Origin of the sequence: Paenibacillus sp. (genome assembly GCF_048976745.1) — a bacterium.
Taxonomy (GTDB): Bacteria; Bacillota; Bacilli; order Paenibacillales; family Paenibacillaceae; genus Paenibacillus.
Window position 1 is genome coordinate 173,015 of the sequence record NZ_JBHGUU010000012.1, and the last position, 57,671, is coordinate 230,685.

45 protein-coding genes (1 of these 45 cut by a window edge) are annotated in these 57,671 nt (G+C 49.0%); 25 read left to right on the forward strand and 20 right to left on the reverse strand.

Annotated features, from left to right (window positions below):
- The 3 genes from ACE3K2_RS19945 to ACE3K2_RS19955 all read right to left on the reverse strand — a co-directional run.
- On the reverse strand, positions 1-1,227 hold the 5' portion of the coding sequence (locus ACE3K2_RS19945) for an ABC transporter ATP-binding protein (protein WP_421894076.1). The gene continues 486 nt to the left of window position 1, outside the view; 1,227 of the gene's 1,713 nt are visible here — the first part of the coding sequence; the start codon lies at positions 1,225-1,227; its stop codon lies beyond the left edge, outside the window.
- A gap of 85 nt (positions 1,228-1,312) precedes the next feature.
- A complete protein-coding gene (locus ACE3K2_RS19950) occupies positions 1,313-2,341 on the reverse strand; it encodes an ABC transporter substrate-binding protein (RefSeq protein ID WP_421894079.1) in 1,029 nt (342 codons plus the stop codon).
- Positions 2,342-2,451: 110 nt separating this feature from the next.
- On the reverse strand, positions 2,452-4,095 hold the full coding sequence (locus ACE3K2_RS19955) for an ABC transporter substrate-binding protein (RefSeq protein ID WP_421894082.1): 1,644 nt from the start codon (positions 4,093-4,095) through the stop codon (positions 2,452-2,454).
- Positions 4,096-4,624: 529 nt separating this feature from the next.
- Here ACE3K2_RS19955 and ACE3K2_RS19960 point away from each other — a divergent pair.
- Together ACE3K2_RS19960 and ACE3K2_RS19965 are read left to right on the forward strand one after the other, a co-directional pair.
- On the forward strand, positions 4,625-5,614 hold the full coding sequence (locus ACE3K2_RS19960; protein ID WP_421894085.1) for a LacI family DNA-binding transcriptional regulator: 990 nt from the start codon (positions 4,625-4,627) through the stop codon (positions 5,612-5,614).
- A 162-nt stretch (positions 5,615-5,776) separates the two neighbouring features.
- Entirely contained in the window at positions 5,777-9,169 is a 3,393-nt protein-coding gene (locus tag ACE3K2_RS19965) for a GH36-type glycosyl hydrolase domain-containing protein (RefSeq protein WP_421894088.1), read from the forward strand.
- Between the two features lie 79 nt (positions 9,170-9,248).
- Here the strand turns inward: ACE3K2_RS19965 and ACE3K2_RS19970 are convergent, their stop codons facing one another.
- The gene (locus ACE3K2_RS19970) at positions 9,249-10,454 is read right to left on the reverse strand and encodes a methyltransferase domain-containing protein (RefSeq protein ID WP_421894091.1); all 1,206 of its coding nucleotides are present in this window, start codon (positions 10,452-10,454) and stop codon (positions 9,249-9,251) included.
- Positions 10,455-10,718: 264 nt separating this feature from the next.
- Between ACE3K2_RS19970 and ACE3K2_RS19975 the strand changes: the two genes are divergently transcribed.
- On the forward strand, positions 10,719-11,219 hold the full coding sequence (locus ACE3K2_RS19975) for a GNAT family N-acetyltransferase (protein ID WP_421894094.1): 501 nt from the start codon (positions 10,719-10,721) through the stop codon (positions 11,217-11,219).
- A gap of 27 nt (positions 11,220-11,246) precedes the next feature.
- Positions 11,247-12,035 carry an SDR family oxidoreductase gene (locus tag ACE3K2_RS19980; protein WP_421894097.1) on the forward strand — a complete coding sequence of 263 codons (789 nt, stop codon included), beginning with the start codon at positions 11,247-11,249 and terminating at the stop codon, positions 12,033-12,035.
- A 113-nt stretch (positions 12,036-12,148) separates the two neighbouring features.
- Here ACE3K2_RS19980 and ACE3K2_RS19985 read toward each other — a convergent pair whose 3' ends face one another.
- On the reverse strand, positions 12,149-12,697 hold the full coding sequence (locus ACE3K2_RS19985) for a GNAT family N-acetyltransferase (protein ID WP_253441402.1): 549 nt from the start codon (positions 12,695-12,697) through the stop codon (positions 12,149-12,151).
- Positions 12,698-12,744: 47 nt separating this feature from the next.
- Positions 12,745-13,002 carry a DUF2164 domain-containing protein gene (locus ACE3K2_RS19990; protein WP_091012850.1) on the reverse strand — a complete coding sequence of 86 codons (258 nt, stop codon included), beginning with the start codon at positions 13,000-13,002 and terminating at the stop codon, positions 12,745-12,747.
- A 264-nt stretch (positions 13,003-13,266) separates the two neighbouring features.
- On the opposite strand from ACE3K2_RS19990, the gene ACE3K2_RS19995 reads away from it, so the two are divergent.
- Positions 13,267-15,000, forward strand: coding sequence for a glutamine--tRNA ligase/YqeY domain fusion protein (locus tag ACE3K2_RS19995; RefSeq protein WP_421894102.1), 1,734 nt, complete (start codon positions 13,267-13,269; stop codon positions 14,998-15,000).
- Between the two features lie 707 nt (positions 15,001-15,707).
- Here ACE3K2_RS19995 and ACE3K2_RS20000 read toward each other — a convergent pair.
- Entirely contained in the window at positions 15,708-16,937 is a 1,230-nt protein-coding gene (locus ACE3K2_RS20000) for an MFS transporter (protein WP_421894105.1), read from the reverse strand.
- Between the two features lie 126 nt (positions 16,938-17,063).
- Here ACE3K2_RS20000 and mobA point away from each other — a divergent pair, with 126 nt between their 5' ends.
- Complete coding sequence (gene mobA / locus ACE3K2_RS20005; RefSeq protein ID WP_421894108.1) at positions 17,064-17,693, forward strand: molybdenum cofactor guanylyltransferase; 630 nt, start codon at positions 17,064-17,066, stop codon at positions 17,691-17,693.
- On the opposite strand, the gene ACE3K2_RS20010 is transcribed toward mobA, so the two are convergent.
- Positions 17,663-18,634: an AraC family transcriptional regulator gene (locus ACE3K2_RS20010; protein ID WP_421894111.1), complete on the reverse strand. Its 972-nt coding sequence runs from the start codon at positions 18,632-18,634 to the stop codon at positions 17,663-17,665. The genes mobA and ACE3K2_RS20010 overlap by 31 nt on opposite strands.
- A gap of 248 nt (positions 18,635-18,882) precedes the next feature.
- On the opposite strand from ACE3K2_RS20010, the gene ACE3K2_RS20015 reads away from it, so the two are divergent.
- The 6 genes from ACE3K2_RS20015 (at position 18,883) to ACE3K2_RS20040 (ending at position 27,404) form a co-directional block, all read left to right on the forward strand.
- Positions 18,883-20,886, forward strand: a complete 2,004-nt coding sequence (locus ACE3K2_RS20015) for a beta-galactosidase (protein WP_421894114.1) — start codon at positions 18,883-18,885, stop codon at positions 20,884-20,886.
- Positions 20,887-21,192: 306 nt separating this feature from the next.
- The gene (locus ACE3K2_RS20020) at positions 21,193-22,983 is read left to right on the forward strand and encodes a sensor histidine kinase (RefSeq protein WP_421894117.1); all 1,791 of its coding nucleotides are present in this window, start codon (positions 21,193-21,195) and stop codon (positions 22,981-22,983) included.
- The gene (locus ACE3K2_RS20025) at positions 22,980-24,062 is read left to right on the forward strand and encodes a response regulator transcription factor (RefSeq protein ID WP_421894120.1); all 1,083 of its coding nucleotides are present in this window, start codon (positions 22,980-22,982) and stop codon (positions 24,060-24,062) included. Before ACE3K2_RS20020 ends, ACE3K2_RS20025 begins: the two co-directional genes overlap by 4 nt.
- 172 nt (positions 24,063-24,234) lie before the next feature.
- The gene (locus tag ACE3K2_RS20030) at positions 24,235-25,515 is read left to right on the forward strand and encodes an ABC transporter substrate-binding protein (protein WP_421894123.1); all 1,281 of its coding nucleotides are present in this window, start codon (positions 24,235-24,237) and stop codon (positions 25,513-25,515) included.
- 180 nt (positions 25,516-25,695) lie between these two features.
- Entirely contained in the window at positions 25,696-26,580 is an 885-nt protein-coding gene (locus ACE3K2_RS20035; RefSeq protein ID WP_124116573.1) for a carbohydrate ABC transporter permease, read from the forward strand.
- Positions 26,577-27,404 carry a carbohydrate ABC transporter permease gene (locus tag ACE3K2_RS20040; RefSeq protein WP_421894126.1) on the forward strand — a complete coding sequence of 276 codons (828 nt, stop codon included), beginning with the start codon at positions 26,577-26,579 and terminating at the stop codon, positions 27,402-27,404. The genes ACE3K2_RS20035 and ACE3K2_RS20040 overlap by 4 nt, the downstream gene beginning before the upstream one ends.
- A gap of 88 nt (positions 27,405-27,492) precedes the next feature.
- Here ACE3K2_RS20040 and ACE3K2_RS20045 read toward each other — a convergent pair whose 3' ends face one another.
- Complete coding sequence (locus ACE3K2_RS20045) at positions 27,493-28,986, reverse strand: PLP-dependent aminotransferase family protein (RefSeq protein ID WP_421894129.1); 1,494 nt, start codon at positions 28,984-28,986, stop codon at positions 27,493-27,495.
- Between the two features lie 135 nt (positions 28,987-29,121).
- Here ACE3K2_RS20045 and ACE3K2_RS20050 point away from each other — a divergent pair, with 135 nt between their 5' ends.
- On the forward strand, positions 29,122-29,730 hold the full coding sequence (locus tag ACE3K2_RS20050) for a LysE/ArgO family amino acid transporter (RefSeq protein ID WP_421894132.1): 609 nt from the start codon (positions 29,122-29,124) through the stop codon (positions 29,728-29,730).
- A gap of 197 nt (positions 29,731-29,927) precedes the next feature.
- Here the strand turns inward: ACE3K2_RS20050 and ACE3K2_RS20055 are convergent, their stop codons facing one another.
- The 3 genes from ACE3K2_RS20055 to ACE3K2_RS20065 form a co-directional block, all read right to left on the reverse strand.
- The gene (locus tag ACE3K2_RS20055; RefSeq protein WP_421894135.1) at positions 29,928-30,764 is read right to left on the reverse strand and encodes a methyl-accepting chemotaxis protein; all 837 of its coding nucleotides are present in this window, start codon (positions 30,762-30,764) and stop codon (positions 29,928-29,930) included.
- Positions 30,765-31,144: 380 nt separating this feature from the next.
- The gene (gene moaA, locus ACE3K2_RS20060) at positions 31,145-32,146 is read right to left on the reverse strand and encodes a GTP 3',8-cyclase MoaA (RefSeq protein WP_421894138.1); all 1,002 of its coding nucleotides are present in this window, start codon (positions 32,144-32,146) and stop codon (positions 31,145-31,147) included.
- A gap of 119 nt (positions 32,147-32,265) precedes the next feature.
- Positions 32,266-34,491 carry a methyl-accepting chemotaxis protein gene (locus ACE3K2_RS20065; protein ID WP_421894141.1) on the reverse strand — a complete coding sequence of 742 codons (2,226 nt, stop codon included), beginning with the start codon at positions 34,489-34,491 and terminating at the stop codon, positions 32,266-32,268.
- A 524-nt stretch (positions 34,492-35,015) separates the two neighbouring features.
- Here ACE3K2_RS20065 and ACE3K2_RS20070 point away from each other — a divergent pair.
- The 11 genes from ACE3K2_RS20070 to ACE3K2_RS20120 all read left to right on the forward strand — a co-directional run bounded on the left by ACE3K2_RS20070 (position 35,016) and on the right by ACE3K2_RS20120 (position 46,798).
- Positions 35,016-35,840 carry an ABC transporter ATP-binding protein gene (locus ACE3K2_RS20070; protein WP_421894144.1) on the forward strand — a complete coding sequence of 275 codons (825 nt, stop codon included), beginning with the start codon at positions 35,016-35,018 and terminating at the stop codon, positions 35,838-35,840.
- Positions 35,812-36,633 (forward strand): ABC transporter permease, encoded by an 822-nt coding sequence (locus ACE3K2_RS20075; protein ID WP_421894147.1) that lies wholly within the window; start codon positions 35,812-35,814, stop codon positions 36,631-36,633. Before ACE3K2_RS20070 ends, ACE3K2_RS20075 begins: the two co-directional genes overlap by 29 nt.
- On the forward strand, positions 36,630-37,568 hold the full coding sequence (locus ACE3K2_RS20080) for an ABC transporter permease (protein WP_421894150.1): 939 nt from the start codon (positions 36,630-36,632) through the stop codon (positions 37,566-37,568). Before ACE3K2_RS20075 ends, ACE3K2_RS20080 begins: the two co-directional genes overlap by 4 nt.
- A gap of 100 nt (positions 37,569-37,668) precedes the next feature.
- On the forward strand, positions 37,669-38,733 hold the full coding sequence (locus tag ACE3K2_RS20085) for an ABC transporter substrate-binding protein (protein ID WP_421894152.1): 1,065 nt from the start codon (positions 37,669-37,671) through the stop codon (positions 38,731-38,733).
- A gap of 19 nt (positions 38,734-38,752) precedes the next feature.
- Complete coding sequence (locus ACE3K2_RS20090) at positions 38,753-40,126, forward strand: aspartate aminotransferase family protein (RefSeq protein WP_421894155.1); 1,374 nt, start codon at positions 38,753-38,755, stop codon at positions 40,124-40,126.
- Positions 40,127-40,158: 32 nt separating this feature from the next.
- Complete coding sequence (locus ACE3K2_RS20095; protein WP_421894158.1) at positions 40,159-41,448, forward strand: M20 family metallo-hydrolase; 1,290 nt, start codon at positions 40,159-40,161, stop codon at positions 41,446-41,448.
- Between the two features lie 4 nt (positions 41,449-41,452).
- Complete coding sequence (locus ACE3K2_RS20100; protein WP_421894161.1) at positions 41,453-42,334, forward strand: nitrilase-related carbon-nitrogen hydrolase; 882 nt, start codon at positions 41,453-41,455, stop codon at positions 42,332-42,334.
- Between the two features lie 50 nt (positions 42,335-42,384).
- Positions 42,385-43,752, forward strand: coding sequence for an NAD(P)-dependent oxidoreductase (locus ACE3K2_RS20105; RefSeq protein WP_421894321.1), 1,368 nt, complete (start codon positions 42,385-42,387; stop codon positions 43,750-43,752).
- 72 nt (positions 43,753-43,824) lie between these two features.
- Positions 43,825-45,120, forward strand: coding sequence for an NAD-dependent dihydropyrimidine dehydrogenase subunit PreA (gene preA / locus ACE3K2_RS20110; protein WP_421894164.1), 1,296 nt, complete (start codon positions 43,825-43,827; stop codon positions 45,118-45,120).
- Positions 45,117-46,562, forward strand: coding sequence for a dihydropyrimidinase (gene hydA, locus ACE3K2_RS20115; RefSeq protein ID WP_421894167.1), 1,446 nt, complete (start codon positions 45,117-45,119; stop codon positions 46,560-46,562). The genes preA and hydA overlap by 4 nt, the downstream gene beginning before the upstream one ends.
- Entirely contained in the window at positions 46,562-46,798 is a 237-nt protein-coding gene (locus tag ACE3K2_RS20120; protein ID WP_421894170.1) for a hypothetical protein, read from the forward strand. The genes hydA and ACE3K2_RS20120 overlap by 1 nt, the downstream gene beginning before the upstream one ends.
- Positions 46,799-46,843: 45 nt before the next feature.
- Here ACE3K2_RS20120 and ACE3K2_RS20125 read toward each other — a convergent pair whose 3' ends face one another.
- The 8 genes from ACE3K2_RS20125 to ACE3K2_RS20160 form a co-directional block, all read right to left on the reverse strand.
- Positions 46,844-48,520: a PucR family transcriptional regulator gene (locus ACE3K2_RS20125; protein WP_421894173.1), complete on the reverse strand. Its 1,677-nt coding sequence runs from the start codon at positions 48,518-48,520 to the stop codon at positions 46,844-46,846.
- Between the two features lie 341 nt (positions 48,521-48,861).
- Positions 48,862-52,116, reverse strand: a complete 3,255-nt coding sequence (locus tag ACE3K2_RS20130) for an efflux RND transporter permease subunit (protein ID WP_421894177.1) — start codon at positions 52,114-52,116, stop codon at positions 48,862-48,864.
- A gap of 33 nt (positions 52,117-52,149) precedes the next feature.
- Positions 52,150-53,097: a TetR/AcrR family transcriptional regulator gene (locus ACE3K2_RS20135; RefSeq protein ID WP_421894180.1), complete on the reverse strand. Its 948-nt coding sequence runs from the start codon at positions 53,095-53,097 to the stop codon at positions 52,150-52,152.
- A gap of 113 nt (positions 53,098-53,210) precedes the next feature.
- Complete coding sequence (locus tag ACE3K2_RS20140) at positions 53,211-53,354, reverse strand: hypothetical protein (protein WP_421894183.1); 144 nt, start codon at positions 53,352-53,354, stop codon at positions 53,211-53,213.
- A 209-nt stretch (positions 53,355-53,563) separates the two neighbouring features.
- Positions 53,564-53,878 carry a DMT family transporter gene (locus tag ACE3K2_RS20145; protein ID WP_062836933.1) on the reverse strand — a complete coding sequence of 105 codons (315 nt, stop codon included), beginning with the start codon at positions 53,876-53,878 and terminating at the stop codon, positions 53,564-53,566.
- Complete coding sequence (locus ACE3K2_RS20150) at positions 53,878-54,219, reverse strand: DMT family transporter (RefSeq protein ID WP_091036235.1); 342 nt, start codon at positions 54,217-54,219, stop codon at positions 53,878-53,880. Before ACE3K2_RS20150 ends, ACE3K2_RS20145 begins: the two co-directional genes overlap by 1 nt.
- The gene (locus tag ACE3K2_RS20155) at positions 54,216-54,839 is read right to left on the reverse strand and encodes a TetR/AcrR family transcriptional regulator (protein ID WP_421894187.1); all 624 of its coding nucleotides are present in this window, start codon (positions 54,837-54,839) and stop codon (positions 54,216-54,218) included. Before ACE3K2_RS20155 ends, ACE3K2_RS20150 begins: the two co-directional genes overlap by 4 nt.
- A 123-nt stretch (positions 54,840-54,962) precedes the next feature.
- Positions 54,963-56,438 carry a phospholipase D family protein gene (locus tag ACE3K2_RS20160; protein ID WP_421894189.1) on the reverse strand — a complete coding sequence of 492 codons (1,476 nt, stop codon included), beginning with the start codon at positions 56,436-56,438 and terminating at the stop codon, positions 54,963-54,965.
- Positions 56,439-56,705: 267 nt separating this feature from the next.
- Between ACE3K2_RS20160 and ACE3K2_RS20165 the strand changes: the two genes are divergently transcribed.
- Positions 56,706-57,653, forward strand: coding sequence for a MerR family transcriptional regulator (locus ACE3K2_RS20165; RefSeq protein WP_421894192.1), 948 nt, complete (start codon positions 56,706-56,708; stop codon positions 57,651-57,653).
- Positions 57,654-57,671: the final 18 nt, after the last annotated feature.

Consider the following 57,671-nt stretch of genomic DNA (forward strand, 5'->3'; position numbering starts at 1 on the left):
GATATGGGAGCGCAGTGATTCCAGGGTCATGTCCTTCACGGGAATGCCATCGATGGAGATATGTCCTGCATCCACATCGTAGAAACGTGGGATCAGACTGCATAACGTCGTTTTGCCCCCGCCCGAAGGTCCAACCAGAGCAACCGTTTGTCCTGCCCGAATATTAAGGTTGACCTGAGACAGCGTAGGTTTATGTTCTCCATAAGAAAAGGTAACGTTATGGAAGGCAATATCGCCTTGCACATCCGAAATTGGTTTTGCCTGTGGTGTATCTTCTACATCCGGTACGGCCTCAAGCAGCTCCAGATAACGTCTGAATCCGGCAATCCCTTTGGGATACGTCTCAATAACGGAGTTAATCTTCTCGATTGGTCCGAGGAATACATTGGATAACATGACAAAAGCGATGAACTCCCCGTAAGTCATACTTCCTTGAATGACAAACCAGGTTCCACATACCAGTACAAACAGCGATACAAATTTCATCAGGATAAAACTGAGTGAAGAGTTCCAGGCCATAATGCGGTAGGTGATTAGTTTGGTAAGCCGGAAACGTTCGTTGTTCTCAACGAAACGTCTTACTTCATGCTTTTCGTTGGAAAAAGCCTGTACCACACGAATGCCGCTTACATTGTTCTCTACCCGTGCATTATAATCGGCGATATCTGCAAACATGCGCTTGAATGCCTTGGACATTTTGCGACTGAAATACAGCGACAGGTAGATCATCAGCGGCACAATGATGAACGTCAACACAGCGAGCTGCCAGTTGATCCCCAGCATAATGCCGAAAGCTCCGGCGAGTGTCATGAAGGCAATGAATAAGTCCTCGGGTCCGTGATGCGCGATCTCACCAATATCCATCAGATCGTTGGTCATGCGGGAGACCAGATGCCCGGTCTTATTGTTGTCGAAGAAGCGGAAAGACTGCTTCTGTACACGTGTGAACAGTTCTCTGCGCATATCGGATTCAATATTAATGCCGAGCTTGTGGCCCCAATAGGTGACCGCATAATGGAAAAAGGAACTGAGCAGGTAGATGCCGAGCAACCCGAGACATGCCGCCAAGATCATGGACCAATTACCAGGCGGAAGCAGTTGATCGACCACTCGGTTCACAGCGAGTGGAAAGGCCAGTTCCAGCAGTGCGGCAGCGATGGCACAGGAGAAGTCCAATATAAAGAGCCTTTTGTAAGGACGATAATAAGACATAAAACGGCGAAGCATATGTAAGCCCTCCTCATTCTCAATATGACATAAATGCCCGAGCAGGCTAAATCAGCCTGTCCGGACACCTGTATTCATGCTTATGTTATTTGCGGTTTTGCTCTGCTCGTTCTACGATCATATCGGCGAATTCTTCAGCTTGACCTTGAATTGCAATCGGATCAAAGTACCAGTAACGGTCTTCCAGCAATTCGTACACCTGATTATTTTTCACAGCCGGCAGGGATTGCCAGATGGAGTCACCTTGGTAATTTTTATTGTTCTCCCCAACGGTCAAGAAGATATGATCCCCTGCATAATCACCAACAACTTCACGCGAGATCTCTTTCCATTGGGTATCACCCATCAGTTCTTTTTTGGTGATTTCGAGAGGGGCAAGTTGCAAAGCGCGGTAGACCGCTTGTCCTCCTCGACCAAAATTGTCTCCATATCCATAATAACTCTTGTCGGAAACTTCAAGGATGGAGAAGGTTTCCTCCGGTTTAATGACGGTTTTCACCTTGGCGCGAGCGGCTTCAATCCGCTCATCGTACGTTTTTAGCCAAGCTTCGGCTGCTTCGGATTTGTTCATCAGCTCTCCGAATCCCCGGATTTCATCATGTACATTGGTGAATGTACCATAAGGGATGACTACGGTAGGTGCGATTTTTTGATAACTCTCAATTTCGCTGGCCTGGTCAGAGTAGGTAATGATCAGATCCGGGTTCAAGGCAACAACCTTCTCCATGGATACCGCCGCCCGATCACCGATACTCTCAATGCCCGCCACTTGATCCGCATAGAACGGGTTTTCCAAATAATATTGAACAGCCCCAACGGGTTTCACACCCAGTGCAAGCAGATCACTTACGTACATATCCGTAACGATGCGTTTTGGTTCAGCCGGAATTTCAACATCCCCGCTTAATGACTTGTAGATGCGTGTGGCATTTGAATTATCCGAAACGGACGATGTGTCTGTGTTGGTTTCGGTAGAGCCTGTTGTTGTTTCTGTTCCTGTTGCCGATGCCTGTTCAGTGGCATTTGAGCCTGTTCCGCTGCTGCAAGCAGCCAGAATCATAATGATGGCGAGCATCAGCAGCAAGCCGGAAAAGCGTTTTTTGACAGCAAACATGTTCCTGTTCCCCCTACGTATAATCAATAATGATTATTATTCTCATTAATAACATAGAGGAAGATGTTAGTTTTGTACATGGACAACTATGATCACTATTACATGGACAATTATGATGTCAGGTGATGCATGATATGCTGTAATTGCTCCATAACGGACAAGGGATCAAATCCGTAGAACATGTCGGCATCAATCTCGTATACACGTCTTTCACGAACAGCGGGTAGGGTGCCCCAGGATTCCTGATTCAGCAGGTCATCCAATATTTCTCGTTCGCCAGCATCCTCTGAAAAAGCGACAAACATGTGATCTGCTGCATATAAATGAATCTCGGACAACGGAACATGAATGTACCCCGTGAGTAATTGCCCATCCTGCTCCATACGTGAGGGTGGGGTGAAACCAAGTGATTGATACAGCACATGAGAAGCTCTGCCCCAGCCATGACCATAGATATAAGCGCCGTCTTCTCCAATCATAAACATGCAAACGGCGGACCCACGTGTCCCTTCCATCCATTGATCCAACACATGATTGGCCTCTTGCTCAAGTTGGTGATAACGATTTAATAAAGCCTGTGCATTGGACTCAAGCCCGGTAATTCGGCCCAGATGAAGAAGCTGTTCCTGCCAATCAAGTTCCTCAAAGGGCATCAGGATGGTTGGTGCGATTAGACGTAATTCATCAGAAGCGGGGTGTGGTGCATACCCGATAATGACATCAGGCTGAGCATTCGCAATCAGCTCCGGATGTTTAACCAGCTCATATTCGGAATGCTGCTCAAATGGTTCAAGATTAATCTGACCCTGTTCACCACGTTTTTCTTCCATCCAGCTGGCTACGGCCCCCATGTGTGGAGTGTGGCCCAATGCCAGAAGTGAGGCCGTATAGTTATAAGTCAATGATACAATCTTCTTGGGCATTTTCCGGTAGTGAGTCGGTGCCGAGCCAACCATCTGTTTGAATTTGCGGCTCAGATAGAAAGTGTCCCTGTAGCCTGTCAATTGTGCAATTTCCTGTAGCGTAGGGTTCGAGAACAACAGATGTTCCTGAGCCATCCTGATTCTGAGACGAGTCACATATTCAACAAATGTAAGGCCTGTATGTTTTTTGAACTCCCGTGAGAAATGCTCGGGACTTACATTTGCATCTCGTGCCAATTGATCGCGGGTCAGCGGTTGTGTATACATCTGATGGATATGTCTGAGCACGGAATCGAGCCAGGAGTGATCTTCATGGGCAGAGTGAGCCACATGATCTTGTAACATGTCCAGTAATTCATAGAAAAGCATATGTGGCCTGAAGGGGCTGGAATCAAGGCCTTTCGTACAGGCTTGAACCAGCTCCACTGCCCTGTCCGTGAGATTGCGGCCCACAATGGGTACTGGTAACCCAAAAGGCCAGAACAGCTGTTCATTTGTGGAATCAAAAGCAATAGCAATGCCCTGTATTGGCGACAGGGAGCCGCGCTTGTTCTCGTGCTGAAGCAGATTTCCGGCTTGCCGAACAACGGCGGAGCCTGCATTTAATGTCAGTTTTCCCTGTGCACTAATGATCCTGACCTGCCCAGCAGTAACCACGTATAGTACATGAAGTGTGCTCCACAATTCATCTATGCGGGAGAATGCCTCGCGGTCGTGAAGCTGCACCAGATGGCAGAACTTGAACCCGGCAACGGGTACGGACTGAATCTTCTGCAAGGAAATGGGGCAAGACAGCGATTTTTGATGATACGTGGGCTTGGAAATATTCATTAGATACCTGTCTCCTTACATAAGTCAGCAGGGGCATTATTCGTCTCATGCCCTTTGTATACTGGCGTAATTCTCGGATCTCGACTATTATGCAGTATATACTATAAATGAAGTGACGTGGATGGACAGATTGGACAATTCATATTTTTCTGTGAAAAATGGATAAAGTGGTTGAAATCGCTATCAACACCGACTATAATGAAAATGTCGAAACGTTTCAATCTGGTGTTTACTGCCAGTTTCATTGTGTTAAGCACAGACGGGTCAGATCGCATCAGATTGAAAGACGTGTCATGACCATAACTAATGGTACGGACTGGATTGGGACACACTCAACCGTGGTGCCATAAGGCTGGAGACAAGGATTTTTTTTGAGAACACCTCGAAACGTTTCGATTGACATCCGTAGCTAGGATATGTATTAAGATTAATAAACGATAATACAGGATTTAGTGGTTGTTCTGACCATGTATCGTATAAAATGTAGATAACCTTGAATTTTTTCTAGTTTAGAAGGAGCGAACGTGGAATGGCAACGATTAAGGATGTGGCAAAGCTGGCAGGTGTAGCACTCTCGACTGCTTCCTATGCGCTGAGCGGGGATAGCAAGGTTAGTGCCAAGACCAAGGCTAAAGTGCTTGAGGCAGCACGAGAACTGAATTACCGCAAGAACGGCTTTGCCATGGACCTGAAACGGAGCCGGACGAACACGATCGCTTTGATCCTGACCGATCTGTCGGGCCCGTATTACTCCGAGTTGATCCGCAGTGTACAGGATGTAGCTCTCGCGAACGGGTATGACCTGATTGCGTGCAGTTCCATGGGTGGACGGGATTCAACGGCCGTACGATTTTTGCGTGAAAAAAGAGTAGACGGTGCGATCATCCTTGCGCATAACATCCAAGATGATATTTTGGTGGAATCAGCCGGTCATCGCTTTCCGATCATTGTGATGGATCGTCAACTGACGAGTGACCATTTGGTTAACGTGCTGGTGGATGGAGAGCAGGGCGGTTATCTCGCCACGCAACATCTGATCCAGGCCGGCCATCAGAAGATTGCTTATATCAGTGGTCCATCCAACTCGTATGACAATGCGCTCCGTTACCAAGGGTATTTGCGAGCGATGCGGGAAGCGGGACTTGAAGAAAAGTCCAAATGGCGTCTGAACGGCAACTTTGTGCGTGAGGGCGGATACAGTGCAACCAAAATGATGATGATGCAGGGCGATCTCCCCTCAGCGGTATTTTACGGTAACGATGAGATGGCCATTGGTGGCCTGAAAGCATTGGAAGAGCGTGGTATATCGGTGCCGGATGACATTTCCGTGATCGGTTTCGACGATATTCAATTGTCGGAATACGTTCGTCCACCACTGACAACGATACGTCAGCCGAAGCATGAAGCCGGATCGCTCGCCGGACATCTGTTATTCCAGATGCTCAATGGCGAAGCAGTAGATCCATCCTATACGTTAACGATTAATATGATCGAGCGCAGCTCTGTACGTTCGGTTTAGGCCGAGTCTGACAAACCAAGAAATGCCTGCATGCTGAAGTGAAAGTTCAATGATGGGGTTATCGTCCGAACGGGCTGTAAAGGGCCGGTTTGAAGAGACCCCTATTCTTTTTCAAGTTAATCGAAACGTTTCGATTTTATACTAATTCAAGGAGTGAACCTTATGACAACGATGATTAATGAACCGATCCGGTTGAATACCGGGGAGTTATCCTTTACCTTTTTGAACAGTGGCGACCTATACCAGGCTACTTCTGGTACAACGATGTTGAACCAGTTGCTCAGCAACCAGATTGATGGATCTCTGAACAACCTGTACCTGCGTGTACACGAGGGAGAGAACATCAGTTCGTTCCCGTTGCTCGGTGTACGTTCGAACAGCAAGGTGATTACAAGCAAGGCACAGTCCAGCAACCAGTTGATCTGGGAGGGCACAGTCCAGCTGGAAGGTAGCGAACAAGGCATCGGCTACCAGGTCGTATTTACGGCTACATCACAAGGTGTCTGGTTCTGGGATGTGAAGCTCACAGGACAACAACATAACGTAGACGTGGTATATGGACAGGATGTAGGTCTTGCTGATCCAGGTGCGGTACGCAGCAATGAAGCTTATCTGTCACAATACATTGACCATACGGTGTTTGAAGATGAAGCGAAAGGTTATGTGGTATGTTCCCGTCAAAACCAGCCTCAGGGCGGTGCATTTCCGTATATGCAACAAGGTTCCCTGACCAAAGCAGTGGGTTACTCCACAGACGGATTCCAATTCTTCGGTCTGACATATAAGGAAACCAATCAACCAGAGAGCTTGAATCGCCCAACACTGGCGAATGAGACATATCAGTATGAATTTGCCTACACGGCATTGCAATCTGAATTGCTCAATCTGAACGGAGAAGCTCAGGTGGTCTTCTACGGACTGGCGAAGCCTAATCATGCCGAAGGAATCTCTGCACTGGAATTCGGAGATGAAATTACAGCAGCATGGAATGAAGTACAGGCTCAGTCTGTGGACCATGGCGACACGTTGGAACAGGTGAAACTGTCCTCCTTCCTGGGTGAACCACTGGTTACGCTAGACCTGACACCAGATGAGATTCATGATCTGTTCCCTGATCGTCATCAGGAAGAGCGTAGCGGTGAGGAACTGTTGTCCTTCTTCACAGGCAGCTACGAACATATCGTTCTGAAAGCAAAAGAATTGCTTGTAGAGCGTCCGCACGGTCACATTCTGATGAGTGGTGGCAACGTGCAACTTGGGGCACAGGTTATTACAACAACATCGTATATGTACGGTATTTTCAACTCACAGCTCGTTATTGGGAACACCAATTTTAATAAAATGATCAGTAATGCCCGCAATGCCTTGAACGTGCCGAAGACGGCTGGACAACGCATCTATGTGGAAATGGACGGACAATATCGTCTGCTGACGATGCCATCCCTGTTCGAGATTGGCTTCAACTATGCACGCTGGATCTACAAAACCGAATCCGATACGATCATCGTGACCAATTACACAGGGGCACATACGACGGAAGTAAGCATGAACGTGCGCTCCACAAGTGGCACGGCATACCGTTACCTGGTAACGAACCAGATTACAATGAATGTGAATGAATACGAGTATCCGCTGCATATGACGCAGGATGGCGATACGTTGATCTTTAAGGCTGATCCACAAGCGATTAGTGCTGGAACGTATCCGGATCTGCAATACCGTATGTCGGTGGATGGCGCGACTGTAAATGTAGGTGACGAAACGCTGTTGGCAAGTGGTATCCGCAGTGGTTCCGCATCGCTCGTTACACTTAGTCTGGAAGCGAGTGCTGAATGGACGCTGAAGGTACAAGGGGTATTGGAAGGTCAAGCGGATAGCGGAGCGGCAGCAGGTTCAAGTCTGACGTTTGAAGAGGAAGTACAGGCATATCGCGAGTTCTTCGCAGGTGTGATGAACGGGTTCCGTTTGTCCCGTGGAGAAGGTCAGCGTGCAGACGATCTGTTCAAAGTAAACGCGCTGGCTTGGTGGTACACCCACAACATGTTGGTTCACTACTCCGTGCCTCACGGTTTGGAACAGTATGGCGGCGCGGCTTGGGGTACACGGGATGTGTGCCAAGGTCCGGTAGAGTACTTTATGGCAACGCAAAAATATGAGCAAGTTCGCGATATCATCAAAATGGTCTATACTCACCAATATGAAGATGATGGCAACTGGCCGCAATGGTTCATGTTTGATAAATACTTTGCGATTCAACAGGAAGAGAGTCATGGTGACATCATCGTATGGCCGCTGAAAGTGCTGGCGGATTACCTGACAGCGACTCGCGATTATGCAATCCTGGATGAGAAAGTACCTTATACCGTTAAACATAGCTTTGGGTTCACGGAAGAGACGGCAACGGTACTGGATCACGCGAAAAAAGAGATCGAATATATCCGTTCGCACTTCCTGCACGATACGTTCCTGTCTTCTTACGGAGATGGCGACTGGGATGATACGCTCCAGCCAGCCAATGCACAGCTCAAGCAGTACATGGTGAGCAGTTGGACGGTGGCATTGACGTATCAATCCGTGAATGTGCTCTCGCAAGCGCTGAAATTCAAGGATGCGGACTTTGCACAGGAGCTTGACGTACTCGCACAAGGCATTCGTGAGGACTTTAACCGTTACATGCTGGGCACAGATGTGATTCCAGGCTTTGTGTACATGGAAGAAGCCGACCAAGCGAAGCTGATGCTTCATCCAACGGATACAGAGACAGGCATTCAATATCGCCTGTTGCCAATGACGCGCAGCATGATCGGTGAATTGTTGAATGCAGAGCAAGCAGAATCGCATTATGCATTGATCCGTGAACAGTTCCTGTGCCCGGATGGCGTGCGTCTAATGAATCGTCCGGCTCAATATGCTGGCGGCGTAAGCACACACTTCAAACGTGCAGAGCAAGCATCCAACTTCGGACGTGAGATTGGTTTGCAATATGTACACGCCCATATCCGTTACGTGGAAGCGATGGCGAAGCTCGGCAAGACAGATCAGGTGTGGAATGGTCTCGCGATGATCAACCCGGTTGGGATCGGCGAGGTTGTGCCTAACGCGGAGATTCGCCAGGCGAACTCGTACTTCAGTAGTTCAGACGGCAAGTTCAATACACGTTACGAGGCACAGGAACATTTTGACCAGCTTCGTAAAGGGACTGTACAGGTGAAAGGCGGATGGAGAATCTACTCCAGCGGCCCTGGAATCTACATGAACCAACTGATCTCCAACGCGCTTGGCATTCGTCAAGAGGGCGGCGATCTGGTCATTGACCCGGTATTGCCAGCTGAGTTGAACGGTATGCAATTCGAATTCGAGTATGCGGGTGAGCCAGTGACGTTCATCTATCACTTGAATGAAGGTGCGGTGAGCCGTGTAGCGGTGAATGGCAAGGACATTCGCACTGAGCGTACAGCGAACCGTTACCGTCAGGGCGGGGTTAGCATCTCACTGGATGAGTTCAGACAGGCACGCAGTGCAACTGAGCGCACGGTTGTTGATATTTATATGTAATTTCATAGCATGATGTACATCAAGGTCATCCTCCTTTCTTCAAGGCGGGATGGCCTTTTTGGCATATACTCATGATCGGTCACCGCAGCGGAACGGCCAACAACGTGTGCAACAGCTCATTATGCCGCACATGCTTCGTTACGTACCCCTGTTGCTCCAGCCAGCCGCATAGCTCACCCAGCAGCGGGAAGTGACGGTCACGCAAGGCGCGCAGCTGTTCTTCGTGTCCTGTGGTTTCTGCCTGCCGAGTATAGGAATCACGGTGAGCAGCATCGACAAACATCAGATCGGTCAGACCGATACGTCCGCGCGAGGTTAGAACTCGCTGCATCTCCTGTAAGGCCAGTAGTTGCTGATCTGGACTCAGATGATGGAAGGCGAAGCTGGATACAACGAAGTCAAAGGATTGATCCGCAAAAGGCAGAGCCAGAAAATTACCAAGTTTCACATGCATCTCGGGATATTTGGTACGACATCTGCGGAGCATCTCCCGGGACTGGTCGATTGCCGTCATGTCTGCGCCGTGTTGTAGCAGTCTCCCAGCCAGATTCCCCGTCCCTGTACCGATATCAAGTCCTTTTTCGCCTGGGGCGGGTGAGATCCATTGAGTCGTCTGTTCCAGCCCCTCATCATAGTTGTGATACAGATAAAAGGAAGATTGTAACGTATCATTGGAATCACTCGACGTGGACTGATCTGCATTATGATATGGATGTGAGACTACATTCTCATCGTTTATAGGCGAGACGTTGTCCGAACGATGCTTGTCCTCTGAGTTGGTTTGTCCTTGTCCAGTACTGACTCTGCTTTCTACCTGCACTCGCTGATCGTGGATGGCTGCCTGAGTGTCATAATTCCACCGATCATGCCAGTTCTGGCGTGCTTCGCGCAGGCGACGCGCACTGTCTGCGAGATCGTGCAGATGGCTGACATCCAGCGGCCCATCCTGACGATTCAGGTCAATCATGCGTTGGGTTGTATCCATCATCCGTTTCAGTTCAATCCATTGGGCATACATGACGGCCTGTTGCAGCTCCAGGTATTCTTCCAGCCGCTGCTGGTTCCCCTGATCAATCTCTCCGAGCGCGTGTGTAATATCCTGCAAGGACATGCCTATCTCACGCAGCGCAGCAATGGTCTGAAGCCGCCAGATATCATTTTCTGTGTATGTGCGATACCCGTTAGTGGTCTGTTTGGCGGGTAGAATTAATCCTTTTTCCTCATAAAAGCGAATGGCTCTCGCCGATATACCGAGCCTGCTTGCTGCCTCTTTGATATTCATCATGTATCCCCTCCTTATCGAATCAGTATAAACCATGACGTTACGGCAAGGTTAAGTGTTTATTTCATTTCATTATGCGAAAAGGTTCAATCCCGGGTGGAATTTTAGTCAAAGGTGTGGCTATGCTACAATATATAGAACAAAGAAATTTAAAAAGTGAAGCGAACGAACGATATATTCCAAGTCTCTTAACACTCTTAATTTTCTAAACTTTCCCAACGTTGTAAGTACAGCGTGGTCGACTATAGCACGAAAGGTTGAATCATTATGCTTACCAGCCATACATTTACGATTCGTCCATCTGAGATTAAGGATGCATCCCAGCTAATGGAGTTGGACACCTTGGTATGGGACCAATACACCTCTCCTGCACCGATGCAGTGGCGTTCACGACAGCAATACCTACAGCATTGCCCGCCAGGCAGTCAATTGATTGCCGTACAGGGAGAGCGGGTATGTGGTTATGTGGGCTTTCAGCCAGCCACAGGTATGCCTGTTAACCGTCATGTCTACGAGATTCATATTGCAGTTCATCCTCATGATCGGCGTTGTGGTATTGCTACAGCGTTGATGGATGCCATCAAGCAACATGCGGCCCAACAAGGCGTTTGCAAGCTCAGGCTGCGCGTGCTATCCAGCAATCCGGGAGCGATTACGTTTTATACCCAGTGTGGATTTGTGACAGAAGGCAGGTTGGTATCCGAGTTTTATATCGGCGGCAAATATGTGGACGATATTCTTATGGGTTATTTTATTAAGACCAAATAGAAACGTAGCTGAGAAGGAGGAACAACGATGGAGATGGGACTTCAAGGTAAAAAAGCACTGGTGCTGGCTTCCAGCCGTGGGCTGGGCAAAGCGGTAGCTGCTCAATTGGCGGCAGAAGGTGCTGACGTCATGCTTGCCAGCCGGAGTGAAGAAAAGCTCGCAGCTGTGAAGCAGGAGCTTCTGGCGCTTGGTGGTGGCGGCCGTGTGGAATATTGTGCAACGGATGTGACACGCAAGGAAGATATTGAGGCTCTGATTCACAAGACAGCGGAGTTGTTTGGGCAGATTGATATTCTGGTGAACAACTCGGGTGGCCCACCGTCGGGTTCATTCGAGTCACTGACCGATGAGGATTGGGAACGTGCATTTGAATTAAATGTACTCAGTTATGTAAGGCTGATTCGGGGTGCACTTCCTTATATGAAAGAACGCGGAGGACACATTGTGAATATCGCTTCAACTTCGGTGAAGCAGCCCATTCCGGGTCTGGTGCTATCCAACACGTTCAGAACCGGCGTTTTCGGATTGGCGAAGACGTTATCCCAAGAGCTGGCTCCATACGGTATTTTGATCAACACGGTGGCGCCAGGACGCATTGCAACAGACCGTATTCGTGAACTGGATGCAGCACGGGCTGAACAGAACGGAGTCAGTGAGGATGAAGTCTCGGAACAGTTCCAAAAGGAGATTCCACTCGGCCGTTATGGTCAGCCGGAGGAATTCGCCAAAGCAGTGGTATTCCTGTTATCCGGGGCCAATACGTACATTACCGGCACCTCACTGATCGTGGACGGTGGTATGGTTCGAGCCCTATAAAAGTCATGGATACAATAAAATACCCTCTGTCACCACATGCCGTGGAGATAGAGGGTATTCCTGTTATTCTGATATGATGGGAGAGATCACTCCCGATTCATTATGTAGGCGAATTAACGCAAAAGTTCCCATTCATGCTGCAGCATGCCGTATACTGCATGGTTCACGTAACCTTTAGGCAGCTTCTCTGCCTGACGAATGACACCTTCCAGAACGAATCCGAGTCTCTCCGGGATGGCACGACTTCGTTTGTTGTTCGTTGCCGAGCGAATCTCGACGCGATTCAGATCCAGGGTCACCAGGGCATAATCGACCAGAACGCGACAAGCGCTTGTCATCAAGCCCTGACCCTCAAAACCTTTTCCAAGCCAGTATCCGATGCTCACCGAGCGGTTGGTCCAGTTAATCTCGTGGAATCCGATGATACCGGCAAGATCACCTTTTAACCACACGCCGGCAGTAAATCCACCATTTTCAGCACCTTGTTTTAATGCGTTAGTAATGAAGTTTGAGGTGTGTTCAACTTCTGTTACATGATCTACCCACGGTAACCAATGTCTCAGTTGATCCCGTGAACGATCCGTGAGTTCGAACAGCGGTTTGGTGTGTTCCATGGCCAGCGGCCGGAGTTCGGTATATTCATCCAATGAATAGGTAAACATGAATGCAACCTTCTTTCTTCATATAGTGTAGGTTTAGTTGTTTTGGATTAACGGGAAGTTTTGGGTAACTTTTGCTCCAGTGCAAACAGGTCTTCTTCCATCGAGGCCATGCGTTGATTAACCGTTGTGCGTGCGTCACGGAGTGCCTGATTATATATGTAGGGAGCGAGCTGTGTCATGAACAGGTCGAGGACACCCCAAGCGGCCAGATCACCCAGTTCTTCGCCACGTTCCTCTTCGAAATACGACTGGATGGTGCGAATGGCTTCATCCTGCTGTTCTTTGGTCAGTTTAAGCGAATTCAATGGAATGGGAAACCCTCCCTTTAATTTGTTTTTACTATCATGCTACATGATTCGAGCGAACCCGTCAAAATGGTTTTGGGCCTATTTATTCATGGCTGATCCTGACTTTGGTGCCTTCTTTATTGAACTCCTTCCCCGTTAAAGGTATATTTAAATGAAACGCGTACGAAACTTTCCAAGAAAATAGATTTTTTCAGGAAATGACTTCGTTATCAAGGAATTATAGCCGGAATTGCTGCAATTCCCGAAAGCTCCAATCCATTCATGAAAGGTTTGATACCTGTGGACAATCGTACAACCCCACCTAACTTTATCAAAAATATTATCACCGAAGATCTCCGGTCTGGGAAAGTCCAGGAAGTTATTACCCGTTTTCCTCCGGAACCGAACGGTTATCTGCATATTGGTCATGCCAAGGCGATCTGGATCAACTTTACGCTGGGCGGCGAATTTGGCGGCAAAACGAATCTGCGCTTTGATGACACGAACCCGGTCAAGGAAGATGTGGAATACGTTCAATCGATTCAGGAAGATGTGAAATGGCTCGGATACGAGTGGAACGAGAAACGTTTTGCCTCGGATTATTTTGATGAGATGTACAACCGTGCTGTCTTGTTGATTAAAAAAGGAAAAGCCTACATCGACGACCAAAGCGCCGACGAGATCCGTGCAATGCGCGGAACGCTGACGGAACCGGGCAAGAACAGCCCGTACCGTGATCGTTCGGTGGAAGAGAATCTCGACCTGTTCACACGTATGCGTGCAGGCGAATTCAAGAATGGAGAGAAAGTGCTGCGTGCCAAGATCGATATGTCTGCACCGAATATCAATCTGCGCGATCCGGTGATTTACCGGATTTCACATGCACACCATCATAACACCGGTGACAAATGGTGTATCTACCCGATGTACGCCTTCGCTCACCCGCTCGAAGATGCGATTGAAGGTGTAACGCACTCCCTTTGTTCGCTGGAGTTTGAGGATCAACGCCCATTCTACGATTGGGTTATTGCAGAATGTGAGATGGAGAGCCAACCGCGTCAATACGAATTTGGCCGCCTGAACCTGTCCCAGATGGTGACAAGCAAGCGGAAGTTGAAACTGCTCGTGGACGAAGGCCATGTGGATGGATGGGATGATCCTCGCATGCCAACAATTTCGGGTCTGCGCCGCCGGGGATATACACCGGAAGCCATTCGTGATTTCGTATTTGAGACAGGCATTTCGAAGAGCCAAGGGGTTATCGATCTGCAAACGCTGGAGCACTTTGTACGTGAAGACTTGAAACTGAAAGCTCCACGCACGATGGCTGTCCTGCACCCGCTCAAAGTGGTTATCACCAACTACCCGGAAGGGCAAGTGGAATGGCTTGAGGCAGAGAACAATGTGGAGAACCCGGAGATGGGTAATCGCCAAATTCCGTTCTCTCGTGAGATTTATATCGAACAAGACGATTTCATGGAAGATCCGCCGAATAAATACTTCCGGTTGTTCCCTGGCAACGAAGTTCGTCTGAAACATGCATACTTTATCAAATGTAACGATGTAATCAAGGATGCAGAAGGCAATGTGACTGAGATTCATTGTACCTATGATGTAGAGACGAAGAGCGGTAGTGGCTTCACAGGCCGTAAAGTTAAAGGTACAATCCACTGGGTAGAAGCGACTCAAGCGGTACCTGCTGAATTCCGTCTGTATGAGCCTTTGATCCTGGATGAAGCACCAGAAGCTGAGGTTGAAGTGGCTGTAGCTGGGGCTGAAACGGAGGTTGTGGAAGAGCAACCGGAGAAAACGTTCCTGGATCAATTGAACCCGAACTCCCTTGAGGTTGTTCACGGGTATGTGGAACAAGAGATGAAGGAAGCGAACGCTCAGGACAAGTTCCAATTCTTCCGTCACGGTTACTTCAGTGTAGATCCGAAACATTCCGAGCCAGGACGTCCGGTATTTAACCGGGTCGTATCCCTGAAAAGCTCATTCCAACTGCCGAAGGCATAAGGTTAATGCACGAAGCTAAGGAACTTAAGGCCTGTTTGTCATAGTGCTGATAAACAGACAAGTGATAAGTTAAAGTAAGGGCATCCTTCGTCATGATTATGGCGAAGGATGCCCTTTTGTTATTTTGGAAATAGTCAGGTTAGTTTTAGACTGAGCATATAATGCGGCATGAACATGAACAGAACCCTTAGAATGTGAGGGCCCTGTGCGGCAAGATTCTAACGAATCGAGGACTCGCTATTCAAGCGTATCTGGGCATTTCAGAAACGTAGCGAATCGTAGACACCTTATTTCCTCATTTGGCTGGTCTTTTGTGGTTTCTAACATCTTTTATGAAAAATAAGGTGGCTGAGGTTCTTTAGCTTTTGAATTACGTAGAATTGCTGCAAATAAGGAGTCTAAGGTTCGTTAGGTGCAACAAGCCTTAGACTCCTTTCTCTTTACTACTACTACTATCCATAATCTTTTGTTTGAATGTTTGAACGTTAATTTACACGATAACGGAGAGGACAGAAATAACCTGAAGAAGCGGAGCGTTCGCCTAAAAGCTTTCTGAAAGAAAGCTACATCGGAAGCATACGCTTATCCCCGGATTTTACCCTTAAAAAAGGGAATCAAAAAATGCGGGGATAACAGCGATCGGAAGGGTATTCTGTCATCGTAGTGCTCTTGTGTAAATCGATCTCTCAACTCTTTCTAACAAAAGATTATCTGTCCTCATCCATATTGCCCATCTCCGTCAACACAACCGGCTGATAGCCGTTACGGCGGTTCGATAACCACATGATGCTAAATCCAACTGCGCCGATGAGCGAGAAGAATACGCCGATGCTATACATGATTTCCGCGCCGAAGCTCTGGAACAACCAGCCGCCAAACAGACCGGCAATCACGCCGGAGAGACCACCCCAGGCCATCGTATACACCGCTTGACCGGAGGAACGATAAGGTCTTGGAATGAACAGCATGGTCAGCTGTGTACCCACATAGAAGTATCCGCCGAACGTAATGGAGTGCATCAGCTGAATGAATACAATCTCCATCGGATTGGTGGCCAGCGCCATGAGCTGCCAGCGAAGTGCAAATAGCAGACTGATCAAGATGAGAGATGCCAAGAGCATGCTCATTTTGCGCTTGAGTAAGCGGTCGAGCAGCAGGAATACACCGACTTCGAGAATGGAAGAGGTGAAGATGGCCCAGCCCACCATCTGTTTGTCGCCACCCATCTCTACGATATATAGCGACATAAATGTACTGTTCATCGCATTGGGCACCGACACGAGTACACCCAGGCCGATAAATGTCATAAAATACGGATTGAACATGACTTTGCCAAACCGCCGAAAAGTAACTACGGGTGTATCCGAAGCGATCGGCTGTCTGGGCAGAAATACGGATAACACAAAGGCGATGGCAATCATGCACGCAAAGATAATGGATACACTGCCAATGCCAAATCGGTCAATGAGCGGTCCGGCAGCGACGGCAGTCAGCGCCCAACCGAGTGAACCCCAGAGCCGGAATGATCCAAATTTCTGGGTTGTGCCATCGATATATCCGAGAATGAGGCTATTGGTTTGAGCAAATAATGGACTTTGAAAAAAATAAAAGAAAATCATGGCTACATAGATCCATGTATAACTTGGCGCATAGAACACACCCTGGGCGAGCACAAATGTGCCTCCCATCATGATCATCAGAATGATACGAATATTGCGGGATTTATCGCTCCAGAAACCCCAGAACGGGTTGGCGAACAAGGATACAAAGGGTCCAATTGCCATCAGACTGCCAATCTCCAGTTTGGTCATGCCAATCTCTTGCAGATAGAGCTGCAGGAATCCGGCAAAAATCGAGATGGCTCCATATATGAAAAAGTTATATAGTTTCAGAGATCCCAATGAGGGATTACCTTTTGAAGGTACAGGTCTGTCCAATTAAGCCATTCCTTTCAAATGCATATTGTTCAATGTATCATTTGTTGAAAGGGGATTCAATCTATAGAAAAAGTTGATCGATTGATATAGTAAGCCTACATCGTTACCGGGAGGGAGCAAGACATCATGAACACGAGAGAATGGACAGGCATCATACTGGCAGGAGGTTTATCCAGCCGTATGGGAACCAACAAGGCCATGCTGGAACTGGACGGTTCCGTCGTACTTCAACATGTTACAGAAGCCATGAGACCCGCAGTATCCCGTATCATCGTGGCTGGTGGACCCAACGTGACAACCTACAGCGATATGGGCTACGACTGCGTCCAGGATCACTATCCGGGAAAGGGACCACTCGCGGGCATTCATGCGGCACTGAAAGCTTCGGACACAGACTGGAATCTGGTGTGCGCCTGCGACATGCCGCTCCTGCAAACGTCCTTTTTGGATGGCTTAAAAAAACTGGCCGAGATAAATGACACTTATTCTGCTATCGTTCCACGCGTGGATGGACATGTCCACCCTCTTGCAGGGGCTTACCACAAGCGAGTGCTCCCTAATCTGGAGCAGCAGCTGAACCACGATCATCTTCGAGTCATGCGATGGCTAGAAGAGATCGGTTGCTGTTATGTCGAAGTGGAAGAGCTTGAGAGAGCAGGTGTTCATCATGCAGTGATGCAAATGAGTAATATGAACACGCCGGAAGAGTATGAACGTATACGTAATCAAGATTCTGGACTTGATTCAGATCTGTAGGATACAGGATCACCTGATGCGTCTGCATGATGATGGCGATATTGAAGCGGGCTTTGGCCTGTCCAACGTTTGAATTGTCTGCTGAAATGGGACAGGTGGGTGTAGCCGAGCTTCCATGCAATTTCACCGAGCGACAGCTCTGGCTGTTCGATTAGTACCTTGGCCTCCTGCAACTTCAAGCTGGACAGGTAAGCCCTGGGTGATCGCCCATACACCTTGCGAAATACCTGCAAACCATATCCCGGACTGATGCCAAACGAGGATATAATCTGCTCCACTTTGACCGTGGATACACTGCTTTCCTTGGTTCGAAGCTGGGCATGAAAGGCCTGCTTGATCGCCTCCGCTATAGCTCCTGCATAATGCATCGCTGTTGGGGCTGGTGCATGTGAAGCAGCAACGGATGTGGTGGACTCCGGTTCATGGTCAGCGGCTTGGGACAACAGAGCAAACAGTTCAAACATGCGTGCCTGCATGATTATTTTGTCAGTAGACGTGTAGGCCTCGGATACGTTAATCATCCCCATCCAGCTCTCCAGCACAACGCGCATCTTCCGGTTATCCTCCGTCCCTGCTGCGTAGATTTGGCTATGCTGAGACATCAGCTTCAAGGTAAAGACCGGATCATCCACATTAAAATGAGCGCTAAAATAAGTCATGCCTTCCGGGGATACACATTGATTCGTATGTTTGAATCCGGGAGGAATGAGAAGAATGGAACCTTCCTCTACGGTATAGGTATAACCATGAATCACACTTTCTTGCGTACCTTCGATGATCAACATAATCTCAAAGCCCGGATGTGATTCCTCCGGCATCGCCCATCCATATGGAACTTGTTGGCTGTGCGCACCATAGAATTTGATGTTACAGTCGATAATAGGCAGCCAATGAGCCAGCGTATGGTGAGGCATTTCTCGGAGCTGTGATCGGATGTCCATAACATTCACCTCGGAAAAGGGTAAAAACAACTCGCCTTGTACAATCGGCACCTTTAGTATACTTCATTATAATCAGTTTAACGCAAGCATGGATCATGCATGGGATGTATCAACGTTTGAAGGGGTTACTGAACGATCCCGGTTTTTTAACCGATAATATTGTAAACGCTACCATTATGGATTGGAATATGTCAACTCGTGCACACATCAAGATCATTATATTTTACCGACAAAAAGGAGATTACATCATGGACAGATTATTATATGGCGTAGCCTATTATGATGAATATATGCCTTACGAAAGATTGGACAAGGACATTCAGATGATGAAGGATGCAGGGATCAACGTGGTCCGCATTGCAGAATCAACCTGGAGTACTCATGAACCGCAGAATGGCGTATTTGACTTCTCTTCCGTAGACCGTGTACTGGATGCCATGCATGAGGCGGGGATTCAGGTTATCGTAGGAACACCAACGTATGCTGTTCCAACGTGGATGGTTAAGGAACATCCGGACGTGCTGGCTACCACCGCACAGGGACCTGGTAAATATGGTGCAAGACAGATCATGGATATTACACACCCAACCTATCTATTCTATGCCGAGCGGATCATCCGTAAGCTGATCTCTCGGGTAAGCACACACCCAGCGGTCATCGGTTATCAGACGGATAACGAGACGAAACATTACAATACGGCCGGAGATAATGTACAATTGCAATTTGTCAAATATATGCGGAACAAGTTCAGCTCCCTGGACGAGTTGAACAAGGAATTTGGCCTCGACTACTGGAGCAATCGAATCAATAGCTGGGAGGACTTCCCGTCTGTGGTGGGAACGATCAACGGCAGTCTGGGCGCAGAGTTTGCCAAGTTCCAGCGACAGCTGGTAACCAACTTTCTGGCTTGGCAAGTGGGGATCGTGAATGAATACAAACAGGAAGGACAGTTTGTAACCCAGAACTTTGACTTTGACTGGCGTGGATATTCCTACGGTATTCAAGGGGATGTGGACCATTTTGCCGCTTCGAAACCTTTTGACATCACGAGTGTGGACATCTATCATCCTTCCCAGGATGATCTGACGGGCATTGAGATTTCATTCGGCGGGGATGTGGCGCGTTCGACCAAACAATCGAATTATCTTGTACTGGAGACCGAAGCGCAGGCGTTCTGGCATTGGGTTCCCTATCCGGGGCAGCTTCGATTGCAGGCATTCAGTCATCTGGCATCAGGTGCGAACATGGTCGCCTACTGGCACTGGCATTCATTGCACAATTCGTTTGAGACCTATTGGAAAGGATTGCTTAGTCATGACTTCGAACCAAATCCGGTGTACAACGAAGCAAAGACCATTGGCAGGGATTTTGCCCGTCTCAGTCCAAAGCTCGTGAATCTGAAGAAAACGAATCGGGTGGCTGTGCTGTTCAGCAATGAGGCGTTGACATCGATCAAGTGGTTTGGCTTTAACTTCACCAGTGACAAGAATTACAATGACGTGGTGCGCTGGATGTACGATGAATTGTACAAAATGAATATTGGATGTGACCTGATCGACCCATCTGTTGAAAGTTATGCGGAGTATGATGTGCTTGTTGTACCTGCTCTGTATGCAGCTTCGGATGCGTTGTTGGAAAAATTAAATCAATTCGTACAGGATGGCGGACATATCGTTTACTCGTTCAAAAGTGGATTCGCAAATGAGCATATCAAGGTACGCTCTACCCGCCAGCCCGGCCTGATCAGTGAGGCATGCGGGATCAGCTATAACCTTTTTGTAGAGCCAAAACATGTCTCGCTGCGGGATGATCCATTTGGAGTTGGTCAGGAGCAGAACCAGATTCACACCTGGATGGAACTGATTACACCAACAACGGCTGAAGTACTCGCTTGGTATGATCATCCACATTGGGGTGAATATGCGGCAATTACCCAGAATGCCTATGGAAAAGGCAAAGCAACCTATGTCGGCTGTTATACCAGTTCTGCGGTGATCCGACAGGTGTTGGAACGTGTCATGAACGATGCAGGCGTATGGGGAGCTGATCAGGAACTGGCTTTTCCGATTATTGTGAAGACTGGTGTGAACGATCAGGGGAACACGATTCGCTACTATTTCAATTACGCGGATGAGTCAACATCCTTCGTGAATACCTATGGGGAAGGGACCGAACTTCTGGCAGGAACCCTGATTGCTTCTGGAGAGAAGATCGAACTGGAGCCATGGGGCATACGGATTATTGAACAATAATAGGAAATAATAAATATAGGTATATAAGTTGAATTTTACAAGTACACGTTAACGGAGAGGGCAGAAATAACCTGAAGAAGCGGAGCGTTCGCCTTTATCACCGGATTTTCCCCTTAGAAAGGGAATCAAAAAAATCCGGTGATAACAGCGATCAGAGGGTTGTTCTGACCGCGTAGTGATCTCGTGTAACCATTCATTCTGTTGTATAACGTGATATTTAACATTTCCAAACGAATATAAAGACCAAAGCGCCCTCGGCTTCCATGCTGGGGCGTTTGTCTATTTTAGCTCAGGAGTGGATGCGCTGTGTTTACCGAATGTTATCGGAAGCTGACAGACCCTTTCAAACGCAGCATTCGCAATAAATTGATTCTTACCATGACGCTACTGGCTGTTCTGCCCGTCATTGCCATGACCGCTATGGCAGCCGAGAATACCCGCTCTTCCATGGAAGAGGAGATTATGGAGACCAACCGGGCCAATATGAACTGGGCCTCCATCTATCTGGGTGAACAGTTCGCTCGCATGAACAATATTATCTATTCCATTCAGATCAGTGACGAATTGCATCAATATCTGGCGTTGAACCAGGAAGCGCCGGCCGCCAGTCGATTCGATGAACAGAAGGCCATGTTCAATATGCTGAACAGTGTATACTATTCGGCTGGCAATTATGTATTTGGCGTTGAATTGTATCTGAAGGAATTGGACACCCTGTTCACCTTCAACTCCATGGATTCTCGCATCATAGCGGTATCGGAAATACCGGAAGGATATCATGAGCTTTTTGCACAACATAAAGATTTTACGATTATTAATGATCCGGACGATCCGCAGAAGTTTCACATGACCCGCAGTATGAACCGCTTCGAGGATCAGGCACAGATCGGCGCCATCAGTCTGGAGGTCAAGTGGGCTGAGTTTAATCAGACCCTGGAGCTGCTGGATAGCCGGGGAGACTATGCGGTATACATTGCTGATAGCGCGGGCATTCCGGTCTATCAACCAAACCATGAGATTCAGCCGTCGGCGGAAGCAATGGAGAAATTGGCAAGTACGAAAGAAAGTTCAGGTTTCATCCGTACAGCCAAGGAATACGTATTCTTTCATTCCATTGAGCCGTCAGGACTGCGTGTGATCAAAATTGTACCTGCCCATGTCATTAATGAAAGTGCCTTGGAAACGATGAAATACGGATTGGTTGTAGGTGGCCTGGCAACCCTCATATCTATTGGAATCGCTGCGCTCGTGGCTTGGCGTACATCGAAGCCCATTGTCAGACTGGCGAATTCCATGAAGGGTATCCAGTTAATTAAGGACAGGGAAGTGGTTCGAAGCGGTCGGGTGGATGAGATTGGCCTGCTGGAGAAAAATCTGCACGGCATGGCTAGTCGTATTCGGGAACATATTCGCGACAATTACCTGATGAATCTGGAGAAGCAGACGGCGGAGCTCAAAGCACTGCAATCCCAGATCCATCCGCATTTCCTGCAAAATACGTTGCAGATGATTGGCGGCATGGTCTACTCGCAAAAACCGGCAGACAGTTATAAAGTCATTCGAGCCTTAAGCGAGATGTTTCGTTATATTGTGCGAGCACCGGATGGACTTGTCCCTTTAAAGTCTGAACTCGATCAGTTGGAACATTATATGCTCATTCAGAAGCAGCGTTTTGGCGGCAAGCTTGAATATACACTGGAGATTACCGGAGAACTTCGGGAGTGTTATATTCCCAAGTTGTCTTTGCAACCCATTGTGGAGAATGCATTTTTGCATGGTCTGGAGAAGAAACAGGGCGAGTGGAAGCTGGGCATTGAGGTTGTCTGTGAACCTGGAGATGTAACCATTCGAATTCGTGATAACGGCGTGGGTATGGATGCTGAGAAACTAACGGAGATGCAATCCAGACTGGTACGGATCACCCGGCAGGCAGATCGGGTATGGAGTTCAGGTACAAGTATTGGACTGGTCAATGCGGCCTCACGAATGGTCATGCATTTTGGACCTGAATATGGGATGAGCATGGAAAGTGAATATGGACAGGGGACGAGCGTTACGGTACGAATTCCCTGCAATACAGGAGGCGAAGCCTTGTGAACAAGGAATTGTACAGAGTGCTGCTGGTGGACGATGAACCGTGGAACCGGGATATTTTACGCAACTTGGGAGATTGGAATGAACTTGGCATGACCGTTGCAGGTGAGGCAGAAGACGGTGAGCAGGCCATACAACTGATCAAGCAGCATCAGCCTCATATTATCATTACGGATATGCGTATGCCCGGCACAGACGGTGTGGAACTGCTACAGACGCTGAGCGGACAGTATCCACAGATCAAGGTGATCGTGGTGAGCGGGTATGATGACTTCAATTATGCAAAACATGCGATCCGTCATCGGGCTGCAGATTATCTGCTCAAACCGGTGAATCCGGATGAACTGAACGGTGTGCTGGCCAAATGTGCAAGAGAATTGGAAAAGGTTGAATCTGCGCCTGAATCATGGGAGGCATACCCCTCTTCGTTCGCTAGTGAATTCTCCCTGTTCCAACAGCAGGCCCGTCTTAGGTTTAATGACCTGAACGGGCAGAGTCTGCGTGAATGGTTCCAGCAGTTGCAGCAGAAGCTGGAACGCAGCGAGATTAACAGACCCCGGCAGCTTGGACGAGTAGCCTATGAATTACAGGCTTTGCTGGATGAACTCTGTGTCTCCAATGGATTGTACGAGCGGGGCGAGACAACGGTTTTACCCCCTTCAACGGCGCTGGCTTCCATAGAATCCACAATTGCCTGGATATCCGCCCCGTACTACCAGGCTTTGGAGCAACTGATTGCGCAGCGCAAGTTCAAGAACAAGCTGAATCTGAATGAGGTGAAACAATACATTGAGCAGCACTGTATGGAGATGATCACGCTGGAGCAGCTCGCCCAGATCTTTTTTGTCAGCAAGGAATACCTCAGCAAGGTCTTCAAGAAAGAGTACGATGTGAACGTGACCGACTATGTTGTCCAATTACGTATGACGAGAGCGAAAGAGTGGGTAATGGACGAACAGATTCCATTTAAGCATATTGCCGAGATGGCGGGTTATGAAGATGTGTCCTACTTCTATCGGGTATTCAAGAAACATTTCGGAGTTTCCCCAGGGGAGATGAGAAAGGGACAACCTCGTATGTGAGGCAATTCAGACAGGAGCACGGAATAAGCCGTTCGAGAGAGCATTTGCGGCTGGATTAAGGTTTAAAATAATCCAATACACAAGTCTAATTTTGTCCAATGAAGCGCTTTCATTTTCTGATATATAATGAGCCTATGAAAGACAAACCAGTCACACCGGGAGGTCATAAGAGATGAAAGTATGGAAAAGCGTAGCAAGTGCGGTACTGGTCAGTGTTCTGCTCGCAGGTTGCGGCTCCAATGCAGGAACGGACAATGGGCAGGAGGAATCTGCATCAGGCAGCACGGTGTCACTCAAAGTATTCATTGCACAACCTCGGCTGAAAGAACATTACGATAAATATATAGAACAGTTCAAAGCCAAGGAGAAAGCAGAGAAAAATATTGAGGTGAACGTGCAACTGGAGATGCCGCCAGCGGACAATGCACCGCAGATTCTGAAGACAAGACTCGCCTCCAATGATGCACCGGATGTGTTCGCCCTGCATGCAGTCAATGAGATCCCACCATTCAGTAAAGCCGGTTATCTGGAAGACCTGTCGAGCCAACCTTTTGTCGATAAGTTGCTGGATTCGGTTAAACCTTCCGTAACGGATGCAGGGGGCAAAGTTGTGGCTGTTCCTTTGGAAACGTTATCATGGGGCTATCTGTACAATAAAGATATTTTCGAGGAGCAAGGGCTGGAAGTACCAACGACGTTAACGGAGATGAAAGCGGTCGTGGAGAAACTGAAAGCAGCCAACATCACACCATTTGAACTGTCCTACAAAGAATCCTGGATTCCGCAATTATTCCTGCCACTCACCGTTGGGGCATTAACACAGTCGGAGCACAAAGACTTCATCGACAAGATGAATCAGGATCAAGGCTCCTTCTCGGATATGAAAGCGTTGTTCGACGTTTTTGATCTGGTCAATGCAAATGGAACGGACAAAGCGCTGGAAGTGGGCGGAGATGATGGTTCAGCAGCCTTCGCTTCAGGAAACGCCGCCATGTGGATTCAGGGACCATGGTTTGCCGAAACCATTCTGAAGTCCAACCCGGACTTGAACTTCGGTGTAGCACCAATGCCGATCAATGACAATCCGGATGATACCAAAATCAATCTGAGTACTTCTACTTCATTGGCCGTATCGTCATCCAGCAAGAACAAAGAAGTGGCACTCGATTTCGTGAACTACATTCTCGATGACAAGGATTCAAGTGCATTCTACGAAGCACTCAAGTTTAATCCGGTTGCCAAGATCCATGACTTCAAGAGCTTCCCATGGGTAGACGATGCCCAGAAATATGTGAGTGAAGGTAAAGCCTATCAGGACCCATCCATCCCGCAAGCGGTGAAAGACGAATCGGGTAAAGCGTTGCAAGGCTACTACTCGGGGCAATTAAATCAACAGCAGGTTATCGATGCACTCGACAAAGCGTGGAAATCGTACAACAAAGTCAACAAGTAAGGAGTTGCGAGGAATGTAGTACCCGCTTTTGTTGGCAAAATCCCAACGGTTTTGGGGTTTTGTCAACAAACTGGCGGTACTTTATTTCGTCGCAGTCTCCAAGCAGATGATACGGCAGGCAGAACGTTCTTCGTTCCCTCGTTTACGATCATCCGCTTCGAGTGAAAAGGGGGAGAACCAATGGCTACGAATGTGTTCAAGAAGTATCTGTCACTGCTTGCGTTCACTGCGCCTGCCTTTGTCATCTATGCGATTTTCCTGCTGTACCCTACGTTTAGCGGCATGTTCTACAGTCTGACGGATTGGAACGGGCTTAACCGGGATTACAGCTTTATCGGTCTGGGCAACTTCGTTGAGTTGTTCAAAGAAGATCCGGACTTTCTGAACTCTCTGTGGTTCACAATGAAATATGTAATATTTATGCTCATTCTGCAAAATGGAATTGCCTTGCTGCTTGCCGTGTTGATTGAATCACGGACGCGCAGCAAAGGGCTATTTCGGACCCTGTTCTTCATGCCTAATATGATCAGTACGATCATCAGTGCCTTCATGTGGACCTTCATCTTCTCTCAGGTGCTGCCACAGCTCGCACAGAAACTGGCCATCTCTTTCCTGGATCAGCAATGGCTGGGTGATCCGAAGTTTTCATTTTACTCCATTCTGATCGTATCGCTCTGGAACGGTGTGGGGTATATGATGATCATCTATCTGGCCGCTCTTCAGGGTGTGCCAAAAAGTCTCAAGGAAGCAGCTGTTATTGATGGGGCCAACGCATTCCAGGTACTGCGCAATGTGGTGTTGCCGATGATTACTCATGCGGTGACGATCTGTTTCTTCCTGACGCTGAACGGAGCATTTAAAGTGTTCGAAGTGGTGTATGGACTGACTGGTGGTGGACCGGGCCGGGCGACGCAGGTTATCACGATGAATATCTATGAAGAAGCATTCTCCAACAACTTCAGATACGGTTATGCAAGTGCCAAATCGGTTGTGCTGTTCATTATCGTACTCATCTTCACACTCATCCAGATCACCGTCATGAAGAAGAAAGAGGTGGAAGCATGAGGATGCAACGACTGAACAGTTATCTGATTCGACTGCTGCTGATGCTGGGTTCTCTTGTAGCCATGCTGCCGATCTACATGGCGGTGGTGAACTCTTTCAAAACACAAGGTGAGATGTTCCAATCCTTTATCGCGCTGCCGACGACGCTTCACTGGGAGAATTATTCGGACGCGTTTAATAAAATCAATCTGTTGGGCAGTTCGATGAACTCAGCGATTGTATCCTTTCTGGGGATCGGTGGTATCGTCTTCTGTGCCTCACTGGCGGGATACAAGCTGTCACGTACCTCTGGTCGATTGAGCAACCTGATCTTCTTCCTGTTTGTCGCATCCATGCTGGTGCCGTTCCATTCGATCATGATTCCACTGACACGGGTAGCCAAAGGCATGGGTGTACAAGGAAGTACGTACGGATTGGCCTTGATCTATATCGGGCTTGGTGTGAACATGGCCATCTTCCTCTATCACGGGTTTGTGAAGTCCATCCCGCGGGAATTGGAGGAATCGGCTCAGATTGATGGATGTAATGAGTTCCAGACGTTCTTCCAGATTATCTTCCCGCTTTTGCTTCCGATCACAGTCACCATCGCGATTCTGGACTTCCTGTGGATCTGGAATGACTTCTTGTTGCCACTGCTCATGTTGACCGATGTGAATCGTTATACGCTGATTCTGTCGACAAACATGCTGTTTGGTGAATATAACAAGGAATGGCCGTTGATTCTGTCCTCCCTGGTACTGACTGCGATTCCGGTTATTCTGATCTATGCTTTCTTCCAGAAGTTTATCATGGAGGGGATTGCAGAGGGTGCTGTAAAAGGGTAAAACATACAAATAGCCTTGATCTAAAGGACATAGTCCTTTCAGGTCAAGGCTATTTTTTGGTTGTGAAGTCTTGAGCCAGTATTTGAAATCAGGAGCCAGAATCCATGAGCTTGTGTACAGCCTCTACGAGGCATTGTAGTCCACGCTCCATCTCATCAGGGGCAGCGTAGGCGTATGACAGCCGAATATGACTCGCATCCAGCCGGTCATACAGATAGCCCGGGTGGATAAGCACATTCTGCTCCAGACAGGTATGGAACAACTGTCGGATGGAAAGAGGTTCAACCGTGAATCGAAGCCAGATGTAAAAGCCGCCAGCAGGTATGTTCCATTCCGCAATTCCCTGGAAGTGACGTTGAAGCAACTCCAGCATAATGTCTCTGCGTCTGCGTAACTCAGGGCGAAGGCGCTCCATATGTTCTGCATGATGTCCTTCTGCGAACCACATGGCCGCGGCTTCTTGCGCGAGTGAGCTTGTACCATAATCGGTCTGCATCTTGATATCTGCGAGTCGGCGAATGACCGGCTCTGGCCCGACCAGCCATCCGAGGCGCAGCCCGGGACTGACGGCCTTTGACAGGGTGCCCATATGCAGCACACGTCCTTCCTGGTCACGCGCTTTTAGCGATGACGGAGGAGGTTTATCCAGCCACAGATCACTATAGGCGGCATCCTCCAGTATGGAGATGCCCATTGTTCGAGCGGTGGTCATCAGTTCTTCCCGGCGGTGATCACTCATCACAGATCCGGTGGGATTGTGAAAGCTCGGGATCGTATAGAGAAGCGAGATGTGGTCTTGATCTTTTACAAGCTGAGCTGCATCTTCCAGACGTGAAATGTGTAGACCTTCGTCATCCATCGGGATACCACTCATTTTCAACCCTGCCGATTGAAAGGCGTGAATCGAATAGAGATACGATGGTTTTTCCAGCAGAACGGCTGATCCGCGAGGGAGAAGTCCGACCGAAATCAAGTGCAGGGCCTGAAGAGAGCCGGATACAATCAGTATGGAATCTGGAGAAGCCTGAATGCCAATTGTCTGCAAATGGACGGACAAAGCCTCACGAAGCTCCAGGCTTCCTTGAGGTTCCAGGTAGTTCAGTGTACGAGAACGAAGGGACAGTGAGCGCAGAATGTCATTAAAAGCATCGTGAGGCATCAGCTCTGGGGCAAGCTCCCCTGTACCAAGACGGATGATGCCGGGCCTGAATTCAGCCTGATTAATCTGCTGAATCTCGGGCAGGTTGGGATAATACCAGCCCTCCTCGATGGCTTCATTCCAGTTGGGCATTGCTCCATGAGCCATGCCATGCCAACCGGAACCGGAAATATAAGTTCCTCCGCCATGTCTGCCTTCAAGCAGACCCGCGGCGGCCAGATTATCAAGGGCAGTAACCAGTGTACTGCGGTTCACCCCCATGGACTCAGCCCATGTTCGTTGTGAGGGGAGACGGTAGCCTGTCGACCATTCACCTGTTGTGATTTTCTGGCGGATATAGGCTTCAATCTGGCGATATAAAGGCAGGTCGGAAGAAGGATTCGGCTTCCAACTCATATATAGTCGTGAATCAGAACGTTCCATGACAGGCAGAATCACCTCCGTTTGTCTGTGTAACCAACACTATATCATTTGGTTGGGTGTGATGCCATCCAAGTGGTTGGTTACGCCAGCCCTCATCTGTCCTACTATGGATTACAGAGAGAAGGGGGAAGAACGATGGAGGTTGTTATTCACGCCATGATTCTGGCGTTTGGTCTGATCTTGCCGCTGGGTGTGCAGAATGTATTTATTTTTAATCAGGGCATGAGCCAGAGACATTATATACATGCACTGCCTGCTGTTATAACGGCAGGGGTCAGTGATACGTTGTTAATCGGGGCAGCCGTTGGAGGGGTGTCGCTTATTTTGCTGCAATGGCCAGTGCTGGTGAATGTGTTGTATGCCGCAGGAAGTTTGTTTTTACTGTATATGGCATGGAGTATCTGGAGGTCGTCCGAATCTGTGGAAGGTCCGCAGACGGTTATGTCAGCGGGGCGACAGATTGCGTTCGCTGCATCGGTATCTCTACTCAATCCCCATGCGCTGCTGGACACGGTTGCCGTGATTGGCACCAGTTCACTTCAGTATGAAGGGGTGGAGCGTATTTATTTTGCCCTGACAGCCGCAGTTGTGTCATGGGTATGGTTCTTTGGACTTGCAGGTGCGGGCAGAGTAATTGGGAGAACGGATCGAACTGGACGTATCAGTCTGGTGTTCAATCGATTGTCCGCTGTGGTCATGGTCGGGCTGGCGTGTATGATGCTGTGGAAGCTTATCGCTGAATAGAAGACTGTGGTGTGGCTCATCTTGTAAAAATAAAGAAACTCCCTATGACGTTAATCGCGGGAGTTCAATGTGAGTGTTAATCTGGAAATTGCATGGCCTGTTGATCCAGTTATGGAGTCCGAGTTGGAATATGTAGTGATCGATAATGCATCGGGATTATTCAATATCTGGACGACCATCTGAGTCATCGTACGAATTTATTCTGCCTTCAGCAGCATGGATTCAATAAACAATTTCAGATCACGGCTTACACTGTTCAACTGATCAATGACCTCGCTGAACTCGGTTACTAGTACAGCCTGTTGGTTGCTGGACTGTGAGATGGAGGTGATCTCTTGTTGCATCTGCTGGATGGAATGCTGAACATCCTTCAAGGAACGTTCGATATTCACTGTAGCTTCTTTAGTGCCCGTAGAAAGTTTACGCACTTCAGATGCAACAACGCTGAATCCGGCGCCTGCTTCGCCTGCTCGAGCGGCTTCAATAGCTGCGTTCAGGCCCAGCAGATTGGTCTGTTCCGAGATTTCACGGATGAATGCGGCGACTTTGTTCACTTCGCCAGAGTTCTGCACAGCCATGCGGGTATTATCCAAAATCTGCGTGGAAGAGGCTGTCAATTCCTCAGATTGGGCAGCTACCGTCTGTACCATATCTGTTAATTTTCCGCTAATACCACCGATCAAATCAGTGAAGTACTCCAGTTTTTCCTCATTCTGAAGAGAGAAACCAATGGCAAGTGTACCCACAATATTTCCTTGCTCATCCCGAAGAGGGGTGGCCGCCGAGTTAATTGAAGTGCCATAAAATTTCGCATCAATACGGTTCGCTGAAGTTTCTCCATTTATAAGTGCCCGACGGAGTGTAGGGTCATCTAGGGAAACGGGGTCTCCTGCCTTGATGCCCAGATCAAGCTCGTTGCTGGGAACGTAATACCAGAACTTCTCCGTGTCAGTTACTGCAATCATGATATCGTGTTCTTTGAGCATAATTTTAAAATACGGACTCGCTGCAACGAGTGCTTCAACAATGTTCAATAATATTCAGCTCCTATAGTGTATGTATGCATATCATCTGGATGTATCGTATATACATCGTCAGAATTATCGGAATCTTGAAGACCCAACAAGGGCAATAAGGTATATTAATTAAGTTTGTAACAAATGAGACATGAGAATTGATGACTTTCAGGAATTTATGAAAACATAACGAAAAAGCAGGCGAGAACAATCAAGTTCTCGTCTGCTTTGCTATCCACTTATTCTGTGCAATGCTCCATGTTTCGTGATCCATGCTGATTTACATAAGGGTTCACCCCGCCAGCGTTACCTCATCCGTTGTGCAAAGCGTCGATCTGACGGTACAGGTATGTACCCGTACGCAGGAATGCGCGGCTAATTTATATTGCTTACGGTTGCTAACCGCCAATCTGGGACATACGTCGTACAGTCGGCGTATGAGATTGCATTTTTTGTTCCAAAGCCAGAGCCATCTCATGGTTCTTTGGTTTCGTACCCAGTGCTTTGAGGAAGAGTGCCGCCATGGCATCCGGATCATCCACGAAGCGACGAACATTATACTCATCCGACCAGTAGAGGCAGGCTTTGATATGTCCGTCAGCGGTCAGCCGAAGTCGGTTGCAATTGTCACAGAAATGATCACTCACGGGATGAATCAATCCAAATGTGCCTTCAGAGCCCACAATTTTCATATTGCGTGATGGGCCATTGCCCGCAGGGCCTGCTGTATTTTCTACCGTCCAGCCCGCTTCAGCGCATACATCTGTCACGGCTTCCAGTGGCAAATAAGATTTGCGCCATGAATCCGAAGCCTGTCCAATTGGCATATATTCAATAAAGCGCACATGAAGAGGTTGGTCAATCGTCATGGCAATAAAATCCTTGATCTCATCATCGTTAATGCCCTTCATCAGCACGACATTTAGCTTGATCGGAGCAAGGCCAGCGGCTGTTGCAGCTTCAATGCCTTTCAGTACCTTATTCACATCTCCGCCGCGGGTAATCATGGAGAAGCGATCAGCGCGCAGGGAGTCCAGACTGATGTTAATCCGGTTCAATCCAGCATCTTTCAACGCCTGAGCTTGCTTATCCAGTAGAAGAGCGTTGGTCGTCAGTGCAATATCATCAATCCCGTCAATCGCCGAGATCATGCCGACAAGCTTGTGCAGATCCTTGCGTACCAGCGGTTCGCCCCCAGTGAGCCGAACTTTGCGCATGCCCATCGGGGCAAGTACCATCAATACCTGTGCAATCTCTTCGTAGCTCATAATTTCATCATGTGGAGCAAACTCCATGCCCTCCGCGGGCATGCAATACACACAGCGTAAATTACAGCGGTCCGTAACAGAAATACGGATGTAGTCATGTATCCGGCCAAATGAATCCTGAAGCAGTTCCATGCAGACCACCCTTTCATCGGTTCAGATTGGAAATCTTCTATTATAAATGATACGACAATTTCAAAAGGAACAGTTGCATCAAATTTTAGCTATTTCTCCAATCCGCGTCAACGATAACGTCAGATGACAGCATTTTTGGCGGGATGATTCAGATGGAATTGCCCCACAACTTGTTGCAGGAAGACGGTAATAGCTTCCACGTTTTGCGACGAATGCTGAACTTGCAGCATATCACGAATCAGCTCCATCATCTCGGCCTCCACCTCAGCGGAAGTAGCCCGGTTTTGGTGGCTGATTGCAGCAATATTCTCCATCAGCATGACCACCTGATCCACGACTTGTGTGCGCTCGGTTTCTTCAGCGGTAGCATTTTGCAAAAGTTGCGAAGCGGCCTGAACCAGTGTTGTTCCTTCAGCCAGTACCTGATCTCCCTCTGTAATTAACTGGGACGCAGCTCCTGCTGCTGTTGAGATTCGGTCCAGAATCTGATGAATATTTTCCGTGGAAGAGCGGGATAAATCGGCCAGCTTACGGATTTCCCCCGCCACAACCGAGAATCCTTGGCCGTGTTCGCCCACGCGTGCAGCCTCAATCGTAGCATTCAGAGCCAGCAGGTTGGTCTGAGCTGAGATTTCATCAATGACAGCCAGGGCACGATAGATCTCTTTCATCGTATCCATGAAGGACAGGATCGTACGGTTAGTATCGGATACCGCTCCTGAGATTTGGGTCATTTTATCCCCGATTCGTTCCACTTCCTGCTGGGCGACACCGATCTGTTCGGTTGCAGAGGTCTCCAGTTGTTGTAGCGTTATGCGCATGTGATCGGCTGCGATCTTGGCCTCATCGAGATCTTCCAGTTGGGTGCGAATGGCCTGAATCATCGAACCCAGCTTGTGGTTCACGCGCTCAGTCGTGCCTTGAGTTGTCTCTGTAGAAGTGCGCATCTGATACTGGTTGTCCATAACGTCTACCGTGGCGAGTTGTACCTTCAGCATGATGCCTTCCAGAGAGTCAATCATGTTGTTGATCCACTTCGCCAGTTCACCCGATTCGTCTTGGGCAAAAGCAGACGTGTCCAGGCGCTGGGTCAGATCACCCCTGCCTTCGGCGTTAATTCGAATAAATCGGCTTATTCGACGCAAGTCTTCATGAACCCGTCGATATTGGCTGCGATGCAGCTGTAATGCAGTGAAAAATCCGAATAACATATTAAAAGCCGCCATTGCTGCCGCACTCCACCCACTACCAGTGAGGGCATAGACGAGCGCGGCTCCTGCAAGACCTGACAAGATCGTGAAGAAACTGTGCTGTTTGAACTGGCGCCAGCCGATGCTTCGTATCCGATACACTTCCTCCAGATCCCCTTCACACATCATGCCCCAGCGATCGGGACAGTGAGGTAGCTGGAAGGTGATCCCTTTACCGATCACAGAAATATGGCGATAATCCGAATAGCCGGGAAAGGCAACAAACAGATTGGAACCATTCTGAATGGTGTTAGCTACACCGGGGTGCAGTTCTCCGGTCGACGGATCAGTGAACATGAGTTCCAGCTCGGTATGTTCCTTAACGGAAACAATACCCCAATCGGTGGTGACACCATCTTCCAGATTTTCCCCATGCGTAAACGTACGGTCTTCGAAGCGACTTCGGGATAAGGCGGTGCCGGGTTGCAGATGGGGCCGTAATATCGACTCAGCCATAAAGAGATAGTTGTCACCCGAATCGGGATAGATGTGGCCTGATTCCCGTTGAATCAGGTCACCGAGGACATCCCCGGGAACACGGCTGCATAATGAACCAACATATCGACCTTCCTGTAGAATGGGGTTGATAAACAGCAAGGTGACATCATCGTGAAAAGCGGACGAGCGTGGACCAATATCCAGCGTCAGTGGATCGGAATAAGGCCCATACAAACACTTTCTGCCATGACGATCTGCTCTGGAGTATTTCAATCCTGGTCCAATCAATGCTTCGTGATTTTCATAGTTCTGTCCAACGTGTTTCTTATATGTAGAGAATACCACCTGATTCTGTTCGTTCAGCATGAATAGCTCCGTACTGTCAACGGCTCGAATATAACTGGATTGAAACCATGCATCTAGTTTGCTTCGTTGTTGTGAACCTTCTAATACCTCTTGGAATTGAACCGACTGTATCTGTTGAAGCAATCGATCCAGGTGATTCCATTGTTCATCTGCCCAATCCATCATAAGCTGCCGCCGCGTTTCGGCAATACCTTCAAAAATCTGTTCTACATCTTCCTTTATATGTGCGTTCAACCGATACGATCGCCACAGCGGCAATCCTTTTCTCCATCCCAGCCAATCAAACATCATAACCACCCCGATTTCTGGATTTGAAAGCTTCGTTTTACTGATCTTTGGATAGACCTATCTATGTGGTTTTCAACGTGATATATGACAAAAGGAAGCCAGCCCGCGCAGTGATTGATCCGGAATAGTGATAACGCCTTCATCATTCGGGAGCTATGACTCACGTGGAGGTGGAAGTCCTTGTACGTCTATTCAATCTTTATACAAGAAAATGAACAAGAATACGAGAGCATATGTCATATTTTCCGAATATTCATTCAATAAATACAAATAATCGTGCGCTTGTTGTTAGGTGAAATGCATGTTAGCTGTATACGAAGGAAACTCACATGGATGTATCTGAGAATGGGTCTCATTTTACATTGTGTAACATGAACAGGCCCATACTCAAAACACACTGTATAATGTAATCCCCGCCCAAAGCGATATAGTATTATCTAACAAGCAAAACCTGTTACGTCGTGTATATAAACCTCCCATTCAGCCTTGGTGTGCAATGAAAATAACTTCCACAAAGGAGAATGCCCATGTCCTCCGCATCCTCAGCCACAGTTCCCGAAGCCTGCCATATTGATGTAGATCATGTGTCCGTTGTCTTTGGCACAGGAACACAACAAGTCACTGCCTTGTCGGATGTTACATTCCAGATCCAGTCCAATGAGTTTGTCTCCCTACTGGGCCCTTCCGGCTGTGGCAAGTCGACCTTGCTCCGGCTGGTGGGTGACCTGCTTCAGCCCACCTCAGGCACCGTTCGTATTTCAGGTCAGGAACCTGAACGGGCTCGGTTACAGCGACAGTTCGGCATCGTCTTTCAGACACCAGCCCTGTTCGATTGGCGCACCGTTCGTCACAATGTGGAATTGCCGTTGGAGCTGCTCGGCACCCGCCGGAAGGAGTGTCGCCGCATTAGCGGTGAGCTGCTTGAAATGGTAGGGCTAACCCGCTTCGCCGACCATTATCCATGGCAGCTCAGTGGAGGCATGCAGCAACGGGTATCCATTGCGCGAGCCCTTGCGCTTGATCCGCCATTGCTGCTTATGGATGAACCCTTCTCGGCTCTGGACGAATTCACCAAAGAAAAGCTGCAATTGGAGCTGCTTGAGATCAAGCGCTCGACAGGCAAGACCTTCCTCTTTGTTACACACAGCATCCCCGAAGCGGTATTTCTGTCCGACCGGATCATCGTACTCTCGGCGCATCCGGGGCAGGTGCATTCCATTCATTCCGTCAATCTGCCTTCCGAACGTCATGGTGAACTGAGAGAAACCGAAGCCTTCTACCACATGATCACGACTATTCGCAATTGCTTCTACGAGGAGCGTGATGAATCCCATGTCCCTGCGGTTCTTTAAACCGGGATATCGATCCTGGGTCGCCATATGGATTATAGCCGTACTGGTGCTGTGGGAAGCAATCGCCTGGATGCTGCAACTGTTCCTGTCACCCCAGCAGGCGGCGTCTCGCCTTCCTTATCTGCATGATGTCCTTGCAGCCTTGTTTCGTTACTCGGGTACGCTGGCAGAGCAGGGGGCTGTCACCTTTGGCAATGCCGCCATTGGTTTTACAGGGGGAACGCTGCTCGGCCTGGGTCTGGCTCTGCTCATGAGCGCGGCTGTCTGGCTGGAGCGCACATTATCGCCATATGTAGTCTCCTCACAGATGGTTCCGGTTATTGGTCTTGCACCCATTGTGTACGGCATTATCCACAACGCGGAGTGGGCCCGAATTGTCATGGCGGCGTATGTAACCTTCTTCCCGATCATTATCCATACGTTAAAAGGATTAAAAAGTGCAGCACCAGAGCATCTGGAGCTGATGCGTTCCTGTGGAGCTTCGTGGACTGCACGATATATCAAATGTCTGTTGCCCTCAGCACTTCCGGGATTATTTTCAGGTATGAAAATAGCTGCTCCGCTGGCGGTGACCTCCTCCATCGTTGTGGAATTGATGGGTGCCCCTGACGGACTCGGTGTCCTGATGGTTAGTTCGTTATATTACGGCCATGCCCAAGTGGGCATGTTCTGGGCCACCATCATGCTTAGCATTGGCATTGGCCTGATCTCGTATCTGGTCATCAGTCTGGCCGAACGTTGGCTGACCCCCTGGCAGCCTGAATTCAGGGCCAAAGGAGGCGATGGCACGTGAGTGAAGGGAGAGTGATGCAGCGGAAGCGGGACGAAGGTGTGGCAATTGCTGCGATCAATGGCGCGGCTGCACCCCTCACGGGTTCACAGATGACCTCTGCTCCCGAAACGGAAATTCATGGACATCCGGGACAAGCCGGAAAGGCCAGACTGGGCACCCGTGTTCGTGGGCGTTCGATTGTACTGAACCTGCTTCCCTGGGGTGCAGGGGCGATGTTTCTCGCTCTCTGGCAGCTCAGATTGTTTCATTGGATATTCTCGCTGGAAAGCTACCAACTGCCTGTGCCTTCCGCGATTGCGATATCCATTCAGGACAATGCCAATATGCTCTTTCGTTATGCGATGTACAGCGGAACGGAAATGATGGGTGGTTTCCTGCTGGGTTCCCTGTTAGGCGCTCTGGCGGCCGCGGGTGCGTCTTTCTTTCCAACAAGCGGCAAGGCGGCGGTTACCGTTCTGTCTGCATTGAACGCCGTTCCGATTGTGGCCCTTGCCCCAATTATGAACAATTGGTTCGGTGACGGAATCTGGTCACGTATTGCAGTCATCACCGTTATTACGATGGCGGCTATGGCGGTCAGTCTGTTCAAGGGGTTGACCTCGATTCAGCCGCAGTACAGTGATCTGCTGAGTGGCCTTGCCGCGAGCAGGATGCAGTTTTTTTGGAAGCTGAGACTGCCTCACGCCATACCCTCCCTCTTTGCAGGTCTGAAAATCAACATGTCGACCAGTATTATCGGGGCCATTGTGGGTGAATTTTTCATCGCTTCCCAGGGACTGGGGTACTTGCTCTCAGATCAGATTCGACTGGCAAATATGCCTTTGGCCTGGTCCTGTATTGTCATCGCCGCCGTGCTTGGCATTGTGCTGTATGAAGCTGTTGTCCTGGCAGAAAAGCGACTCATTCCTTGGAATCGTGCACGCACAGATCCATAACGTACATCAGGATAGCAACCATAGATTGATAGAGCTGGTGAAGTAGAGCCTCATACTATCTGCTTGAAAAATCGTATATACACAGGGGGTTGTTCTGTCCATGTACAAAACGTTGAAGTTGGGTCTGCTGATCATGGTTATGTTGGTGGTTACGGCGCTGAGCGCATGTTCTACGAAATCCGAGCCAGCTACGGATCCTGTTGCTGCGAGTTCAGGAGGGGCGGGAGAAGCGGATCAACCCTTAACCAAAGTGAAAATTCAACTGAAATGGGTGCCTCAGGCACAGTTTGCCGGAATCTATGCAGCGAAGGAAAAAGGTTTTTTTGCAGATGAAGGCATTGATGCCGAAATTATTCCGGGTGGTCCGGATATCGTGATTGAACAGCAGGTAGTCAATGGTGCAGCCGATGTGGGCATCACCGGAGTAGACAGTCTGCTGGTCAGCCGGGATAACGGTCTGCCGCTTGTCTCACTCGCCCAGATCTCACAGAAGAGCAGCTATCGCTTGATTGCCAAAAAGTCCCTCGGCATCACCGATCCCGCTCAGATGAAAGGCAAGAAGGTCAGTACCTGGTTCGGCAGTCAGCAGTTTCAGGTGCTCGCGTTCATGGAGAAGAATGGCTTGGACCCGAAGAAAGATATTGAACTGGTGAAGCAGGGTTTCACGATGGATCAGTTTTTCAATGACCAGGTAGATGTGGCGACAGCAACGATCTATAACGAGTACCACGTGGTGCTGGAAAGTGGAACGAAAGAGTCCGATCTGGATGTGTTCAACATTGAAGATGCCGGTGTTGGCATGCTGGAGGATACGCTGATTGCCAAGAAAGATTGGGTGGACAGTAATCATGAGCTTGCGGTCAAAGTAACCCGTGCCATTCTGAAAGGCTGGAATTATGCCATCGACAATCAGGAGGAGACGGTAGATATCGTGATGAGTAATGTGACGGAGGGCAGTACCACCCGTGAACATCAGGTCACGATGCTGGAAGAGATTGCAAAGCTGATTCGCCCGGAAGGATTTACGGAGCAGCAAGTTGGCAGTTTTGTGGATGAATCATTTACCCGAACTGCGGATATTGCACTGAACTATGGACTAATCAAAAAAGCCGCCAACCTGGATGAAGCGCTGGAGAAAAGCATCTATGAAGAAGCGGTGAAATAAGCGTTGAGGAGGATGACGAATGAGTTCTGTAGATCAGCAGCCGCAGCCGCTTGGCGGTACGAAGGAAGAATGGCTGGAGAAGGATCGTAAATACGTATGGCATCACATCTCGCCTCATAACGATCATCCGATGATTGCGGTAAGCGGGGAGGGCAGCTGGATCACTGATCAGGATGGCACACGTTATCTGGATGCGATGTCTGGACTTTGGTGTGTGAATGTGGGGCATGGCCGTGAGGAGATTGCGAGGAGTGCCTACGAACAGATGAAAGCCCTCGCTTATGTACCGATGACGCAGAGTCACGAACCGGCGATTTTGCTGGCGGAGAAGCTGAATGAATGGCTGGAGGGGGAGTATCGAATATTCTTCTCCAACTCGGGTTCAGATGCGAATGAGGTGGCTTTCAAAATAGCCCGTCAGTATCACCATCAGAATGGTGAGCCTACTCGGCACAAATTCATCTCCCGTCACCGGGCCTATCACGGCAACTCCATGGGTGCGCTGGGTGCGACCGGGCAAGCCGCCCGCAAGATCAAATATGAACCGCTCGGCGTAGGTTTCTCTCATGTTCCGCCACCGTATTGTTACCGCTGCCCGTTTGGGCGGAACAAGGATGGGTGCGGACTCGAGTGCGCAACCATCTATGAAGAGGTGATACGTTGGGAAGGTCCTGAGACGGTTGCCGCAGTAATTATGGAGCCGGTGATTACAGGGGGCGGCATGATTGTGCCCCCGCCGGATTATATGCGGACCGTGCAAGAGATCTGTCAGCGCTATGGCGTGCTGCTCATTGTCGATGAGGTCATCTGTGGTTTTGGCCGCTCGGGGCAGAAGTTTGGTCATCAGAATTATGGTGTACAGCCAGACATTGTGACGATGGCAAAAGGCATGACCAGTGCGTATTCACCGCTATCGGCAACGGCTGTGAGAGCTGATCTGTATGACACGTTCCGGGAACCCGGACCGGATGCCCATTTTCGCCACGTAAACACATTTGGTGGCAATCCGGTGTCCTGCCGGGTGGCACTGGCAAATCTGGAGATTCTGGAACGAGAGAATCTGGTCAGCCGCGCGGAGGAACTGGGTTATCTGCTTCGTGAGAAGCTGGAACCTTTGCTAGAGCTGTCCATTGTGGGGGATATCCGTTCATTCGGATTCGCCTGTGGGGTGGAATTGATTGAAGCAGACGGGTCTCCTGCAGAAGCGGATAAAGTAATGAAGGTACTCGCCAGTTGTAAAAGGGAAGGTATTCTGATTGGCAAGAACGGTGATACCGTGCCGGGGTTTGCGAATATTTTGACGATCTCCCCACCGTTTGTCACCACTGAGGATGAGTTGGATCTGATCGCTGGAAGTTTACTCGTTGCACTACGTAGTCTGGACGCAGGTTAACACGATAAATATGCGCAAGGAGGCGAGGGAGGATGCAGACCACAACAGGCACACTCATTAATCAGCTTCGGCTGAATGAACGAATTGAGCAGTTGTCACGTATTGGCCGAATCGCAGAGACGGGTGTCTGCCGACTTGCCCTGACCCCGGAAGATATGGACGGCATCATACAGGTTCGTCTCTGGATGGAAAAGGCTGGTCTGACGACTCGACTTGATGCCTTCGGCAATCTGATTGGTCGTCTGGAAGGTGCGGATCAGGCCCTGCCGATCCTTATGATTGGTTCCCATATCGACTCTCAGCCCTATGGCGGACGATATGATGGAGCGATTGGTGTGCTTGGCGCACTCGAAGCGGTGCAATGCCTGATCGAAAATGGCATTCAGCCCCGTATGCCGATTGAGGTGATTGCCTTTTGCGATGAGGAGGGTTCCCGTTTTAATAAAGGCCTGTTCGGCTCACGTGGCATAACCGGTCAGTTGGAAGAAGGCGAACTGGATCGGCAGGATAAAAACGGAGTGACCCGCCGTGAGGCGCTGGAAGCCTTTGGTTGTTCTCCTTCGGATTTTGAAGAAGCGATCTATCCGCCAGGTTCCATAGGCAGTTATCTGGAGCTGCACATTGAGCAGGGGCCGGTACTGGAAGCATTGAATGCTCCTGTGGGTCTGGTGACGGGCATTTCGGGCCCGCTATGGCTCACGGTGACGATGAAAGGGATGGCGGGTCATGCCGGCTCCGTTCCGATGGCAATGCGGCATGATGCTTTGGCAGGCAGCGCCAAAGTCATTTCTGCTTTTGACGATATGGTGAGAGAAGACCCGGAAGCTCCAACTGTAGGTACGGTGGGAAGTCTGAGGGTGTTTCCAGATTCGCGGAATATCATCCCGGAGGAAGTCAGCTTCACAGTGGATTTGCGAGACATGGAGATGGAGCGCAGGAACCGGCTTGAAGCTCGATTGATGAACATTTTGGATGACGTGAGTTCCCGTTATGGTCTAACTTATTCGCTGACAGAGGATACGAACAGTGAGCCGCGGTATTGTGCAGAGCCAATCATGTCGGTGATTCGTTCATCCGCGGAAGAGATCGGGGTTCCTTTGCCAGAACTGATGAGTGGTCCGTTCCATGATGCGTTAGCCCTTTCTTTTGTATGTGATTATGGCATGATTTTTGTCCGCAGCAAGGACGGCATCAGTCATCATCCCAGTGAATATTCCACCCCCGAGGATATTGGATTGGGTACGGAAGTGTTGTATCGCACCATTCGGAGGATGTGCAGTGGAGAGAATGAACCAACCATTTTACCTGAGGAGGCGTTGTGACGTTATGGCCAAAATCAGTATCGGATTAATCCAGGCTTCTCATGAGATTGAAGGTTCGGCTCCCGTTGAGGTTCACAAAGAAGCTGCGGTTCAGAAACATATTGCGCTGGTTCGAGAAGCGGCTGCACGAGGGGCGAAGATTATCGGGTTGCAGGAAGTATTCTATGGCCCGTACTTTTGCACAGAGCAGAATCCCAGATGGTATGCATCCGCTGAACCGGTGCCGGAAGGACCGACGACCAAGCTTTTTCAGGAGCTGGCGAAGGAGCTTGCAGTGGTGATTATTTTGCCGGTGTACGAGGTGGAGGGCATTGCTTCGTATTACAATACGGCGGCCGTCATTGATGCAGATGGTACGTATCTGGGCAAATACCGCAAACATCACATCCCGCATGTGAAAGCAGGTGAGGGTACGAACGGGTTCTGGGAAAAGTATTATTTCAAACCAGGCAACCTCGGGTTTCCAGTATTTGATACGGCTTATGCCAGAGTTGGCGTGTACATCTGTTATGACCGTCATTTCCCGGAAGGGGCACGATTGCTCGGATTGGCGGGGGCAGAGATTGTGTTCAATCCATCCGCTACAGTTGCGGGTACATCGGAATATCTGTGGAAACTGGAACAGCCTGCTCACGCGGTAGCTAACGGCTATTATGTTGCAGCCATTAACCGGGTTGGCGTGGAAGCGCCGTGGAATATGGGTGAATTTTATGGGCAGTCGTATCTGGTGGACCCGCGAGGCAGAATGGTAGCCATGGGCAGCCGTGATCAGGATGAGGTCGTCATTGGCGAGATGGATACGGAGATGATTCGTGAGGTACGTAATGTATGGCAATTCTATCGGGATCGCAGACCGGAAACGTACGAACATCTGGTTAGTCTGTAAAAGTGGCTGGAAGCTAGCACGAATCATTCTCCAGGAGGTGCATGACATTGATGAACAGCTCAGGAACAACGTTATCCGATTATGGGTGGGAGAGTCGTTTTGCCGAGATGAAACCCGCCATGACAGGCAAGGAAGCGATGGAGGAGTCAAACCGCTGTCTGTACTGTTACGATGCACCTTGTATCAAGGCCTGTCCAACCGACATCAACATCCCTTCTTTTATTAGCAAAATATCCACAGGGCACCTGAAAGGTTCGGCCCGCACCATTATGGATGCGAATCCGGTTGGAGCCAGCTGCGCACGTGTCTGTCCCACAGAGGAACTGTGTGAAGGCGCATGTGTGCTTAACGAATCGTCGAAGCCGATTCGAATTGGTGACTTGCAGCGTTATGCCACTGATTGGGCACGGGCGAAGAATGAGCCGTTATTCCAGGCAGCGCCCGCCAATGGGAGAAATGTTGCTGTTGTGGGAGCCGGGCCAGCGGGACTGTCGGCGGCACGTGAATTGGGGCGCGCAGGGTATGAGGTGACGATCTATGAAGCCAAACCCAAAGGCGGCGGGCTGAATACGTATGGCATAGTATCTTTCCGTCTGCCCGAATCGGTTGCGCTATGGGAAGTGGAGCAGGTGGAAGCACTGGGTGTGCAGATCCGTTACGGGGTACGCATTGGTGTGGATATTCCTGCTACGCAGTTGCTGGAGCAGCATGAAGCGGTCATTCTGGCCTGTGGCATGGGCTCAGTACCCATGTTGGGCATTGAAGGGGAGACACTGGAAGGTGTCTATGATGCGATTGAACTGGTGGAGTCTACCAAGCAGGGGGTTCCGCCCGCGCTGAATGGTCTGAAGGTCGCCGTGATTGGCGCGGGCAATACGGCGGTAGATGCAGCAACTTGTTCCGTACGTCTGGGTGCAGAGCGGGTGCAGATGTTATATCGGCGCGGCGAAAGCCAGATGACGGCGTATGCGTTTGAATATACGTTTGCCAAACAGGAGGGTGTGGAGTTCCGCTGGTTTACGATGCCGCAGCGTATTATCGGAGACGAGAACGGTCGGGTTGAGGCTGTGGAATGCGTGAAAATGGAACTGGTTACCCCGCCTGGCGGTGGGCGTGCGTTGCCCGTGCCTGTGGAGGGTTCGGAGTTCATGATTGAATGTGATACGGTCATCCGGGCGATTGGACAGCATCGTTTATTACCATTAATCGAAGCGTTTGGACTGCGTCACCACTGGGGTGTCGTCGAGATTGAGCCGCATTCGTACCGTACCTCGAATCCTCAGATCTATGCGGCAGGAGATGTTATTTTTGGTCAGGGCCAGGGTGAGGCGATGGTTGTCTCAGCCGCACAGCAGGGTAAGCTCGCTGCTGCGGCAGTCATGAAGGCATTGCCTGGACAGGTGGAAGAGACGGCGTGAGTTGTGAGGGGAACAAGGTACGGAGTGTCCAGTGTAACTAGTGAGTTCAAACAACACCAAGGAGGGATCGTTATGGCTGACTTATCCATTAATCTGGCAGGTATTCGATCACCCAATCCATTCTGGCTGGCTTCTGCACCACCGACCAATACGGGGTATCAGGTTCAGCGTGCGTTCGAAGCGGGCTGGGGTGGCGCGGTGTGGAAAACACTGGGTGAGCCAATTATCAATACATCCTCGCGTTTCGCTGCGGTCCATTTCGGCGGACAGCGCGTGGCGGGGTTTAACAATATTGAATTGATATCCGATCGTCCGCTGGAAGTGAATCTGCGGGAGATTGCCGAGACCAAGAAGCGCTTCCCGGATCGCGCGGTTGTCGCTTCACTGATGGTGGAACCTACGCGGGAGAAGTGGCATGAGATTGTGAAAAAAGTGGAAGCTGTCGGTGTTGATGGCCTGGAGCTGAACTTTGGCTGCCCGCATGGCATGGCCGAACGTGGTATGGGAGCCGCCTCTGGTCAGCAACCTGACTTGGTCGAGTTACAGACGATGTGGGTGAAGGAAGTGGCAACCACACCGGTGATCGTCAAGCTCACGCCGAATATCACGGATATTACGGCAACCGCCCGGGCAGCCGTCCGCGGCGGCGCAGATGCGATTTCTCTGATCAATACGATTAACTCCCTGGCAGGTGTGGATCTGGATTCGTGGAATACCGTGCCGCATGTGGGTGGCAAAGGAGCGCATGGTGGATACTGTGGCCCAGCCGTGAAGCCAATTGCACTGAACATGGTTGCCGAGTGCGCTCGTAATCCGGAGGTGGGTGTGCCGATATCGGGTATTGGTGGCATATCCGACTGGCGTGATACGGCAGAGTTTCTGCTCATGGGTGCTACAGGGGTTCAGGTATGTACCGCAGCGATGCATCATGGATTCCGCATTGTGGAGGACATGATTGATGGGCTGAACGATTATTTGGATGAAAAGGGTCTGAGCAGCGTAGCAGAACTGGTAGGTCAGACCGTTCCACGTTACTCGGATTGGGGCAATCTCGATCTGAACTACAAAGTGGTCGCCCGCATCAACCGCGATGTCTGCATCAATTGCAACAAATGCCATATTGCTTGTGAGGACACCTCGCATCAGTGTATTGATATGTTGACCGATCCGTCCGGCTCCTATCTGGAAGTGGTGGAGGAGGATTGTGTTGGCTGTAATCTGTGTTCGATCGTTTGCCCGGTGGATGGGGCCATTGAGATGATTGAGCTTGTGCCAGAGCAGGAACCCGTAACCTGGAATGAACGTCAATCTGCGATTGCCATGCTGCAATCGGTCAGAGATCAATCAACCAAGGAGGCGATATCATGAGTACCCGCAAATTGATTCGTAATGGTGTGTTGGTCACAGCGTCAGATACCTTTGAAGCAGATATTTTGATCGAAAAGGGTAAAATCACACAGATTGGCATCGGACTGGTGCCTGACGAACGAACGGAAATTGTGGATGCAGCGGGTTGTTACGTTATTCCTGGCGGGATCGACCCGCATACACATCTGGATATGCCATTTGGTGGAACGGTAACGGCGGATGATTTTGCGACGGGAACAACAGCGGCAGCCTTTGGTGGTACAACAACGATCATTGATTTCTGCCTGACACAAAAAGGTCGTCCCTTAATCGAATCCCTCCAGGAGTGGCATGCCAAAGCCGAGGGTAAAGCCGCCATCGACTACGGTTTCCATCTCATGATTGGCGAGATGAATGATCAGGTGCTGGAAGAGTTACCGCAGATCATTGAAGAACAGGGTGTGTCATCCTTTAAGGTGTTCATGGCGTACAAAAACCAGTTCCAGGCCGATGACGGGATTCTCTTCCAGACGTTGCAAAAGGCAAAAGAGTACGGCGCACTCGTCATGGTTCATGCCGAGAACGGAGATGTCATTGACCTGCTGGTTCGACAGGCGCTCGCCGATGGGAGAACGGAACCAATTCATCATGCGCTGACTCGTCCATCCATGCTGGAGGGAGAAGCGACAGGCCGGGCGGCCCGGTTGGCTGCACTTGCGGATTCACAGTTGTATGTGGTGCATGTGACCTGTGCGGAGGCTGTGGAGCAGATCGCGCGTATGCGTGAAATGGGATACCGAATCTGGGGGGAGACCTGTCCTCAGTATTTGACGTTGGATCAGTCAATCATGGATCAGCCGGACTTCGAGGGTGCAAAGTACGTCTGGTCACCACCGCTGCGGGAAGCAGCTCATCAGGAAGTACTATGGAACGCACTGAAAAGCGGTCAGTTGCAGACGATTGGCTCCGATCATTGCTCGTTTAACTTCAAAGGGCAGAAGGACCTGGGCAAAGATGATTTCAGCAAAATCCCGAATGGGGGGCCGGTCATCGAAGATCGCCTTAGCATTCTGTATTCGGAAGGTGTAGTCAAAGGGAGGATTACGCTCAATCAATGGGTCGATCTATGTTCGACAAGAGCGAGTAAGTTATTTGGGTTATTTCCGCAGAAAGGGACTCTGGCTGTAGGGACAGATGCGGATATCGTTATTTTTGACCCTTCTGTAAACAGGGTGATCTCGGCGGATACGCATCATATGAATGTGGATTACAGTGCATTTGAAGGGATGCAGGTACAGGGATGTCCGGTGACGGTGTTGTGCCGCGGGGAGTATGTCATTCGAGATCGCCAGTATGCCGGAACAGCAGGGGCAGGGCAATATGTGAAGCGTAACAAGTATGATGCAGGCGCACCCATTCCGATGAAACAGCCTGTGACGGCAGTGAATGGAGGGAGAAGCTGATGTCGGATCATGATGTGTTTGAGGCCGAGCGGATTGCCATCGAGCGAATGGTTGCGCAGGGGTATCGAATCTATGCGGTACGGGAACATCTGGAGGGTGCTCACGTCATATGGGGGCACCCGGATCTTCCCGAAGAGAAACAAGAGCAATACGTGGGCACGGCGTCTGGACGTAAGTGGTTCAGTCATATCCTGATTCGCCAGCTTCAGGAGCAGCGGGGAGCTGGAATAGCATAGAACAACCCTGTGAGGTGAGGACAGAGAACAAGAGCAAAGTTCCTCTCACCCTAGGGGGCCATTAACGTACTCGTACGCATAGATCGCTAACTCAATAGCAACCCTTTTCTCCGGGAGGATATAGTCTTCTCCCAAAAGGGCTTCGATTTTGTCCAAACGGTGATACAATGTCTGTCTGACGATATATAGCGCGGTGGCCGTCTCTTGTTTGGAGCAGCACAGGACCAAATATTGTTTGAGCGTGCGTAGCAGCTGGCCTCCTTTCTCTACATCGTAACGGATGAGCGGCCCCAGATATTCTTCGATGAAATCATCCAGATTGCCACTCTGCTTCATACTGGCGATGATGCGGTAACAATGAAGATTGCTGTAAAAGGGCTGCTGCATCACACCGATGTCCTTCTGAATCCGCAGGGTCTCCTTTGCGGCTTCCAGGCTGTCCTTGAGACGGGAGAGGTCCGTGCAGCTATGACCGATACCGAACATGCCTGAGAAGAGGCAGTGGGACTGTTCCTGCTCGTGCTGCTGCAGCTGTTCGATGCAGCGCCAGAGACTGCTTTTGCGCTGAGATCCAGGTAGTGGGTCGAGAATGATAAGAATGATCTGGTGATTCAGAACGGTGCTGTAGAGGGTGAAGTTCTCCCGAGCGAACACGGAACGGGCGACGATGTTACGTTGGATCAATAATTTCTGAAGCCTGAGGCTGTCTGTGGATACAGGGTTACTGTCGAATAAAATAATCGTGGCTTTGCTCGTTGCGAGAAGGGGGTTAACGGCGGATACATATTCATGAATTTCCTTCGTGGAGTGATGTCCGTTAAGCCAGTCAATGACCCACATATCTTCTTTGTAGCGACGTTTCTCTTCCATGTATTTGGTTCGCATCCAATCCTGGGCAATTGCGGCTGCGCAACGTTCCAGTGCCTGAATGATGAATTCATCCGAAGGTTGGTTGGGTATGCTTGAATCGTGATCGGGCAGTTTTTGGTGCATGAGTACAAGATCGGCAAAGGTGTAGTCTAACGCCCGAACAGGCATACTGAACGCATGTAATCTGTTATCTGACAGCTGCATTACATTTGGAATATCCTCTCCTGCCAAATGTCCCCGCTGCAAAAACCAATCCTGCCGACGAGTCTCCAGCTGCTCAGGAGAGCAATAGGGAACGCTACTCGCTTCCCCTTCAAGTGGGTATAACGCCACGGCATATCCGGTTGTTCGTGACAATAATCGAAGCAGAGGTTGTACGCCATCTCCATTCAGAAGAAGTTGGTTAAATGAGGTGGTAAGATGATCGAGTTCGGCGATCATCCGCTGATGACTGCGAATCAGGGTGAAATGCAGATCTTGCGTAATATCAATGTAACGGACTTGTTCGTGGAACCAGATCAACGGGAAATCCGCGGCGACTGCAATTTCCTTCATGGCACCGAGTTGCGACTTGGTGTGATCCCCCAGTTCCATGCAGAGTCCGGCAGCCCCACGTGCAATTAACTGACGCAGAAAAGACAGACCTTGCTGCTCACCTTTCTGCCAACCAATGCCTGTCGTTAGCACCAATTCCCCGCCATTGAGCAAGTCCCCTACCTCAGGGACTTCCATGATATGAACCCAGCGAACATACCGCTCCAGTGCACGATCACTGGCCAAAACTTCCGCCTTGCGAAACACGGGGCGTTTTAACATGTCTCTGACTTGAATATGTAGCGTTGTCTCCCCCACACAACCACCATCCTTCCCCAATCACATGTGACGTATCTGGAGTCTGGAATTCTTCAACTTGCATAATTCATCCATATTATAAGTCGATTTACAGCAGATGGGCTAAAATCTCACGTTCATTTGTTTCAAATGACAATCAAGAGCATTCTTTTTGTGATTATGATTAAAATGAATTATTTCTATGTCAGTCTATGTGACGTAATTTCGACTCAAATAAAAAAGCCCTTAGCAACACATCGGAATTGAATCATTCCAATATGGGCTAAGGGGCGAGAGCCTAGAGTGTACAGTCTGTAGTTAAGTTGTATTCAAATCTTTACATGAGCACAACTCTCTACTTTTTAATCTTCGATTCTTTTCTTTTTAAATTTCATCAGGAACTCATACACAATCGGTACGATAACCAGCGTGAGCAGCGTGGAGCTGATCAGACCGCCGATTACGGTAATTCCCAATCCTTTCGAGATGATACCCGCACTCTCTTCGAGACCCGTAACCAGTGGCAACAGGGCACCGATCGTTGCGAGAGCGGTCATCAGAATTGGACGCAGACGAGTTGCGCCGGCTTCCAGCAAGGCTTCACGGGTAGGCATACCCTCTTTTTCCTTGTGAATAACACGGTCGATCAACACGATGGCGTTGGTGACCACGATTCCGATGAGCATCAGTCCACCCATCATGGCGGAGACATCAAGCGTACCCCCAGCGATGAACAAACCTACCATAATACCAATCACCGTAAATGGCAGGGAGAACAGGATGGCGAATGGTGCCAATCCGCCGCCGAATGTAACAACGAGCACGAAGTATACAATGGCGATGGCCGCCAGCATGGCGAGACCAAGTTGAGTAAAGGTATCATTAATCTGTTCGGTTGTACCGCCGAATTTTACTTCAACGCCATCAGGCAGATCCAACTTGTCGATCTCAGCCTGTAAGTTACTTGAAGCTTTCTGCACATCCGAAGCCAGGATGTTGGCTGTGACTTGTACAACAACTTTACCATCAATCTGCATGATGGAGTTCGGGGACGTACCTTCTTCCACTTTGGCAACATCTTTGATCGGAACTTGAATGCCAAGCGGTGAAGTGACGGTCTCATCCTCAATCTCATCAATACTGCTGAATGTTTTATCATCTGTCTCTACATATACTTTGTACGTTTTATTATCGATATCGACTTCCGTGAGCACAGGACGTTCCCGTGTCGGGCTCAATGCCATAGCCAGTTGTCCTGCAGTCAGGCCCAAGGAACTTAGTTTCTCCTGATCTGCAACGAGCGTATACTGCCCGTAGGTGTCAGCGAGTGTTGTATCTGCTTTTTCAAAATTATCCTTATCCGCTTCAACCAGTTTCAGAATTTCGTCCGATACAGGTTTGAGTTGCTCTACATTATCGCCATAGATGGACAGGCTCAAGCCACTGCCACCCAGACCCCCGGACATATCAAGCTCACTCCAGGTTCCTACGCTAACTTCCTTCTTCAGACCTTCGACAAGCTGTTCTTTCACTTGAGTAAAGTCTTTCGTATCTTCGTTATATTCAATATAGAATAGAGCCGAGTTGGAGCCACCGCCACCCATGCTGCTCAGTGGATTACTTCCGCCGATGGAATATTGCATTTTCTCCAGACCTGGTTGTTTCAGCAACCACTTCTCGGCAACAAGTGCTTCTTTTTCTACATCTTCACGCAAGGATCCGGTTTGTGGACTGTACGTAATCGTCACATATTTATCCTGTTGTTCCGGCAAGAAGCTTGCACCGATGAACGGGTACAGGAACAAACTTCCGACCAGCAAGATCACTGCAATACTAACCGTGATGAGTTTGTGAGACAGCGTCCAGTTCAGCAGGCGTTTGTAACCTTCCGCCATTTTGCCTGGTTTTTCTTCGTGATTCTGTTTGTTCTTCAACCCTTTACGGAACAGGGTATGCGCAAGCATCGGCACAATGGTAATGGCAACGAGCAGGGATGCCAGCAAGGCGAATACCATGGTCAGTGCAAATGGCATGAATAGCTCACCGACCATACCGCTTACCAATGCCAGTGGCAGGAATACAGCAATCGTTACAATGGTGGAGGAAAGAATAGGAATGAACATCTCGCGCGTTGCTTCGCGGACCAGTTCACGGCCTTTCAATCTCTCACCTTTGAGTGTTAATCTGCGGTAGATGTTCTCGATAACAACGATGGAGTCATCGACAACCCGTCCAATGGCAACCGTCATGGCACCCAGCGTCATCATGTTTAAGGTAATATCCATCATATTGAGCGCAGTCAATGCCATGAGCAAGGAGAGCGGGATCGAGATAATGGAGATAATGGTTGAACGAATATTACGCAGGAATAGCAGGATGATCAGGATTGCAAACAAAGCACCAAAAACGGCTTTGCCCAGCATCGTGTTCACTGAGTCCTGAATGGGCTTACCTTGGTCAAGCAGTACAGTCAAATCAGCATTTTTGAACTGCGTTTGCAACTCTTCCGCTTTGTCTTTGACTGCGTTGACGACATCAACCGTGTTGGCATCGTTGGATTTTACAATGGAAATACCGATCGATTCCTTGCCGTCTGTCCGGGAAATGGATTCCGCTTGACCGATGACTTCGATCTTGGCAATTTCACTGAGTTTTACAGTTGGAATGCCAGGTGAATTGGCAGCACCTGAAGGACTACCTGCACTGGCGTTACCGCCAGCAGCTTGACCTGCGGCCTGGTCTGTTCCTTGTGCAGAGCCAGGAGCGGTACCTTGACCTGCTTGGCCAGCTACTGAGGATTCACCAGTTGGTGCTCCAGAGCTATGTGCAGCTGCGCCTGAACCATTGCCTGTGGGAGCACCAGCACCGCCGGGTACAACTGGAATGGCAAGGTTTTTCAGATCATCGATGTCGACGATGTTTCCGTCCACGACAACGGCCTTCTGGGATTTATCCAGTTCAAACAGTCCAAGAGGCACACGGATGGAGGAACCTTGAACGATGCCGTTTACGGTATCTTCCGTTAGGCCCAGCTCGGCCATTTTGGCTTGGTCGAACTTCAGTTGAACTTCTTTCACATATTGACCGGACACCTGAACCTGAGCTACACCATCAATATCTTCGAGTGCAGGCTGAATATCCGATTCAACCAGTCGTGTCAATTGTTCCAGGTCACCGCCGTCCTTGTCGGACAGGCTCAGCGATACAACCGGGAAAGAGTTAATGCTGAACTTGGAAATGGTCGGTTTCTGCACGCTGTCAGGCAATTGAACCTCATTCAGTGCCTCACGAACGGTTGCCGTTGCGTTGGTCAGATCTGTACCATAATCGAATTCGAGCGTGATGGACGCCGCATTCTCCATGGAAGTGGAGGTAACGGTCTTCACGCCATCAACATTGCGCAGCTTCTGCTCCAACGGCTTCGTAACATCTTCAACGATACCCTCCGGTGCTGCCCCCGGATCAATGGCAGTGACATTCAGAAACGGTACGTTGATGTTCGGGATTGTCTCCTGTTTCATCGTCAGTCCGCTGTACAGACCTGCAAAAGAGATGATAATCGTCAGAATCCAAATCGCAAACTTGTTGTTCAGTGAAAAATTAATAATACCTTTCATACGATGGTTTCTTCTCCTCTCTGTTTCTCCTGTTTATGTGTGTGACGAGTCAGCTTGGATGAACCGGCTATACATGGCATCCAAAATATGCTGAAGCTCGGAGTGCAAGGCTTGAATGGCAGTTACGTTCTCCAGATTGTGCATCATGCCCAGAATAATGGCACGCCGCGGCGTGAATTCCATCATCTCCTGCCTGAGAATGGCAATGGTTTCAAGTACATCATTCTTCGGTTGCCCTGGTGGCAACTCGGAGGCAGCGATATCCTGCATTTGCTTGATAATATGAATAGGGTGCCGCATCACTGTGGAATCCGGTTGGGACTCCGTAATCCAGGCAGGCCAGTCCTCCAAAGGAATCAAAGGCAAAGGTCGCTGTTTAAGAAAGCCGTGCGCTGCATAGTCCATCATTTGAAGTAAATTGGTTGCCATTTTGGTAACGGTCAGGGATGGCATCTCTGTAAACCAGATTTTGACGTAGGAGAGGAACAGCCCTTGTGTCAGCAAAATAAGGTCAATCGTATAAGGTTCAATCTCCGATCCGTACTGCTCCTCCAGCTTATCCTTAAACCAATGTAAGGTACGGACCTCCAGATCTCTTTGCAGCGGATGGCATTGTTCCTTGCGTTGTTTCTCATCATCCATCATCATGCTGCGCATCTGTACCCGCAAAAATTCCTTGAGTTCGGATACGTGGATGAGCAGTGTCTCGATCTGCTTTTGCAGACGTTCTCGCGAGGTGAGGCTGGTTTCATGCTCAATCTGTGTCATTTCGTCCATTAGTGTGTACATGCAATACTCCAGAGTGCTCTCTTCCAATTCCTCTTTGGATTTGAACATGGTATAGAGGCTACCCTTGGACATCCCGCATAATTCTGCAATCTCTTGCATGGAAGTTGCAGCACTGCCTTTGGATGAAAATAACTTGAGTGCTGTAGTAATGATGAGTTTTTTCTTCTCATTCATCTCATGTATAGGGTTCATTAACGATACATTCACCTCATCAGGGAACTTGTGAGTTCTTGAATTGACTTTAGGGTCAAACCAAGTATAAACGATCTGGTTGAAGGAATTCAAATGGGAGTAAATTGGAAAAATTAGAGTGGGTGGTTTTCTCCAGTGAAGGCGTATAAGGCGAGTATAATAATGGCGATAAGTGCAATGAGATAGAAGATGGAGATGGCGATCAGAAAGGCATACCCTGTATAAGAACCCATGCGTGCCAATAATTTTTTCATCATGACGACTTCCTTTCTTACGTAGCAAAGTATAGAGAGGTTTCCTATTTCTATCATAACCCAAAAAAGACGACTTCCTGATCGAAGTCGTCTGATTTATATTACTCATTTAATAGATATCATAATGGAGGCTAACAGTTACATGATAACAGCGATCGGAAAGTAGTACTGCAATCGGAGTTATTATAAAGTGCTACTTCATTTCGTTCCGCTTATGTGATCAGTTTCAGACCAACAGCTGCCACCAAAATCATTGCAATAAACAGGATGCGCTTCGCTTCTTTTCGTTCACCAAACAGGAACATGCCTGTTAACGTACTGCCTACCGTCCCGATCCCGGTCCACACTGCATACGCTGTGCCCATGGGAATGGACGTCATGGCGTAGGACAACAGCGAGAAGCTGAACACAAATGATACCAGCATCAGTACGATATAAGGCCATCCTTTGCGAGTCGAAGCACCATTAATACCTATCACGCCAAAAATTTCACATATACCTGCACCTACAATTGCCATCCAAGCCATTATGCCGCACCTCCTTGAGCTTCTTGCTGATCGGTAACCAGCTTCAGTCCAATTACGCCGCAGAGCAGCAGGCCAATAAGCAATACTTTGGCCAAGCGGAACGGCTCGCCGAACAGTACCATTTCCGTAAGGACGGTACCTGCCGTACCAATTCCCGTAAAGACCGCATATACCGTACCCACAGGCAGTCTTTTGGATGCAGCAATGATCAGTCCAAAGCTGATCACGATGGCAATTCCCGTCAAAGTCCACTCCCAGGCATTAGAAGCATGTTTCAGACCGCTTACCCAGACAATCTCAATAATTCCACCGATAAATACATATAACCAGTTGCGGTTCATGTTGTTGAATCTCCTTCCGGCACAACGTGTTGTGCCTCTTCGTTCAGATGATGAATCCCATGCCAAAAGACAGGCCAAGATGCTTCCAATCGTCTCCTGTACCGACGTGGACTTCCATAGATAATCTCTACGGTAATACCGTCGAGAAACGTCATAAATGCAATGGCAGCCTGTTCCGCGGGAATGGCCGGAATATCTCCATGACGCATTGCCCGTTGCAGCAGACGAGTTAGTGCGCGTTCCATGCCGTCAATAAATGGATACACTTGATCCATCACTTCGCCATAAAGAGAAAGTGGTGGATAAAAACAATTACGCAACATTAATCGAGCCGAAGCATGGGCATTATATTCTTGTTCGAACCAGACCAGCAAGCCTTTCAACCTCTGCTCCAATGGCAGATCTTCATGATCACGGAAATATTCCAGTGTGTGCCGTTTTACCTCGTGAAAAGCAAAGGACAGGGTATGCAAAAATAAGTCATCTTTGCAACTAAAATGTGCATATATGGACGGTTTTTTAATCCCAACTTCATCAGCAATAGCCCTCAGAGAGGCGCCTTCATAACCATCTCTGGCAAAATGGAACAGGGCTGCATCCCGAATGGATTGTGCAGTCATTCAATCACCTTCCTAACGGTCGTTAGGTAATTATATTTTCACATTTTACATCCCCTGTCAATAAAAAAACCACCTGCACAGTAGAGTGCAGGCGGACATCAGAGGTTTGAATGAGCTTTATAATCAAAAGGTCGTTAGACCCAGAATCAGTTGCAGCTTATACAGGATACCTTTCAAAAACGTAGTCTTCTCCTGAAACTCATCCAGGTTTAACGTAAACTCGGCATCATCATTATTCCAGATACGCTCAAAATAATTCGCGATATCAAGCGTGAACTTATTGTCTGGAGGAGCAGCAACCCATAGATCATTCTCCAGATTGTAGTCATTCATGTTTCGGGGTGTAAAGTTGGTTGAGCCGCCAAGGACAATATGGTCTCCGGTAGCTTTGGCAATATAGATCATCTTCGTATGATATTGCTCCTTGGTGGTGTTATACCAGCGGATCTGAATTTTACCGTCGGATTTATCATGCAATTCAGCGGCGACAGGACGGTTCGGAATGCCGATCTTTTCCTGACCAAAGGCATTTTCATTTGGATCAAGCACTAAACGGATCTCGGTTCCTCGTTTTGCTGCTTCCAGCAGGGCTTCCAATACTTTTGGAGAGGCCACATAGAACATGCCCATCCATAAAGTATCACCTTTGCTTGCCTGATTGATCTCATGGAGTACAGCGTCATTCACTTTGCCTTCCGTTAAATAGCGTATTCGTATATCTCCCGTGTTTGAATCCGTGGAAGGCGCTGTGTAGGCAGGAACCTGGCCTCCGCCTGAGATGTCCAGTACAGCTTGCTCTGACTGAAGAATATCGCCAATGATTGGACCTGTTACTTCAAATGCAATGTTCGAGTGGTAGGCACTCGCATCATGTATATTGCCAGATGAGACAATGGCCCTCTTCTCACTGACAACAACTTTGCGATGATTTGCCTTCACATTGAGCAGCTTGAGATAGGAACGCATAGTGACATCCGGACCATCCGTGGCCATCAGGTTCTTGATCCAGCCCTCTCCGGATTGGCCGAACCATTGGAAAAAGGTCCGCCAGACCGCAGAGTATACGGGAGTTGAATCACGCAAAGGGTCCACGTCCGTGATGACCACATGAATGCCTGCTTGTGTCAATTGTTCCAGCAACGGATTAGGTGCTGAGTTATAGTTGGTATTTACTTCATCTGTAATGAACCAGATGTCCATATCAGGATGCTGATTTTTTTTGGCGATCAGAGCTTTGGTGAATTCAGTACTCACGGGAGGAAAGTTCTGTCCCTTGTGCTGATAATTATTGAACAGGAACATATCCACCAGGATAAACTGCTCTGCTTCCTCTACAATCTGCATCATGCGCTGGAAGATCTGCTGTTCGTGCTGCATCTGTCCGTCGGAGGAAGGATAAGTGAGATCATGCAGGAAATCGACTTGATCCACATGGTACTCTGGACTTTCGTAGGAAATGCCCGATGGTAATGGTTTATAAGTCTGATAGAGCATGACGGCGATGAGCCATAGGACCAATAGGGTGATCCCTGTTCGTATGTATGGAAATTTGCCGCGTGAAGACTTGCGGTCGGATGTATGGCGGCGCAATGAGACCAACGCTGGACTCCCCCTTCTGTACTTGCTGACTTCTATTACCACACGGATGATCACGTTGACGCAGGAGAACCCGGTTGAATAACGAATATAGCCGTAAAATGCATATAGCAAAATTGGCAGGATGCAATCGACAGGTGTCTGAGCGTTGTGTATAATGAGTGTATTATTTTTGTAGAATGTTAGGGTTTTCATATGCCTGACAAGGACGGGGAACCAATGATATAACCTGTGAAATCTGGACATTTAGGAAAGAAAGTGGGTAATAAGGTGTATTCCATCAAACAAGTCGCAGCCATGCTCGGTATCCCGACGGTAACGCTCCGGGCTTGGGAGAATCGGTATAGTGCGGTCACCCCTGAGCGGACGGAATCGGGTTATCGAATGTATACCGAAGAGAATGTTGCGGATCTGCGCTGGTTAAAAGAACAGGTAGAGCTACATCAGACCAATATCTCGGAAGCGGTACGGATGTTAAAACAAAACAAATTAAACCCACCCGAGGAGGCTGTGCCTATTCCGATCATGGCTCCGGTGCCTACGATGGAAGAAGCCTACGCACGCATGGCAGATCAGATCTATGACTCGCTCTACAACTTTCAGGGTGAACGTGCCAATGGTTTGATTGATTTTGGTTTCACCATGTACGGGTATGACTCGATGTTCTATCATGTGCTGGTGCCCATACTGGTTCGGGTTGGAGATGCATGGGAGCAAGGCAGGGCTTCAGTGGCTCAGGAACACTTCATGACTCAGCTGATATCACAGCGGTTTTATCAGTTTTTCCATCTGTTCCCGATCTATCCGCATTTGCCCAAAGTTCTGGCGTTGTGTCCGGAAGGAGAGCATCATCAGGTTGGGTTGTTGCTGTTCTCTCTCTTTATGCGTAAAAATGGAGCGGAAGTACTGTATCTCGGTGCAAACACGCCAGAAGAAGGTATCTTCCCAATTATCCGGGAGCAGAAGATCAAGTTGGTCTGTCTTTCGATCACAAGTACGGGGCTTCTTGAACGATGTGATCAGCTTATAGACCGGATTAAAAACGAGTTTCCGGATATTCGATTCGTACTTGGTGGTAAGGGCTATGAGCGTGCAGAACATGCTCGTTACCCGCAGTGGATTATGCCAGAGGATTCAGCAGATTGGCAGTCATGGATAGAACGTGAGTACCTCGCAGATCGACCACCTGGTACGAGGTTTGGACAGGCAAATAATTAAACATATCTTATCATTTAA

Coding starts and splice junctions, on each gene's coding strand:
- ACE3K2_RS19950 (WP_421894079.1), bottom strand. CDS start 2,341: ATGTTTGCTGTCAAAAAACGCTTTTCCGGCTTGCTGCTGATGCTCGCC.
- ACE3K2_RS19955 (WP_421894082.1), bottom strand. CDS start 4,095: ATGAATATTTCCAAGCCCACGTATCATCAAAAATCGCTGTCTTGCCCC.
- ACE3K2_RS19960 (WP_421894085.1), top strand. CDS start 4,625: ATGGCAACGATTAAGGATGTGGCAAAGCTGGCAGGTGTAGCACTCTCG.
- ACE3K2_RS19965 (WP_421894088.1), top strand. CDS start 5,777: ATGACAACGATGATTAATGAACCGATCCGGTTGAATACCGGGGAGTTA.
- ACE3K2_RS19970 (WP_421894091.1), bottom strand. CDS start 10,454: ATGATGAATATCAAAGAGGCAGCAAGCAGGCTCGGTATATCGGCGAGA.
- ACE3K2_RS19975 (WP_421894094.1), top strand. CDS start 10,719: ATGCTTACCAGCCATACATTTACGATTCGTCCATCTGAGATTAAGGAT.
- ACE3K2_RS19980 (WP_421894097.1), top strand. CDS start 11,247: ATGGAGATGGGACTTCAAGGTAAAAAAGCACTGGTGCTGGCTTCCAGC.
- ACE3K2_RS19985 (WP_253441402.1), bottom strand. CDS start 12,697: ATGTTTACCTATTCATTGGATGAATATACCGAACTCCGGCCGCTGGCC.
- ACE3K2_RS19995 (WP_421894102.1), top strand. CDS start 13,267: ATGAAAGGTTTGATACCTGTGGACAATCGTACAACCCCACCTAACTTT.
- mobA (WP_421894108.1), top strand. CDS start 17,064: ATGAACACGAGAGAATGGACAGGCATCATACTGGCAGGAGGTTTATCC.
- ACE3K2_RS20010 (WP_421894111.1), bottom strand. CDS start 18,634: ATGGACATCCGATCACAGCTCCGAGAAATGCCTCACCATACGCTGGCT.
- ACE3K2_RS20015 (WP_421894114.1), top strand. CDS start 18,883: ATGGACAGATTATTATATGGCGTAGCCTATTATGATGAATATATGCCT.
- ACE3K2_RS20030 (WP_421894123.1), top strand. CDS start 24,235: ATGAAAGTATGGAAAAGCGTAGCAAGTGCGGTACTGGTCAGTGTTCTG.
- ACE3K2_RS20035 (WP_124116573.1), top strand. CDS start 25,696: ATGGCTACGAATGTGTTCAAGAAGTATCTGTCACTGCTTGCGTTCACT.
- ACE3K2_RS20040 (WP_421894126.1), top strand. CDS start 26,577: ATGAGGATGCAACGACTGAACAGTTATCTGATTCGACTGCTGCTGATG.
- ACE3K2_RS20045 (WP_421894129.1), bottom strand. CDS start 28,986: ATGGAACGTTCTGATTCACGACTATATATGAGTTGGAAGCCGAATCCT.
- ACE3K2_RS20050 (WP_421894132.1), top strand. CDS start 29,122: ATGGAGGTTGTTATTCACGCCATGATTCTGGCGTTTGGTCTGATCTTG.
- moaA (WP_421894138.1), bottom strand. CDS start 32,146: ATGGAACTGCTTCAGGATTCATTTGGCCGGATACATGACTACATCCGT.
- ACE3K2_RS20065 (WP_421894141.1), bottom strand. CDS start 34,491: ATGATGTTTGATTGGCTGGGATGGAGAAAAGGATTGCCGCTGTGGCGA.
- ACE3K2_RS20070 (WP_421894144.1), top strand. CDS start 35,016: ATGTCCTCCGCATCCTCAGCCACAGTTCCCGAAGCCTGCCATATTGAT.
- ACE3K2_RS20075 (WP_421894147.1), top strand. CDS start 35,812: ATGAATCCCATGTCCCTGCGGTTCTTTAAACCGGGATATCGATCCTGG.
- ACE3K2_RS20085 (WP_421894152.1), top strand. CDS start 37,669: ATGTACAAAACGTTGAAGTTGGGTCTGCTGATCATGGTTATGTTGGTG.
- ACE3K2_RS20090 (WP_421894155.1), top strand. CDS start 38,753: ATGAGTTCTGTAGATCAGCAGCCGCAGCCGCTTGGCGGTACGAAGGAA.
- ACE3K2_RS20095 (WP_421894158.1), top strand. CDS start 40,159: ATGCAGACCACAACAGGCACACTCATTAATCAGCTTCGGCTGAATGAA.
- ACE3K2_RS20100 (WP_421894161.1), top strand. CDS start 41,453: ATGGCCAAAATCAGTATCGGATTAATCCAGGCTTCTCATGAGATTGAA.
- ACE3K2_RS20105 (WP_421894321.1), top strand. CDS start 42,385: ATGAACAGCTCAGGAACAACGTTATCCGATTATGGGTGGGAGAGTCGT.
- preA (WP_421894164.1), top strand. CDS start 43,825: ATGGCTGACTTATCCATTAATCTGGCAGGTATTCGATCACCCAATCCA.
- hydA (WP_421894167.1), top strand. CDS start 45,117: ATGAGTACCCGCAAATTGATTCGTAATGGTGTGTTGGTCACAGCGTCA.
- ACE3K2_RS20120 (WP_421894170.1), top strand. CDS start 46,562: ATGTCGGATCATGATGTGTTTGAGGCCGAGCGGATTGCCATCGAGCGA.
- ACE3K2_RS20130 (WP_421894177.1), bottom strand. CDS start 52,116: ATGAAAGGTATTATTAATTTTTCACTGAACAACAAGTTTGCGATTTGG.
- ACE3K2_RS20135 (WP_421894180.1), bottom strand. CDS start 53,097: ATGAACCCTATACATGAGATGAATGAGAAGAAAAAACTCATCATTACT.
- ACE3K2_RS20140 (WP_421894183.1), bottom strand. CDS start 53,354: ATGATGAAAAAATTATTGGCACGCATGGGTTCTTATACAGGGTATGCC.
- ACE3K2_RS20145 (WP_062836933.1), bottom strand. CDS start 53,878: ATGGCTTGGATGGCAATTGTAGGTGCAGGTATATGTGAAATTTTTGGC.
- ACE3K2_RS20150 (WP_091036235.1), bottom strand. CDS start 54,219: ATGAACCGCAACTGGTTATATGTATTTATCGGTGGAATTATTGAGATT.
- ACE3K2_RS20155 (WP_421894187.1), bottom strand. CDS start 54,839: ATGACTGCACAATCCATTCGGGATGCAGCCCTGTTCCATTTTGCCAGA.